Source organism: Rhodococcus sp. NPDC019050 (genome assembly GCF_055664235.1).
Genome location: NZ_JBVOON010000004.1, coordinates 228,861 through 285,052, shown reverse-complemented (window position 1 = coordinate 285,052; position 56,192 = coordinate 228,861). Strand labels below are relative to the sequence as shown.

Sequence of the window (56,192 nt, the reverse complement as noted above, 5' to 3'; positions counted from 1 at the left end):
GCCGGGGTTCAACTGGCCTACTGGCGTGAGAGGCTCGCGGGCATACCGGATCTGCTCGACCTGCCCACCGATCGTCCGCGTCCCGCCCAGGCGAGCGGCCGGGGTGCAACCACGACGATCGAGGTGTCGGCGCAGACCCATGCCCGTCTCGACTCACTCGCCGGGTCGCGCCGGGCATCCCTGTTCATGGTGGTGCACGCCGCTCTCGCCGTCCTCCTCTCCCGGCTGAGCAACTCCCGCGATGTGGTCGTCGGTACCGCGGTGGCGGGCCGTGGCGCCCGAGCACTGGACGACGTGGTCGGCATGTTCGTCAACACGCTCGCGCTGCGCACGGACGTCGATCCGGCCACGGCCTTCGAGTCGCTGCTCGACGCAGTGCGATCCGGTGACCTCGAAGCGTTCACGCACGCGGACATTCCGTTCGAGCGTGTCGTCGACGAATTAGGGATCGCTCGGTCGTCCGCTCGTCATCCCGCGTTCCAGACCGTCCTGTCGTTCCAGAACCTCGAGCAGGCACGGATGGAACTGCCCGGTCTGACGGTCGACACGATCGGCACAGGGGAACTCGCGGCCAAGTTCGACCTGCAGGTCACCGTCGAACCTCACGACACCCCGGAGGGAACGCCGGCAGGCATGTCGGTAGCACTGACCTACGCGACCGATCTGTTCGACGAGGGCACCGTGGATGCGTTCGCCCGTCGTTTCGTGGCTCTCTTGGACAAGGTGGCTGCGGATCCCGCGGCGATCGTCGGAGACATCGAACTCCGCACGGAGGACGAGATCACAGCGGTGACAGGCAGCGCTCCGCGTCAGGACACCACGACGGTGCAGGACGCCGACGTCACCATCGCGCAGGAGTTGCGCGTCGCCGTCGAGTCCGATCCCGATGCGCCGGCAGTGGTGGTGGGCGACGTCGAGTCGACCTACGGCGAGGTCGAACAACGCTCGTCGCAGTGGGCTCGCTACCTGATCGCCCTCGGAGCCGGCCCGGGGGAGACGGTCTGCGTCGATCTGCCTGTAGGCATCGACTTGGTGATCGCTGCGTGGGCAGTGGTCAAGTCGGGTGCGGCACTGGCAGTCGGGTCGTCGGAGGCTGCCCGCTGGGTACTGACGACCACCGACCGCGACGTTCACGGCTCCGGCCGACGACTGGCTATGGACGCACCGGACCTGGTCTCGGAGGTGTCCGGCCTCTCGGCGCGGACGATTGCCTACACCGAGCGGACCGCCGTACCGAGTCTCGGGGATGCGGGGATCCGCTTCCCGGACACCGCGCTCTCCCAGGGAAGGGCGGTCGCGCTCCTCCGCAACGGTATCGTCGGCAAGGAGTTGACCTACGACGCAAGGATTCTCGTTGCCGGTCCGGACGCGAATCGGTGGGTGCTCCATGCCGTACTTGCTGCCGCCCTCGCGGGTGCCGTAGTGGTGATGGCGGACAACGCGTCCGATGTCGCCCATCTCGCGGAGGAAGAGTGGGTGACCCACGCGTTCGTGCCCCGCGATGCGGTGGATGCCCTGGCAACGTGCGCCGACCTCGAGACGGTGTTCGTGACCGACGGCGAAGACGTGAGCGCGCCGTCCGATGCGGCGTGGGTTCTCAGCCCGTCCAGAGATCCCTGGGCCACGGGTCGGTGAGGGACGCCATGGGAGCCGGGGCCGGCGGTCACTCGGGAGGACATGATTTGCACCCTGAACAGGAAGAACGCCAAATTTCCTTGTGTTGCGGGGGCTCTCGCGAGGTCATCCCAACGGGTGCGACCCACCAGTAGCCGTAACATGACCCCCGGCCCACGATGCTCTATTGGGCAGCTGACGACTGTCCGGTAACCAACGGGCGGCGACGGCCGAAACGGAGATATGAGGGAAGCGAGACCAGTGGTGAGTGAAGCCTCGCGCAAGGCCGGCATGCAGCAAGGGGACGGCGTCGCACGGGAAAACGTCGGCGAACCCGAGAGTGGGCGGCCGCCAGTGTCCGAACGTGGACGGGAGCGTCGACGTCCCGCACGTCGGCGGGGTTCGCGCGCGATACTTCTGCCGCAGTTGCTTGGGACCGCGGTGGAACGTAACCCTTCTGCTCCCGCGGTGATGTTCGAGGATCGCTCGTGGACGTACGCGGAAATCGACGCCGACTCTTCGCGCCTCGCGCGAGCGTTGATCGACCGTGGACTCGGCCCCGAAGACATTGTCGCAATCTCGCTGGCCCGGTCGTTCGAGTCCGTGCTGGCCATCTGGGCGGTGGCGAAGACCGGTGCGGCCTTCGTTCCGGTAGATCCGAACTACCCTCCCGATCGCGTCGCGTACATGCTCGCGGATTCGGGTGCGGCGATCGGGCTTACGCTCGCGGCGACGGTGTCGTCGCTGCCGGACACCGTGGAGTGGCTCGCGCTCGACGACCCGCAATCGAGGGCCGAAGTGGAAGCGCTGTCGCCCGCTCCGGTGTCCTTCGACGAGCGCGTAAGTGTCCTGCGACCCGAGAACCCGGCGTACGTCATCTACACCTCGGGGTCCACGGGCCGCCCGAAGGGCGTTCCGGTGACGCACAGCGGTCTGTCCGACCTGGTACAAGAGATGGTGGACCGCTTCGGGGCCACTGCATCCTCCCGCACCCTTCACGTCGCCTCGCCCAGCTTCGACGCGTCGGTGCTCGAATGGCTGATGGCGATTTCCGTGAGTGCTGCCATGGTCGTCGCCCCGCCCGATGCGTTCGCCGGCGCCGAACTGACCGAGCTTCTTCGTCGTCACCGGGTGACCCACGCGCTGATTACGCCCGCGGTGTTGGCGTCGCTCGATTCCGAGGGACTCGACGGACTCGAAATGGTGGTGTCGGGCGGCGAGGCGTGCCCGCCGGATGTGGTGGAGCGGTGGGCACCGGGACGGCGGTTCCTCAACGCCTACGGGCCGACCGAAGCGACGATCATGACGCATTGCAGCGGTGCTCTCGAGCCGGGGAGGCCGGTGACCATCGGTACACCGGTGCGAAATCTGGGTGCGTACGTACTCGACAGCCGCCTGAATCCGGTCGCGCCCGGCGTTGCGGGTGAGCTGTATGTGTCGGGTCCCGCTCTTGCTCGTGGTTATCGGGGCAGACCGGGTCTGACAGCCGAACGTTTCGTTGCGGGTCCCGACGGAACGAGGCTCTACCGCACCGGTGATCTCGTCCGTGCGCCGCGTAGTGGCGACGACGAACTGATCTACCTGGGGCGCAACGATTTCCAAATCAAAATCCGCGGCCTTCGGGTCGAACTCGGTGAAATCGATGCCGCGCTTGCGACCTCCGATGGAGTCGATTTCGCGATCACTGTGGGCCGCGAGACGCCGGCGGGTGAGATGCGACTGGTGTCGTATGTGCATTCCGCGGGAGGTGTCGGGATCGATGCCGGAGAGATATCCGCAACGGTGTCGGAAATGCTTCCGGCGCACATGGTTCCGTCGGCGATCGTCGTGTTGGATGATGTGCCGTTGACGCCGTCGGGCAAAATCGATCGTGCGGCGTTGCCTGAGCCGGAGTCGGTTTCGGTGCAGTTTCGTCCACCCGCAACTGCGCTCGAGGTTGCCGTGGCGGAAGAGTTCGGCGCACTCCTCGGTGTCGAGTGCATCGGGCTCGATGACGACTTGTTCGCACTGGGTGGCAATTCACTCGTGGCGACCCGACTCGCCGCGCGCCTCGGTGAACGCCTCGGCACCCGCGTACCCGCGCGCCTGCTGTTCGAGCACTCCACGGTGGGAGAACTCGCGGCCCTGATCGAACCCCTCGCGGTAGGGAACGAGACCCCTCTCGTCGCGCAAACCCGTCCCGAGCTGGTGCCGTTGTCGCTGGCGCAGCAACGGATGTGGTTCCTCAACCGGTTGAATCCGGGGTCGGCGGCGAACAACATCCCGGTGGCGATCAGATTGTCGGGCTCGCTGGATGTCGACGCTTTGCAGGCGGCGGTGTCGGATGTGGTCGCGCGGCACGAGTCGTTGCGGACGGTGTATCCGGAGGTCGACGGGGTCGGTTTCCAGAAGGTGCTCGGTGCCGGCGATGCGGTCGTGGAGGTACGGGTCGAGGACGTGAGTGCCGACGATGCACCGGGGCGGGTCGTTGAGGCTGTGACTACCGGTTTCGATGTGACGCTCCAGGTTCCGGTGCGGGTGCGGTTGTTGCGGGTCGCGCCGCAGGAGCATCTGCTGGTGGTAGTGATTCATCATATTTCCGGTGACGGGTTCTCGATGGGGCCGTTGACCCGGGATGTGGTCACTGCGTATGCGGCGCGGGCCGCGGGCGCGGCCCCAGGGTGGTCGGCGCTCGAGGTGCAGTACGCGGATTACTCGTTGTGGCAGCGTGAGGTACTCGGCGACGAGTCGGACCCGGAGTCGTTGGCAGCCAAGCAGATCGCGTTCTGGAAACAGTCTTTGGACGGCCTTCCCGATCAGCTGGACCTTCCGACCGACCGGCCACGGCCGGCGGAACAGTCCTTTGCCGGCGACGACGTCGAGTTCGACATCGACGCTGATTTGCATCGTAAGCTGGTTGAGTTCGCACGAGCGCGGAACTCGACGTTGTTCATGGCGGTGCATGCGGCTTTCGCTGTGTTGCTCGCGCGTTTGTCGGGTACCGAGGACATCACGGTCGGCACGCCGATTGCGGGTAGGGGACGTCGCGAGCTCGACGATCTGATCGGTATGTTCGTCAACACTTTGGTTCTGCGTTCCCACGTGGATGTGAGCGGTTCGTTCGATGCTCTGCTGGAGCAGACACGCGAGCGGGATCTTCAGGCGTTCGCGCATGCCGATGTTCCGTTCGAGCGTCTCGTCGAGGTTCTCAACCCTGAACGGTCCACCGCACGGCATCCGCTGTTCCAGGTGGGGTTGTCGTTCCAGAACTTGGCGACGACGAGCCTGGAGCTGCCGGGTCTGACGGTGTCGGGGTTGGATGCGCAAGTGCAGACCTCGCAGTTCGACCTGCATCTGGTCGCCGCGGACCGTTACCACGAGGACGGGTCTGCGGCGGGGATCGGTAGCGTGTTGACGTTCGCGACGGATCTGTTCGACAGGTCGACGGTTGTGGGGATCGCGGAGCGGTTCGTGCGAGTGCTCGAGCAGATCGTCGCCGAGCCGGGGCTTCCGGTGGGAGATCTCGATATTCTCGGGGTCGAGGAGCGGAACCTGGTTCTGGAGGAGTGGAACCGCACGAGCCGTCCGCTCGGTGCGCCGGTGACGTTGGTGGATTTGTTCGACACTCAGGTGCGTCGGGAGCCGGCGGCGACCGCGATTGTGTTCGAGGGCTTGTCGCTGTCGTATCAGGAGTTCGATGCTCGGGTGAACCGTCTTGCCCGTCATTTGATCTCTGTGGGGGTTGGGCCGGAATCGACTGTGGCGCTGGCTGTGCGGCGGTCGGTCGAGCTGCTGGTGGGGATGTATGCGGTGGCCAAGGCCGGTGGTGCGTATGTGCCGGTGGATCCGGATCAGCCCGCCGAGCGTACGGGCTACATTCTGTCGGTTGCAGCGCCGACGGTGGTGTTGACCACTGCGCGTGACGGTTTCGATGTTCCCGAGGGCGTGGGTTCCGGGATCGTCGTCGTTCGGCTCGACACTGCGGACCTCGACGGGTATTCGGATTCGCCGGTCAGGGATGTCGATCGGGTGGCGCCGTTGCGGCCGGAGAACACGGCGTATGTGATTTTCACGTCGGGTTCGACGGGGCGGCCGAAGGGTGTGGCGGTCTCTCATGCGGCGATTGTCAACCAGATGCTGTGGATGCGGGATGAATACGGTCTCGGTCCGGATGATGCGCTGTTGCTCAAGACTGCTGCGACGTTCGATCTGTCGGTGTGGGAGTTCTGGTCGGCGCTTGTCTCCGGTGGCCGTGTTGTTGTTGCGGGGCCGGACGGTCATCGTGACCCGGCGTATCTCAACGGGCTTGTCGCGTCGGAGGGTGTGACGACTCTGCATGTGGTGCCGTCGATGCTGTCTGCGTTGATGACGGACAGGGACGGTGTTCTGCCGTCGTCTTTGCGCCGGGTGCTCGCTATCGGTGAGGCGTTGCCTGCGTCTACAGCGCAGCGGTTCCTTGCCGGCAATGAGGCCCGGTTGGACAATCTTTACGGTCCGACCGAGGCTGCGGTCTCGGTCACCGAGCACACCGCCGACGTGCACGATGCCGTATCCGTGCCCATCGGATCACCGCAATGGAACACCCGGTTGTATGTGCTCGATGCGCGCTTGCAGCCGGTGCCGATCGGTGTTCCGGGTGAGTTGTATCTTGCGGGTGCGCAGCTTGCCCGTGGGTATTTCGCGCGGCCTGATCTGACGGCGGAGCGGTTTGTGGCGTCGCCGTGGGGTGATGGTGAGAGGTTGTACCGCACGGGTGATCTGGTGGCGTGGACGAGTGACGGTGAGCTCGAGTATTTGGGTCGTACCGACTTCCAGGTCAAGGTTCGTGGTTTCCGGATCGAACTCGGTGAGATCGAGTCGGCGCTGCGGCGGATGGACGACATTCGTGACGTGGCTGTGGTTGCTCGTGAGAGTGAGCGTGTGGGTACCCGTGTGGTTGCGTATCTGGTTCCTCGGCCGGGTATCGATCTCGATACCGGGGAGGTTGCATTCGCGCTGGGTCGGAGTGTGCCGGCGTATATGGTGCCGTCGGCTTTTGTGGTGCTCGAGGGGTTGCCTCTCAATGCTAATGGCAAGCTGGATCGTAGGGCGTTGCCGGATCCGGTGTTCGAGGTCACGGAGTTCCGGGCTCCGGCTACCTCTGCCGAGCAGGTCGTGGCGTCGGTGTTTTCCGAGGTGCTCGGTGTCGAGCGGGTCGGGCTCGATGATGATTTCTTCGCTTTGGGTGGTAACTCGCTGATTGCGACCCAGGTGGTCGCGCGCCTGGGTGCGGCACTCGATACTCGGGTGCCGGTGCGCGTGCTGTTCGAGGCGTCCACCGTCGGGGAACTGGCGGTGCGGGTGGAGCAGGTGTCCGGTGGGGGTGTCGGGGTTCCGTTGGTTGCGCGGGTGCGTCCGGCACAGATTCCCCTGTCGTTGGCGCAGCAGCGGATGTGGTTCCTCAACCGGCTGGATCCAGAATCTGCAGTCAACAATATTCCGGTGGCGATCAGGTTGTCGGGCTCGTTGGATGTCGATGCGTTGCAGGCGGCGGTGTCGGATGTGGTCGCGCGACACGAGTCGTTGCGGACGGTGTATCCGGAGATCGACGGGGTCGGATTCCAAGAGGTCCTGCCCGCATCGGACTCGATCGTCGAGGTACGTCCGGAAACTGTCGCGGCCGACGAGGTCCCGGCACGTGTCACGGAGGTTGTGGCTGCCGGTTTCGATGTGACGCAGCAGGTTCCGATCAGGGTGCGGCTGCTGCGAATCACGCCGGAAGAGCATGTGCTGGTGGTCGTGGTCCATCACATCTCCGGCGACGGGTTCTCTAGGGCGCCCCTGACCCGGGATGTGGTCGCCGCGTACGTGACACGGGTGGAGGGCAAGGAACCCGCTTGGGCCGAACTCGAGGTGCAGTACGCGGATTACACGTTGTGGCAGCGTGAGGTCCTCGGCGACGAGTCCGATCCGGAGTCGCTGCTCGCGCGGGAAACCGAGTTCTGGCGCAGTGCTTTGGCGGACCTGCCGGAGGAGTCGACGTTGCCGTCCGACCGGCCCCGCCCGGCGGTGTCGAGTTACCGGGGTGCCTCGCACGGATTCACGATCGATCGGCGCGTCCGTTCCGATCTAACTGATCTCGCACGCCGCAGTGGTGCAACGGAATTCATGGTCGTGCATGCAGCTCTAGCGGTGCTGCTGTCACGGTTGAGCGCCCAGTCCGATATTGCGATCGGGACGCCCGTCGCGGGTCGTGGTGAGGCTGCGCTCGATGATCTCGTGGGTATGTTCGTCAACACGCTCGTATTGCGGACGTCGGTTGATGGTGGGGTCCCGTTCGGGGAGTTCCTCGATACCGTTCGGGGGACAGATCTCGATGCGTTCGCGCATGCGGATGTGCCGTTCGAGCGGTTGGTGGAGGTGCTCGATCCTGCGCGTTCGCAGGCGCGTCATCCGCTGTTCCAGGTGATGCTGACTTTCCAGAATTTGGCGGCTGCGGAGCTCGAGCTGCCCGGTCTGAGTGTCTCGGGTGTCGACTTCGATGCGCAGATCGCCAAGTTCGATCTGCAGTTGACGTTGTCGGAGGGGTTTGCGGAGGACGGTTCGCCGGCCGGTTTCCGTGCGGAGTTCACCTATGCCACCGAGCTGTTCGATGCTTCGACGGTGGAGACGTTCGCGGATCGGTTCGTGCGGATCCTCGAGGCGGTGGTGGCCGATCCGGCGCTGCGGGTCGGCGATATCGATTTGCTGGGCGCCGATGAGCGTATTGCGGTGCTCGAGCGGTGGAACGATACGTCGCATCCGGTGCCGGAGTCGACGTTGCTGGACCGGTTCGATGCGCAGGTCCTTTCGAATCCCGACGCGATTGCGGTGGTGTTCGAAGACGAGTCGTTGACGTATGCGCAGTTCGATGCGCGGGTCAATCGGCTTGCGCGGTATCTGATCTCGCGGGCTGTGGGTCCGGAGACGACGGTGGGGCTGGAGATGCGCCGGTCGTTGGATCTGCTGGTGGGGATGTATGCGATCGTGCGGGCGGGCGGCGCCTATGTGCCGATCGATCCGGATCAGCCTGCCGAGCGGAATGGTTTCATTGTGGAGTCGGTGTCGCCGGTGTTGGTGGTGTCGACGTCGCGGGACGGGTTCGAGCTTCCCGGTTCCGATTCCGGGTCCGGGTCGGTGCCGGTGGTGTCGATCGACACGCTGGATCTTTCGAGCGTTGCGGCCGGTCCGGTGTCCGATGATGAGCGGATTGCGCCGGTGCGGCCGTCGAATACGGCGTATGTGATTTTCACGTCGGGGTCGACGGGCCGGCCGAAGGGTGTGGCGGTCTCGCATGGGGCGATTGTCAATCGTCTCGAGTGGATGCAGCACGAATACTCGCTCACCCGAGATGATGTGGTGTTGCAGAAGACGCCGTTTACGTTCGATGTGTCGGTGTGGGAGTTTTTCTGGCCGTTGGGTGTGGGTGCGCGGTTGGTGATGGCTGCTCCGGACGGTCATCGGGATCCGGCCTATCTGGCGACGGTGATGGCCGAGCGTTCGGTGTCGGTGGCGCATTTTGTGCCGTCGATGTTGGCGGTGTTCGTAACCGAGGCCGGGGTCTCGGATCTGTCGGGTCTGCGCTACGTGTTTGCTTCGGGTGAGGCGTTGTCGCCGTCGTTGGCGGCGCGGACGCGTGCGATGCTTCCGAATGCTGCTGTGCACAATTTGTATGGTCCGACCGAGGCCGCGGTGGATGTGACGTTCCACGAGGTGACCTCGGCCGATACCGTGTCGGTTCCGATCGGTGCGCCGGTGTGGAATACGCAGGTGTTTGTGCTCGACAGCCGACTGGCGCCGGTGCCGGTGGGTGTGGCGGGTGAGTTGTATCTGTCGGGTGTGCAGTTGGCTCGTGGGTATGTGGGTCGGCCGGATTTGTCGGCGGAGCGTTTTGTGGCGTCGCCGTTCGGTGTGGGTGAGCGGTTGTATCGCACGGGTGATCTGGTGCGGTGGTCTGCTGATGGGGAGTTGGAGTACATCGGTCGTACCGATTTTCAGGTGAAGTTGCGGGGGTTGCGGATCGAGCTCGGTGAGATCGAGGCGGCGTTGGTGTCGCACGAGTCGATCGCTCACGCTGTGGTGGTGGTGTCGGCCTTTGATCTCGGGGATCAGCTGGTGGGTTATGTGGTGCCTGTTGCGGGCGAGACTGTGGATCGTGACGAGTTGGCGGGGTTTGTCTCGGGGTTGTTGCCCGCGTATATGGTGCCGTCGGTCTTGATGGTGCTCGATGAGTTGCCGTTGGGTTCGTCGGGCAAGTTGGACCGCAAGGCGTTGCCTTCCCCTACCTTCGAAGCTCGCGAGTTCCGGGCGCCGCAGACAACCGTCGAACAGAGTGTGGCGTCGACGTTTGCGGACGTGTTGAGCCTCGAGCGTGTCGGTCTCGACGACAACTTCTTCGCCCTCGGAGGCAACTCCCTGGTCGCGACGCAGGTCGCCAGCCGGCTGCAGAAGGAGACGGGGGTCGAAGTTCGGGTCCAGTGGTTGTTCACCGACTCCTCGGTAGCTGCACTCGCGCACCGCATCGAAACCGATGCCGGGAGCGAGGAGGACTTCGATCCGCTCACGGACGGCGCCGTACAGGTTCTGCTGCCGTTCCGTACGCACGGTTCCGGAAACCCGTTGTTCTGCATCCATTCGATGTACGGACTCGCGTGGACCTACTCGGGCCTGACCGGATTCGTGGACGATCGGCCCCTGTACGGGATACAGACGCGCGCACTGTCGGACAACGACTACCTTCCCGGAACCATCGCGGAGATGGCGGACGACTATCTCCGGGAGATCAGGACGGCGCAGCCCGAGGGACCGTACAACCTGATGGGATGGTCGCTCGGAGGAGTGGTGGCACACGAAGTCGCCGTGAAGTTGCAGAAGCAGGGCGAGTTCGTGGAAAGCCTCGTGATGCTGGACAGCCACTGGGATCTCGAGGCAGCGGAGTTCCGCCGTGCCATTCGCGCCAACCTCGCACAGATCGGCGTGATGCTCGAGGACTCGGACGATGTGGCTGCCCTGTCCGACGAACACATCCGAAGACTCTGGGACACGATGGCACAGGACGTGACTGCGCTCAGCGCGCTCACCCTCGAGCGTTTCCGCAACTTGTACCGAAGCGCCGTCCGATCGGGACAACTGATCGCATCGCATCTCCCGGGAACGTTCGACGGTGACATCCTGTATTTCAGTGCAGCCAACCATCCGCCCGCCCGGCACGGAGCGGCGAAGCGGTGGGCTCACCTCGTGACCGGACATGTCACCGATGTACCGATCGACTTCAGCCACGACGACATGACCTCGACGGAGGCGCTCGCGGAGATCGGCCCCGTGCTCGACCACTACCTCAAACGGAATGTGGTGTAACAAGTTGCCGCTGGAATGCGACGCATGTAACTGTACGTAGGCTGCGATCGGGTACGTTCCGTTCGTACTCGCCTCGGACGAGGCGCCGTTGATGTCGACCACGCTGTCCAACCCGAAAAAGGTGAAAGAACCGTATGAAGCATCCGAGACGAGGATCCGGACGACTTCGCGTCCTGACTGCAGGCGCAGCATGCGCGTTGTTCTCTTCCGCTCTGCTGGTCTCCCCGGCAGCGGCTGATCCGGTCGCGGACACCCTGCAGCCGCTCGAGTCGGTGACGAGCGAGAACGGATCGCACATCAGCCGCATCGAAAAGTACGACGAGCAGCAGTTGCTGGTCTACGTTTACTCGGCCTCGATGGACAAGGAAATCCTGCTCGACGTATGGCGTCCGGCAGACATCAGTGAACCGCGCCCCACGCTGTACCTGCTCAACGGTGCCGGTGGCGGAGAAGACAGCGCGACGTGGCGTTACCGTACCGACGCCATCGACTTCTTCAAGGACAAGAATCTCAACGTCGTCTCGCCGGTCGGTGGTAAGTGGAGCTACTACACCGACTGGAATCAGGAGGACCCGGCCCTCGGCGTGAACAAATGGGAGACCTTCCTGACCAAGGAGGTTCCTCCGCTGATCGATGCGGCGCTGGGAACCAACGGTGTGAACGCGATCGCCGGTTTGTCCTCATCGGGTACCTCGGTGCTCCAGCTCGCGATCGCGGGCGGGGGTCTCTACAAGGGTGTGGCCGCCTACAGCGGATGTGCGCAGACCTCCGATCCGATCGGGCAGGAGTTCGTCAAGATCACCACCGAGGTGTGGGGCGGGGGCGACACTCGCAATATGTGGGGTGAAACCGACGATCCGACCTGGGTGGAGAAGGACCCGTACGTCAACGCCGAGAAACTTCGGGGTCTCGAGCTCTATATCTCCAACGGCAACGGACTGCCCGGACAGTACGACACCCTCTACGGCCCGGAGATCGACGGCAAGGTGGAGATTCTCGCCAATCAGGTGGTCGTGGGCGGTGTCATCGAAGCCGCGACGAATTACTGCACTCACAATCTTCGCGACCGGCTCGACGAGCTGGACATCCCCGCGACCTACAACTTCCGTGACTCCGGCACTCATTCGTGGAAGTACTGGCAGGACGACCTGAAGGATTCGTGGCCTGTGCTGCAGAAGGCCCTCGGCATCTGACATCGGCTGTGAACGCGTGAAGCCTCTCCCACCTGTGGGAGAGGCTTCACTGCTTTCTGCCGCCTGGACTGCCCGGTTCGTCAGCCGTTCTGCGCCGCGCGCCGGTACCCTCTGATCGCCGGAACGAGGAACACCGCCACGGTTCCGAGCGACCACGCAAGCGTTTTCACGAACGGTTCGGCCACCGGCCCGCCGATCGCCAGCGCGCGCATCGTGTCGATTGCGCACGACATCGGCTGGTTGGCCACGATCGGCTGGAGCCAGGTCGGGTAGGCCATCACCGGCACGAATCCCGAGTTGAAGAACATGAGCATCGTGCAGACGATCGACACCAGTTCGACCAGGGGAATTCGTCCGGGAACGGTTGCCAGCACCGTCACCATCATCGCGAAGCCGATACCGAAGATCAGCGGCACCACGAAAAGCAGGACGGAAGCGCCGAGGCCCTGGGTGAACCGGAAACCCATCACCATCCCCGCGGCGACGATCACGAGCGAGGTCACGAAGACTCGTATCGTCTCTGCCATGAGGCGGCCCACGAGGCCGGCCGAACGATGGATCGGCAGGGTGTAGAAGCGTCCCAGCAGTCCGGAGTCGCGCTCGGCGCGCAGCCCGACCGCGCTCACCACCGACCCGAACATCGCGCCCACCAGCACGATCATGGGAACGGTACCGAAGATCGACGATTGCCCGGTCGCGGCGGTGATGCTGTCCCCGAGCACGATCCGGAACATCACCAGCGTCAGCGCCGGGTAGATCAACGCCTGGATCAGAGTTACCGGATCGCGCGCCCACCGCAGCAGGAGGCGCCCGCACTGCAACCGGCTGTGCTCCCACAACGCGGGGAGAGAGTTCTCGTCCCGCGCATGGTCGGCTGCCGGGTACACAACCGTGCCGTTCGGGCGTGATTCGACGGTGTCGCTCATCCGCTCACCCCCTCCTCGTCGTGGCCCAGAGAGCTGCCGGAAGACAGACCACAGCGAGCCCGATCATCCAGAACGCACTCGGCCTGAAGACTTCCCATGTCACGCCGTCCTGCGCCATGTCGCGCATCGCGAAGGAGAACTGCGAGATGGGCTGGTTGCGGACGAACGGCCTGATCCATTCGGGAAAGCCGCTCTCGGGCACGAATCCGCACGAGAGCATCCCGAGGATCAGTTGTGGGAGTGTCAGCGCCTGAGACGTCGCCTCCGGGCTCTTGGACAGGCTTCCGATCGCGTCGGCGCCCAGGCACAGCAGAACACTGATGGCGAGTGCGGTCGCGCAGAACAAGGCCGCCTGGCCGAATCCCGCCGAGAACCGGAAACCGATCGCATAGCCGAATCCGATGGCCGCAATCAGCGACACGATCGACCGGACCGTCCCGGCCGCCAATCTGGCCAGCATCGGTATCCCAGCCACCACCGGCATCGTCTGCATTCGTGTCGTCAGTCCGGTCGATGCCTCCGACGCAGCAAGCTGAGCCGCGGAGATCGCGGTGAACGCCATGGACTGCAACACGATGATCGGCATCAGGAACTGCGCGTAGTCGATGCCCTGGAGCTGCATCACGAACTTGAGAGGTAGGTAGAACCCGAGTCCGAAGACGACCGGCGCTATCACCGCGACCACGAGTTCGCCGTTGCGCGCCATCGTCCGCAGCGCGCGCGTGGTCAGCACCCACCATTGCTTCGAGGCGGCGGGCGCGATCCGGCGATGGTCTCCTCCGGGGCTGTCGCCCGAACCCGGAGTGGACGAGCCGGTCGACGGAGGGTCGGGGAGCGGCGCCCGATCGGTGCGTGTCGTCACGGTAGTTCCCCCGCCACCGCCGCCTCCGGTCGTTCTCCGGCGGACGGGTCCGCCGGCGACTCACCCGGTACGGGCGTCGCGGTGTGTCCGGTGAGACGCAGGAACACGTCGTCGAGCGACGGCCTCCGAAGCCCGATATCTGCGAGGTCCACGTCGAGCGGTTCGAGGCGCCGAAGAGCCTCGGTGAGGGTCGCGGCGCCGTCGGGTGCCGGGATCGAGATCCTGTCCTCGTCTCCTTCGGTCCCGAGGGGGAACGCCGCGCGAGCGTCCGGCGGCACCATGTCACCGAGCGCCTGCGCGATGGCCGGGAGGGCGCGGGGCTCGACCGGCACGATCTCGCAGAAGCTGCCTCCTGCCGATGCCTTGAGCTGGTTGGCTGTGCCCTCGGCGATGACGGTGCCCTTGTCGATCACGATGATGTTGTCGCTCAGTACATCCGCCTCTTCGAGGTACTGGGTCGTCAGGAGCACCGTGATCCCCTGGTCCTTGAGCGCCGACACCAGCGCCCACACGCCCTGCCGGCTCCGCGGATCGAGTCCCGTGGTCGGCTCGTCGAGAAAGACCACCTCCGGGCGGACCACCAGTCCGCAGGCGATGTCGACGCGGCGTCGCATGCCGCCGGAGTAGCCTTTCACCGGGCGGCGAGCGGCTTCGACCAGATCGAACTGGCGGAGGAGGTCGTCGGCGCGCCGCTTCGCCGATGCGTTGTCGAGACCCATCAGCCGGCCGAAGAGCACGAGGTTCTCCCGGCCCGTGAGCGTGTCGTCGAGCGCCGCGAACTGGCCGGTCATCATGATGGATCGGCGCACCGCCGCAGCGTCGGTGACGACGTCGTGTCCCGCAACGACCGCTCGCCCGGAAGTGGGGCGCAACAACGTCGACAGGACCTTGACCATCGTGGTCTTTCCGGCTCCGTTGGGTCCCAGAATGGCGAGGACACGCCCCGCAGCGGCAGTGAAACCGATCCCGTCGAGGGCCTCGACATCGCCGAAAGACTTGTGCACGTCCTCCACGAGGACTGCCTGATCATGACTGTTCAGCATCACACTCCACCGTCGAACTCGGTCCCGCCCTGCATCGGGACTTCGTCTTCCCGCCGGCGGCGGTGCCGCCGACCATGACGGATGCGCTGCCGTCGAGAGGCGATGTTACCGGCGTCACTGCAACGAGGCGGGTCCAATGGTGTATCGGCGGGCCTCTGGCAACGGATGGTGGGAGGAATCGAGCCGCCGCGCCGTTTTCGAGACAAGATCACAACGGGACACCCCCGACCGGCGAATCCGGTCGATCCGTGGTCTTCTGGGGGCGTGGCAGTCCCAGTAACGCGTCGGCAGTTGATCGGGGGAGCGGCGGGCGGACTGGTCGCCTGGGGTTCGGTCTCGGCCGCTACCTCTCGGGCAGCTCGGCACAGACTGCCGGAGCCGGAGACGGTCACCGCCGGCGATCCGGCGCTGATGAGCGCCGTGGACGCCGCTGCACTTCTGCGCGCCGGCCTGTTGCATCCCCGCGAGTTGCTCGAGTCGTGCCTCACCCGCACCCGCGCGTTCGACGGTGACATCGGTGCCTGGGTGCGGCTCTATCCAGAACTCGCGTACGAGGCGGCGGATGCGGCGGGGGAGCGTCTCGCCCGCGCGCGACGCGAGCAGACGCACATCTCCCCGTTGTGCGGGCTGCCGATCGCGCTCAAGGACATCTTCGCGGTATCCGGTCTGCCGTTGACCGCGTCGAGCCGGGTGCTCGAGGGCAACATCGCAGCCGGTCACTCGGGGGTGTGGCGGAGGCTCGACGCGGCCGGCGCGGTACTCATGGGTCACACGCACACCGACGAGTTCGCGATCGGGGTCACGACCCCACAGGTCGGCAACCCCTGGAACACGAGATTCTCGCCCGGGGGCTCTTCGGGAGGCAGTGCAGCCGCTCTCGCGGCGCGCTTCGTGCCCCTCGCTCTGGGCAGCGACACCGGAGGTTCGGTACGGCTGCCCGCGAGCGCCTGCGGTGTGTCGTCGATCAAACCCACCTACGGGCGCATCACCTCGCACGGCATGATTCCGCTGACCTGGACCCGGGACCACGTCGGTCCGATGGCGCGCAGCCTCGGCGATGCGGCCCTGCTCATGTCGGTGCTGGCCGGAGCGGACGCGGACGATCCGATCACTTCCCTCGGGCCCCGGGTTCCCGAGGGCGGATATCTCGTCGCTGCCCGGGGAGGGGCTGCGCCTCTCGCCGGGATCCGGATCGGGGTGCCCTCGAATCCCGAGCCGGTTCCCCCGGCGGCGGTGCAGCAGGTCGTCGATACGTTCCTGGATCTCCTCCGTGCCCTCGGGGCTGTCACCGTGACCGTGACGATGCCGGCGATGCCCTCGTCGCTCGCGACCGGCGACCGGGTGGAGATGGGCTCCTACCATCAGCAGTTCGGCGATCGCCTCGACTTGTACCGGCCGCAGAACGCCGTGCTGGCGGCAGCGGCCGTGGCGTCCTTGGCCGTGCCCGCCGGTGACTACTTTCGGCTCGAGCGCGACCGCCTCCGTTTCCAGGCGGAGTACAACCGGATGTTCGCGGACCAGGACCTCGACGCCATCGCGGTGGCGGGGTCGGCGGTCGACGGGGCCCGCCGCAACGAGTTCCTCGGTGTCAGCGTGACTTCGGGCGTGGTGGGCGACGTGCGGTGGGCGAACTACGCGGGGGCACCCGTCGTGACACTTCCGGCGGGGCGATCGAGGTCCACCGGGATGCCGGTGGGGGTTCAGCTCGGCGCACGCCCCTGGCAGGACGCCGAGCTGATTGCGATCGGCCTCGAAGTGCAAGCGGCACTGCCGATCTGGCGAGAGGAGCCGGTGCTCGTGCCGGCGACCGGCCGGGCTCCGGAGGTGCTGCGGGGACCTCCGGGCGCCGGACCGGACCCCACCAACACCCACGGTGCCGCCGCCCCCGTGCGCACACCTCCGATGAATCCGGTGGAATAATGCTCCTCGGGTAGCGCGGTGAGCAGGACCACGCACGGGGCCGAGTTGAACTCTCGTGGGGACTCCTGCATACTGGTCGGGTTGCCTTGACCGGGCCATGGGTTGTTTCGCGGCTCGGATCGGGAAATCGTGACAGTCGCTGCTCGACCCGAGGGTTGGTTGCGGCCACAAAGCAAGACGGAAGCAGTACCAGTGTGCGCTCGTATGAGTGCATTCGGTCCCGTTCTTTGCGGTGTCGGAGTTCACAGCTCCGCACCGGGGAATGAGCGACTGGGCGACACGCCCGACCGCGTGGACCGGAGAACAATGACAGATGAACAGCGGCAGCGGATCGGGTGAACCCGGCTCGCAATGTGTATTCCAGTGCTGTTCTCTGTCGCCGTTCCCCTGGGGAACTGTGCAGACGAGGTGGTTCCCGGCCTGTTCGGGTGCTACGAAACGCGGCAAGAAAAGGACACTAAGCGTGGCGGGACAGAAGATCCGCATCAGGCTCAAGGCCTATGACCACGAGGCGATCGACGCATCTGCGCGCAAGATCGTCGAGACGGTCACCCGTACGGGTGCCCGCGTGGTCGGCCCGGTGCCGTTGCCTACAGAAAAGAACGTGTACTGCGTCATTCGTTCGCCGCACAAGTACAAGGACTCGCGCGAGCACTTCGAGATGCGTACCCACAAGCGGCTGATCGACATCCTCGACCCGACGCCGAAGACTGTCGACGCGCTCATGCGTATCGACCTTCCGGCGAGCGTCGATGTCAACATTCAGTGAGCTTCGGAAGACGCAGCGGAGATAACACATGACTAACCAGATCAAGGGAATCCTGGGCACCAAGCTCGGCATGACCCAGGTCTTCGACGAGAACAACCGGGTCGTTCCGGTGACCGTCGTCAAGGCCGGACCGAACGTGGTCACGCAGGTTCGTACCGAGGAGCGCGACGGCTACAACGCCGTGCAGCTCGCGTTCGGTGCCATCGCGCCCCGCAAGGTCAACAAGCCCGTCCGCGGCCAGTTCGACAAGGCAGGCGTGACCCCGCGCCGCCACCTCGTCGAGCTTCGCGTCGAGGACACCTCGGACTACGAGGTCGGCCAGGAGCTCACCGCAGAGGTTTTCGAGGACGGCGCATTCGTCGACGTCACCGGCACCTCCAAGGGCAAGGGCTTCGCCGGCACGATGAAGCGTCACGGCTTCGCCGGCCAGGGTGCCTCGCACGGTGCGCAGGCTGTGCACCGTCGTCCGGGTTCCATCGGTGGCTGCGCCACCCCGGGCCGCGTGTTCAAGGGCACGCGCATGTCCGGCCGGATGGGCTCCGACCGCATCACGACGCAGAACCTCTCGGTCCACAAGGTGGATGCCGAGAACGGTCTGCTCCTGATCAAGGGCGCGATCCCCGGCCGTAAGGGCGGCCTCGTGATCGTCAAGACTGCAGTGAAGGGTGGTGCACGGGCATGAGCACCGAGACCGCAACCAAGCTGACGCTGGACGTCAAGGCGCCCGGTGGCCAGTCCAACGGAACCGTCGATCTCCCCGCGGAGATCTTCGACGCTCCCGCGAACATCGCGTTGCTGCACCAGGTCGTCGTCGCGCAGCTCGCGGCGGCTCGCCAGGGCACGCACTCCACGAAGACTCGTGGCGAGGTCCGCGGCGGCGGCAAGAAGCCGTACCGCCAGAAGGGCACCGGCCGCGCCCGCCAGGGTTCGACCCGCGCACCGCAGTTCGTCGGCGGCGGCGTCGTCCACGGCCCGCAGCCGCGTGACTACACGCAGCGCACCCCCAAGAAGATGAAGGCTGCCGCTCTCCGCGGTGCCCTCTCCGACCGGGCGCGCAACGAGCGCATCCACGTGATCACCGAACTCGTCGCGGGTCAGACCCCGTCGACGAAGGGTGCTCGCACGTTCCTCGGCGAAATCAGCGACCGCAAGAAGGTCCTGCTCGTCGTCGGCCGTGAAGACGTGGCGGCGTGGAAGTCGGTTCAGAACCTTCCGAACGTCCACGCGCTCGCGCCGGATCAGCTGAACACCTACGACGTGCTCTACAGCGACGACGTTGTGTTCAGCGTCGAAGCGCTGAACGCGTTCATCCACGGCCCGGCAGAGTCCGGCCAGGAATTCAAGGAGGAGACCAAGTGAGCACGATCGCCGATCCGCGCGACATCCTGCTGGCTCCCGTCATCTCCGAGAAGTCCTATGGACTGATGGAAGACGGTACCTACACCTTCCTGGTCCACCCGGACTCGAACAAGACGCAGATCAAGATTGCCGTCGAGAAGGTCTTCGGCGTCAAGGTGACAAGCGTCAACACCGCGAACCGTCAGGGCAAGCGCAAGCGGACCCGCTCCGGTTACGGCAAGCGCAAGGACACCAAGCGCGCGCTCGTGACCCTGGCCGCCGACAGCAAGCCCATCGAGATCTTCGGAGGCCCGGTCGCGTAGCGACCGGAACTCTCGAGAGATAGAGGACGAGAAGACTCATGGCAATCCGTAAGTACAAGCCGACTACGCCGGGCCGTCGTGGCGCCAGCGTGTCGGACTTCGCCGAGATCACTCGGTCGACGCCCGAAAAGTCGCTGGTTCGCCCGCTGCACGGTCGTGGTGGACGTAACGCGCACGGTCGCATCACCACCCGACACAAGGGTGGCGGCCACAAGCGCGCCTACCGCCTGATCGATTTCCGTCGCAACGACAAGGACGGCGTTCCGGCGAAGGTCGCTCACATCGAGTACGACCCCAACCGCACCGCTCGCATCGCGCTGCTCCACTACGTGGACGGCGAGAAGCGCTACATCATCGCCCCCAAGGGCCTGGTGCAGGGTGCTCCGGTCGAGTCCGGCCCCACGGCCGACATCAAGCCGGGTAACAACCTGCCGCTGCGCAACATCCCGACGGGTACCACCATCCACGCAGTCGAGCTGCGTCCGGGTGGCGGCGCCAAGATGGCACGTTCCGCCGGCGCGAGCATCCAGCTCCTCGGTAAGGAAGGCACCTACGCCACGCTGCGTATGCCGTCCGGTGAGATCCGTCGCGTCGACGTGCGCTGCCGCGCAACCGTCGGCGAGGTCGGCAACGCCGAGCAGTCGAACATCAACTGGGGTAAAGCTGGCCGTATGCGGTGGAAGGGCAAGCGCCCGACCGTCCGTGGTGTCGTGATGAACCCGGTCGACCACCCGCACGGTGGTGGCGAGGGCAAGACCTCGGGTGGTCGCCACCCGGTCAGCCCCTGGGGTAAGCCGGAAGGCCGTACCCGCAAGAACAAGGCGTCCGACAAGCTCATCGTCCGTCGCCGCCGTACCGGTAAAAAGCGCTAGTCAAGGAGGGAGTTAGAGAATGCCACGCAGCCTCAAGAAGGGCCCGTTCGTCGACGACCACCTCCTGGCGAAGGTCGACGTCCAGAACGAGAAGGGCACCAAGCAGGTCATCAAGACCTGGTCGCGCCGTTCCACGATTCTGCCGGACTTCATCGGTCACACGTTTGCCGTCCATGACGGACGCAAGCACGTGCCGGTGTTCATCTCGGATTCGATGGTCGGCCACAAGCTCGGTGAATTCGCACCGACCCGTACGTTCAAGGGCCACATCAAGGACGACCGGAAGAGCAAGCGTCGATGAGCACTGAAACCACAACCAACAGCGCTCGGGCTGTTGCGCGCCACGTGCGCGTAACCCCGATGAAGGCGCGCCGCGTCGTCGACATCGTTCGCGGTAAGTCCGTCGAGGAAGCCCTCGCTATCCTCAAGTTCGCGCCGCAGGCCGCGGCCGAGCCGGTCGCCAAGGTGATCGCCTCTGCTGCTGCGAACGCGCAGAACAATTACAACCTCGACCCCAGCACGCTCGTCGTCGCGACGGCGTACGTGGACGAGGGTGCGACCCTGAAGCGGTTCCAGCCGCGTGCCCAGGGCCGTGCGTTCCGAATCCGCAAGCGGTCGAGCCACATCACCGTGATCGTGGAAAGCGTCGCATCTCGGTCGGGTTCGACTCGCAACCGCCGGAAGGGAGCTCAGTAGTGGGCCAGAAGATCAACCCGCACGGCTTCCGTCTGGGCATTACCACCGACTGGAAGTCGCGTTGGTACGCAGACAAGCAGTACGCGGAATACGTCAAGGAAGACGTCGCGATCCGTAAGTTCCTGGCCTCGGGCCTCGAGCGCGCCGGCATCGCGAAGGTCGAAATCGAGCGCACCCGTGACCGTGTGCGTGTGGACATCCACACCGCACGCCCGGGCATCGTCATCGGTCGCCGCGGCGCCGAAGCCGATCGCATTCGCGCCGAGCTCGAGAAGCTGACCGGTAAGCAGGTCCAGCTGAACATCCTCGAGGTCAAGAACTCGGAGTCCGAGGCTCAGCTGGTGGCGCAGGGCGTCGCCGAGCAGCTCTCGAACCGTGTTGCCTTCCGTCGGGCGATGCGCAAGGCCATCCAGTCGGCCATGCGTCAGCCCAACGTCAAGGGCATCCGCGTGCAGTGCTCGGGCCGCCTCGGTGGCGCCGAGATGTCGCGCTCGGAGTTCTACCGTGAGGGTCGCGTTCCGCTGCACACGCTGCGTGCGGACATCGACTACGGCCTGTACGAGGCCAAGACCACCTTCGGTCGTATCGGCGTGAAGGTCTGGATCTACAAGGGCGACATCGTCGGTGGACGTCGTGAGCTCGCTGCTGCTGCAGCTGCTCCCGCCGACCGCCCGCGTCGTGAGCGTCCCAGCCGCCCGCGTCGTTCCGGCGCGTCGGGCACCACGGCGACGAGCACCGACGCCGGCCGCGCAGCCTCGGCCGACGCCCCCGCTTCGACTGAGAACAAGGAGGGCTGACGCATGTTGATCCCACGGCGGGTCAAACACCGCAAGCAGCACCATCCGAGCCGTACGGGTGCCGCCAAGGGCGGAACCCAGGTGACCTTCGGTGAATGGGGCATCCAGGCTCTCGAGCCCGCCTACATCACCAACCGGCAGATCGAGTCCGCTCGTATCGCCATGACCCGGCACATCAAGCGTGGCGGCAAGATCTGGATCAACATCTTCCCGGATCGCCCGCTCACCAAGAAGCCGGCCGAAACCCGCATGGGTTCCGGTAAGGGTTCGCCCGAGTGGTGGGTCGCGAACGTCAAGCCCGGTCGGGTTCTGTTCGAGATGAGCTACCCGAACGAGGAGATTGCTCGCGAGGCCCTGCGTCGCGCGATGCACAAGCTCCCCTGCAAGTGCCGCATCGTGACGAGGGAGGAGCAGTTCTGATGGCTACCGGTACCCCCGCCGCGGAACTCCGCGAGCTGAGCGACGCAGAGCTTGCCGACAAGGTCCGTGAGTTCAAGGAAGAGCTGTTCAACCTGCGCTTCCAGATGGCCACGGGGCAGTTGGACAACAACCGTCGGCTGCGTGTCGTTCGTAACGAGATCGCACGTATCTACACGGTGCTGCGCGAGCGTGAGCTCGGACTGGCCACCGGCCCGAACACGGGTGATGTGGCATGAGTGAGGAAAAGACAGTGACCAAGAACGAAGAGCGCGCGAGCCGCAAGGTTCGTATCGGCTATGTCGTCTCGGACAAGATGGAAAAGACCATCGTGGTCGAGCTCGAGGATCGTGTGAAGCACCCGCTGTACGGCAAGATCATCCGCCGTACCACCCGGGTGAAGGCTCACGACGAGAACAGCGTTGCCGGCGTCGGCGACCGCGTGCAGCTGATGGAGACCCGTCCGCTGTCCGCGTCGAAGCGGTGGCGTCTCGTCGAGGTGCTCGAGAAGGCCAAGTAGGCCTTTCCGGCATCGTCGGTTGAAGTACATCGACAGCACCCCCGGCACCCGATCACTCGGGTGGCGGGGGTGCTGTTCTTCGTCACGGCGAGGTACGGAACGCGGTGGCAGACGCCGGTTCGGGGCGAGGGACGGACGGCACAGTTCGCTAATTTGCCCTGGGTACGGTATATGGCCTACTCTGGACGGGTTGCTCACGGGACCCGTGCGCCCAGCGCATGTGCGCCGTGAGCAAACGACGACCGCGTACGTCCAGGTCGGAAATCTGACGTGCATACCAATCCAGGTCAAGGAGAAGTAAGTGATCCAGCAGGAGTCGCGACTGCGCGTCGCCGACAACACGGGTGCCAAGGAGATTCTCTGCATCCGCGTTCTCGGTGGCTCGTCCCGTCGCTACGCCGGAATCGGCGACATCATCGTCGGCACCGTCAAGGAGGCGATCCCCGGCGGCAACGTCAAGCGTGGTGAGGTCGTCAAGGCCGTTATCGTGCGCACCACCAAGGAGCGCCGCCGGCCGGACGGCTCGTACATCAAGTTCGACGAGAACGCTGCCGTCCTCATCAAGGGCGACAACGATCCTCGCGGAACCCGCATCTTCGGACCCGTCGGTCGCGAGCTTCGCGACAAGCGCTTCATGAAGATCGTCTCGCTGGCTCCGGAGGTGCTGTGATGAAGGTGCACAAGGGCGACACCGTGCTCGTCATCTCGGGTAAGGACAAGGGCGCCAAGGGCAAGGTCATCGAGGCCTACCCGAAGCAGAACCGTGTCCTCGTCGAGGGCGTGAACCGCATCAAGAAGCACACCGCAGTCTCGGCCAACGAGCGTGGTGCCTCCACCGGCGGCATCGTCACGCAAGAGGCCCCGATCCACGTTTCCAACGTTGCGGTCATCGACTCGGACGGCAACGCCACGCGCGTGGGCTACCGCGTCGACGAGGAGACCGGCAAGCGCGTTCGGATTTCCCGGAAGAACGGGAAGGACATCTGACATGACCACCACTGAGACCAAGACCATGCCGCGCCTCAAGGTGCGGTACCGCGAGGAGATCCGCGACGCGCTGCAGTCGGAATTCGACTACGCGAACGTCATGCAGATCCCCGGCGTCGTGAAGGTCGTCGTCAACATGGGTGTCGGCGACGCCGCCCGCGACGCGAAGCTGATCAACGGCGCGGTCAACGACCTCGCCCTGATCACCGGCCAGAAGCCCGAGATCCGCAAGGCCCGTAAGTCCATCGCACAGTTCAAGCTGCGCGAAGGCATGCCGATCGGTGCCCGCGTCACGCTTCGTGGCGACCGCATGTGGGAGTTCCTGGACCGTCTCGTGTCCATCGCGCTGCCCCGTATCCGGGACTTCCGCGGCCTCAACGGCAACCAGTTCGACGGAAACGGCAACTACACGTTCGGCCTGAACGAGCAGTCGATGTTCCACGAGATCGACGTGGACAAGATCGATCGCCCGCGCGGCATGGACATCACCGTCGTCACGACCGCCACCAACAACGAAGAAGGCCGTGCCCTGCTCAAGCACCTCGGCTTCCCGTTCAAGGAGAACTGAGCCCATGGCTAAGAAGGCACTGGTCAACAAGGCCAACAGCAAGCCGAAGTTCGCGGTGCGCGCCTACACCCGCTGCCAGCGCTGCGGACGCCCGCACTCGGTCTTCCGCAAGTTCGGACTCTGCCGCATCTGCCTTCGCGAGATGGCACACCGCGGTGAGCTTCCGGGAGTTCACAAGAGCTCCTGGTGACGTGAACGGTGGGCGGAGCGCCGACGGCCTCCGCCCACCGCCACGCTGTCATGGGTCTGCGGCATCTGCCGCGGACCCGCATCGAAACCGAGTTCGATGTAGGCCCACGGCCGGGATACATCCCGGTGTTGTATGGGAACCGCACCGAGAAAGGTGTACAGGTCAGCCATGACCATGACCGACCCCATCGCAGACTTCTTGACACGTCTGCGTAACGCCAATACGGCGTACCACGACGAGGTCAAGCTCCCGTCTTCGAAGATCAAGGTGAACATCGCCGAGATCCTCAAGCGCGAGGGCTACATCTCCGACTACCGCACCGAGGACGCCGAGGTGGGCACCACCCTCATCGTCGACCTCAAGTACGGGCCTTCCCGTGAGCGCAGCCTTGCAGGCGTGCGCCGCGTGTCGAAGCCCGGTCTGCGCGTGTACGCGAAATCCACCAACCTGCCCAAGGTCCTGGGCGGCCTCGGCGTGGCGATCATCTCCACGTCTTCCGGCCTGCTCACCGATCGCCAGGCGGCCAAGCAGAAGGTGGGCGGGGAAGTCCTCGCCTACGTCTGGTAAGGGAGGCCACCACAATGTCGCGAATCGGAAAACTCCCCGTAGTCGTCCCCTCCGGTGTCGAGGTGAACATCGACGGCCAGGCTGTCGCAGTGAAGGGCCCCAAGGGCAACCTTTCTCTGACTGTCGCCGAGCCCATCGCCATCGCCAAGGGTGAAGACGGAGTAATCAACGTCACGCGTCCGAACGACGAGCGTCGCAGCCGTGCGCTGCACGGTCTGTCCCGGACCCTGGTGCAGAACCTCATCGTCGGCGTGACCGAGGGCTACACCACGAAGATGGAAATCTTCGGTGTCGGCTACCGCGTGGCCCTCAAGGGCAAGGACCTCGAGTTCTCCCTGGGCTACAGCCACCCCGTGCTGATCGAAGCACCCGAGGGCATCTCGTTTGCCGTCGAAACCCCGACGAAGTTCTCGATCTCGGGGATCGACAAGCAGAAGGTCGGCCAGATCGCTGCCAACATCCGCCGGCTGCGCAAGTCCGACCCGTACAAGGGCAAGGGCATCCGCTACGAGGGTGAACAGGTCCGTCGCAAGGTCGGAAAGACGGGTAAGTGATCATGAGCCAGACCGAGAACCAGAAGGCAAAGCGCATCCCGCGCGGCAAGGACGTGTCCACGACGCGTCGCCTCTCGAAGACGCGTCGTCACTTCCGCCTCCGCAAGAAGATCTCCGGCACCGCCGAGCGTCCGCGTCTCGTCGTCAACCGGTCGTCGCGCCACATGCATGTGCAGTTGGTCGACGACCTGACGGGCACTACCCTCGCTGCAGCTTCGACCGTCGAACCCGACGTGCGTGCTGTCGAGGGCGACAAGAAGGCTCGCGGCGCGAAGGTCGGTCAGCTGATCGCCGAGCGCGCCAAGGCTGCCGGCGTGGAGGCCGTGGTCTTCGACCGCGGTGGACACACCTACAGCGGCCGTATCGCGGCCCTCGCGGACGCGGCTCGCGAAAGCGGGTTGAAGTTCTGATGATGACTCTTTCGAACGGAAGGAACGCCTGATGCCGGGACGTCAGCGGCGTGACGGCGGCAGCGGCCCTGCCGGCCAGAACCCCAACAGCAGCGGTGACAACCGCGGCGGTCGTGACCGCCGTGACCGCGACTCGCGTGGCGGCAACGCTGCCGAGAAGTCGAACTACATCGAGCGTGTCGTCTCGATCAACCGTGTGTCGAAGGTCGTCAAGGGCGGCCGTCGCTTCAGCTTCACCGCTCTGGTGATCGTGGGCGATGGTAACGGCTTGGTCGGCGTCGGCTACGGCAAGGCCAAGGAAGTTCCCGCGGCCATCCAGAAGGGTGTCGAGGAGGCTCGCAAGGGCTTCTTCCGCGTCCCGATGATCGCCACCACCATCACTCACCCTGTCCAGGGTGAGGCCGCAGCAGGCATCGTCATGCTGCGTCCGGCTTCGCCCGGTACCGGTGTTATCGCCGGTGGCGCGGTGCGTGCCGTGCTGGAGTGCGCGGGCATCTCCGACATCCTGTCGAAGTCCCTGGGCTCCGACAACGCCATCAATGTGGTGCACGCGACGGTTGCTGCTCTCAAGATGCTGCAGCGTCCGGAAGAGGTTGCGGCTCGTCGTGGCCTCACCCTCGAGGAAGTTGCCCCCGCCGGCATGCTTCACGCCCGTGCACAGGCTGCTGGGAGCGTGAAGTAATGGCAGAGCTGAAGATCACCCAGATCAAGAGCACCATCGGCTGCAAGTCGAATCAGCGGGACAGCCTGCGCACCCTCGGTCTGCGGAAGATCCGTCAGTCCGTCGTCCGCGAGGACAATGCGCAGAACCGCGGCTTGATCAACGTGGTGCGTCACCTCGTGACCGTTGAGGAGGTCTGAAAATGACCATCAAGCTGCATCACCTGCGCCCGGCTCCGGGTGCGAAGACCGAAAAGACCCGCGTCGGCCGTGGCGAGGGTTCCAAGGGCAAGACCGCTGGTCGCGGTACGAAGGGCACGAAGGCACGTAAGAACGTGTCGGCAGCCTTCGAAGGTGGCCAGATGCCCATCCACATGCGTCTCCCGAAGCTCAAGGGCTTCAAGAACGCATTCCGCACCGAGTACCAGATCGTCAATGTCGGCGACATCGCACGGGTCTTCCCCGAGGGTGGCGAAATCGGCATCGACGAGCTCGTCTCGAACGGACTGGTCCGCAAGAACCAGCTCGTGAAGGTGCTCGGCGAGGGCGAGCTGTCGGTGGCCGTGCAGGTCACCGCCAACAAGTTCTCGGGCTCCGCCAAGGAAAAGATCGCCGCTGCGGGCGGCACCACGACCGAACTGGTCTGACCTGTTCGTTCATGTGAGCCCAGGCTCGCGAACGGCCGCGTTGCAGAACCCTGCATCGCGGCCGTTCGTGCTTTCACGGAGTTGAAGTACGCTACCGGCGTACGCCTCCGCTGGGAGCGCACTGTTAGAGTTTTAGAGTTGTCTAACATCCGACGGGTCCGAAGTCGACCCGTCGTCCCCGATCGGCCTGCCAGGAGGATCTTTGCTTTCCGCCTTCGTTTCGGCCCTCAGGACACCGGACCTGAGGCGGAAGATTCTCATCGCCCTCGGTCTCGTGGCGCTGTATCGCCTCGGTGCGACCGTGCCGTCCCCGGGCGTCGACTACGGCAACGTCCAGGCCTGTGTGGATCAGCTCGCCGGCGGCGACCAAGCCGGCATCTACTCGTTGATCAATCTGTTCTCCGGCGGTGCGCTACTGCAACTGTCGGTGTTCGCGATCGGCATCATGCCGTTCATTACCGCGAGCATCATCGTCCAGTTGCTCACCGTCGTCATTCCTCGCTTCGAGGAACTGCGCAAGGAAGGCCAGTCCGGCCAGGCCAAGATGACGCAGTACACGCGTTATCTGGCCGTCGCACTCGCCGTCCTGCAGGCCACCGGCATCGTGGCGCTCGCAGCCCGCGGCCAGCTGCTGCAGGGCTGTTCCGAACCGATCCTCGCCGACGACAGCATCTTCGCGATGGTCGTCATCGTGCTCGTCATGACCGCCGGTGCCGCCGTCGTCATGTGGTTCGGTGAGCTCATCACCGAACGTGGTGTCGGCAACGGTATGTCGCTGCTGATCTTCTCGGGTATCGCCGCGGCGCTGCCGACCGAGGGTCGCACCATCCTCGAGTCCCGTGGCGGCCTCGTCTTCGCGATCGTGTTGTTGGTGGCCCTGGTCATCATCACCGGTGTCGTGTTCGTCGAGCAGGGCCAGCGCCGTATCCCGGTCCAGTACGCCAAGCGCATGGTGGGCCGGCGGATGTACGGCGGTTCCTCGACGTACCTGCCGCTCAAGGTCAACCAGGCCGGCATCATCCCGGTCATCTTCGCGTCGTCGCTGCTGTATCTGCCGAACCTCATCGGTCAGCTCACCGGTGCGACCAGCGCGGTCGAGCCGAACTGGTGGCAGCGCATCGTCAACACGTATCTGATCGATCCGAGCAACCCGGTCTACATCTCGATCTACTTCGCGTTGATCGTCTTCTTCGTGTTCTTCTACGTCGCGATCACCTTCAACCCGGAGGAACGCGCCGACGAGATGAAGAAGTACGGCGGTTTCATCCCCGGCATCCGCCCGGGACGCCCGACCGCCGAGTACCTCAGCTTCGTGCTCAACCGCATCACGGTTCCGGGCTCGATCTACCTCGGTCTCATCGCGACCCTGCCGAACTTCTTCCTGTCCGGGGGCCAGACCGCCTCGAGCATTTTCGGTGGCGCCGCGGTGCTCATTCTTGTCAGTGTCGCGCTGGACACGGTCAAGCAGATCGAAAGTCAATTGATGCAGCGTAACTACGAAGGGTTCCTCAAGTGAGACTTGTACTCCTCGGTCCTCCCGGTGCCGGAAAGGGCACGCAGGCCGCGATCCTGTCCGAGAAGCTCGGTGTCCCCGCGATCTCGACCGGCGATCTGTTCCGCGCCAACATCGGCCAGGGAACCCCGCTCGGCATCGAGGCCAAGAAGTACATCGACGCGGGTGACCTCGTGCCCGCCGAGATCACGAACAACATGGTTCGCGAACGTGTCGCCGAGCCCGACGCGGCGCACGGCTTCCTTCTCGACGGCTTCCCTCGCAGCGTCGAGCAGGCCAAGGAACTCGAGAACATCCTGCAGGACCTCGGCGTGGCACTCGACGGCGTGCTGTCGTTCGTCATCGACGAGGACGTGGTCGTCAGACGCATGCTCGCCCGCGGTCGCGCGGACGACACCGAGGACGTCATCCGCAATCGCCTCCGGGTCTACCGTGAGGAGACAGCTCCGCTGCTCGACTACTACCGCGACTCGATCATCACGGTCGACGCCATCGGTGAGGTCGAGGAGATCAACGCCCGCGCGCTTTCGGCGCTCGGCAAGTAGGACGTAGGAATTTCGACATGGGTTTCGGGCGCAAGCGCAAGGTGGTTCCGTTCCGCACTTCCGGTGAACTCGACGCGATGGCGGCTGCGGGCGCTATTGTCGGCGCCACACTCGTTGCGGTGCGGGAAGCGGCGAAGCCGGGCGTGAGCACCCTGGAACTCGACAGGGTGGCGGAAGCGGTGATCCGCGATGCGGGCGCCGTTCCCTCCTTCCTGGGTTACAACGGTTTCCCCGGCTCGATCTGTTCGTCGGTCAACGATCGCGTGGTGCACGGGATCCCGTCGGCGGACGAGATCCTCGCCGAGGGCGATCTGGTGTCCATCGACTGCGGTGCGATCCTCGACGGGTGGCACGGCGACTCCGCGTGGACGTTCGGTGTCGGTGAGCTCGCGCAGGACGACGCGGAGCTGAGCGAGGCCACGCGACTGTCGATGGAAGCCGGCATCGCGGCGATGCTTCCGGGCAACCGCCTCACCGACGTCTCCCACGCGATCGAGAACGGTACCCACGCCGCCGAGAAACTGTTCGGCCGTCCGTTCGGCATCGTGGACGGCTACGGCGGTCACGGCATCGGGCGTGAGATGCACATGGAACCGTTCCTCGCGAACGAAGGCGCTCCCGGCAAGGGCCCGCAGCTGGTCGTCGGATCGGTGCTCGCGATCGAGCCGATGCTCACTCTCGGTACATACGAGACCGAGGTTCTCGCCGACGACTGGACCGTGGTCACCTCCGACGGCAGCCGTGCCGCGCACTGGGAACACACGGTCGCCGTCACCGAGTCGGGTCCGCGCATCCTCACGCTGCGCCCCGAGTAGCGGCGTTCGTCACACCTCGACGAGCAGGGTCACCGGCCCGTCGTTGACGAGACTCACTTCCATGTGAGCGCCGAACACCCCCGTTTCGACGTGCGCGCCGAGCGCGCGCAGCGCCAGCGTGAATTCCTCGACGAGTGGTTCCGCCACCGGCCGCGGTGCCGCGGCGGACCACGACGGCCGCCGGCTCTTGCGGGTGTCGGCCATCAGCGTGAACTGGCTGACGACCAGCAGCGGAGCACCCACATCGGACGCAGACTTCTCGTCCTCGAGGATCCGCATCGTCCAGACCTTGCCGGCGAGGGTGGCGGCTTTCGCCGCGTCGTCGTCGTGCGTGACCCCCACGAGTACGAGCAGTCCGTGCCCGCCCGCCGGTGGGGTGATCCGGGCGACCTCCTCGCCGTCGACCGCAACCGCCGCGGTCGTCACCCGCTGGATCAGTGCTCGCACGTTCGTCCTCCTCGCTCGTCTCCATTTGGCCCGGTGGGAAATCTCCCGTAGCATTGATCGGTGGTGCGCGCTGCGCTCCGGGTGGTTCGCGTCGAATCTCGATTCGCGCGTCTTCCGGAAGCTGGGCGTCACGGTATCGGATGCCGATGCAACCACACATCGAACGACGGATCGCGGAGGATATGGCTAAGAAAGACGGGGCAATCGAGGTCGAGGGCCGGGTTGTCGAACCACTGCCCAATGCGATGTTCCGCATCGAGCTGGAGAACGGCCATAAGGTTCTGGCCCACATCAGCGGCAAGATGCGCCAGCACTACATTCGTATTCTTCCCGAGGATCGCGTTGTCGTGGAGCTTTCGCCCTACGACCTGACGCGTGGACGCATCGTCTACCGGTACAAGTAAAAGCTTCCCCGGCCAGACGGTCGGGGAGAACCCTGTCTTCGGTCGCGGTCAGCCGTGTCCGGGGGCGCACATACAGGAGATCGGACGCACGTGAAGGTTCAGCCTAGCGTCAAGAAGATCTGCGAGAAGTGCAAGGTGATCCGTCGTAACGGACGGGTCATGGTGATCTGCGAGAACCTGCGTCACAAGCAGCGTCAGGGCTAGATCGGACCTTCGTCTCGAAGATCTGCTTGGCAACAAGCAAAGAAGACCTTCCAGCACCAGTCGCGCGGTTACGATCCTCGATCAGTCGAGGAGCCGTGCGATCAACCCCCGGTTCGGAGGCCGGGGCCCCACTGTGTTTATCGACTTACACAGTTTTTCGACGCAGGGGACGGGCTGGGAGAAGACCTCCGCACACCGAATAGGAATGCCACATGGCACGTCTCGCAGGTGTCGATCTACCCCGTGAAAAGCGGATGGAGATCGCACTCACTTACATCTACGGCATCGGCCGTACGCGCTCCCAGGAAATTCTTGCGGCAACCGGCGTGAACCCGGACCTGCGCAGCAAGGATCTGTCCGACGAGGATCTCGCCAAGCTCCGCGAGCACATCGAGGAAAGCTACAAGGTCGAGGGTGACCTCCGCCGCGAGGTCCAGGCGGATATCCGCCGCAAGATCGAGATCGGCTGCTACCAGGGCCTGCGGCATCGTCGTGGTCTGCCCGTGCGTGGACAGCGCACCAAGACCAACGCCCGTACCCGCAAGGGTCCGAAGCGCACCGTCGCAGGAAAGAAGAAGTAATGCCTCCCAAGTCACGCACCGCCGGTCCGAAGAAGACCCAGAAGGCACGGCGCAGGGACAAGAAGAACGTCCCGCACGGCGCCGCTCACATCAAGAGCACCTTCAACAACACCATCGTGTCCATCACCGATCCCCAGGGCAACGTGATCTCCTGGGCGTCGTCGGGCCACGTCGGCTTCAAGGGTTCGCGCAAGTCGACCCCGTTCGCCGCGCAGCTCGCCGCCGAGAGCGCTGCCCGCAAGGCGCAGGAGCACGGTGTCAAGAAGGTCGACGTTTTCGTCAAGGGCCCCGGCTCGGGACGCGAAACTGCGATCCGCTCCCTCCAGGCCGCTGGCCTCGAGGTCGGCACCATCTCCGACGTCACGCCCCAGCCGCACAATGGTTGCCGTCCGCCCAAGCGGCGTCGCGTCTAATACGGGAAAGGAAAAGGTTCTAAGTCATGGCACGTTATACCGGTCCCGTTACACGTAAGTCGCGTCGTCTCCGCGTCGACCTGGTCGGAGGCGATCAGGCCTTCGAGCGTCGCCCCTACCCGCCCGGCCAGCACGGCCGCGCGCGGATCAAGGAGAGCGAGTACCTGCTCCAGCTGCAGGAGAAGCAGAAGGCTCGCTTCTCCTACGGCATCATGGAGAAGCAGTTCCGTCGTTACTACGAGGAAGCCGCCAGCCGTCCGGGTAAGACCGGCGAGGTGCTGCTGACCATCCTCGAGTCGCGTCTGGACAACGTCGTCTACCGTGCCGGCCTCGCCCGCACGCGTCGGCAGGCACGTCAGCTCGTGAGCCACGGCCACTTCCTGGTCAACGGCAAGAAGGTCGACATCCCGAGCTACCGCGTCTCCCAGTACGACATCATCGATGTCCGCGAGAAGTCGCTGAACACGCTGCCGTTCCAGGTTGCCCGTGAGACCCAGGGCGAGCGCCCGATCCCGGGTTGGCTGCAGATCGTCGGTTCGCGTCTGCGGGTGCTGGTTCACCAGCTGCCCGAGCGCGCGCAGATCGACATCCCGCTGCAGGAACAGCTCATCGTCGAGTACTACTCGAAGTAAGGCACTCAGTGCCGTGTGTTCTCCGGTCCTTCGGGCCGGAGAACACACACCCATCCACCAGGGCGTCAAATAGCGGACGCCCACAAGGAGGCAACAGATGCTCATTTCGCAGCGACCCACCCTGACCGAAGAGGTCATCGCTGACAACCGTTCGAAGTTCGTCATCGAACCCCTCGAGCCTGGCTTCGGGTACACACTCGGCAACTCGCTTCGTCGCACCCTGCTCTCCTCGATCCCGGGCGCAGCCGTCACCAGCATTCGCATCGACGGCGTGCTCCACGAGTTCACCACGGTTCCGGGGGTGAAGGAGGATGTCACCGACATCATCCTCAACCTCAAGGGCCTCGTGGTCGGCTCGGAAGAGGACGAGCCGGTCACCATGTACGTCCGCAAGCAGGGTCCCGGCACGGTTACGGCCGGCGACATCGTCCCCCCGGCCGGTGTCACCATCCACAACCCGGACCTGCACATCGCCACCCTGAACGACAAGGGAAAGCTGGAGATCGAGCTCGTCGTCGAGCGCGGTCGCGGCTACGTCCCCGCCGTCCAGAACAAGGCGTCCGGCGCCGAGATCGGCCGTATCCCGGTCGACTCGATCTACTCGCCGGTGCTCAAGGTGACGTACAAGGTGGAAGCGACCCGCGTCGAGCAGCGCACCGACTTCGATCGGCTGATTCTCGACGTGGAGACCAAGAACTCCATCACGGCGCGGGACGCGCTCGCTTCGGCGGGCAAGACCCTCGTGGAGCTCTTCGGTCTGGCTCGTGAGCTGAATGTCGAAGCAGAAGGTATCGAGATCGGTCCCTCGCCCGCCGAGGCCGACCACATCGCCTCCTTCGGACTTCCGATCGAGGACCTCGACCTCACGGTCCGGTCCTACAACTGCCTCAAGCGCGAAGGCGTTCACACCGTCGGCGAGCTCGTGGCACGCACGGAATCCGATCTGCTCGACATCCGCAACTTCGGTCAGAAGTCCATCGATGAGGTCAAGGTCAAGCTGCACTCGCTCGGCTTGTCGCTCAAGGACAGCCCCGCATCGTTCGACCCCAGCACCGTCGCCGGCTACGACGCCGCGACCGGTACCTGGAGCGACACCGAGGCCGGCTCCTTCAGTGAGACCGACGGCAACGAGGACTACGCCGAGACCGAGCAGCTGTAGCAGCTCACGGTCCGTTACTAGGAGAAAATAATGCCCAAGCCCAAGAAGGGCGCCCGCTTCGGCGGGTCGGCCTCGCACCAGAAGGCGATCTTCGCCAACCTGGCCACCGCGCTCTTCGAGCACGGCCGCATCACCACCACCGAGTCCAAGGCCAAGGCCCTGCGCCCGTACGCCGAGAAGCTCGTCACGCACGCAAAGGCCAACACGTTGGCTTCGCGTCGTGAGGTGCTGAAGGTCCTCCGCAACAAGGACGTCGTCCACACGCTGTTCGCGGAGATCGGTCCCTCCTTCGAGGACCGCAACGGTGGCTACACCCGCATCATCAAGACGATGCCGCGCAAGGGCGACAATGCCCCGATGGCGATCATCGAGCTCGTCCGTGAGAAGACGGTCAGCAACGAGGCGGATCGCGCTCGTCGCGTCGCCGCTTCGCAGTCTGCTCCGGCTGCCGAGGAGAACGTGGTGGAGGCCGTCGAGGCCGACGCCACCGACGCCGAGGTCGAGAACGCGGATGCCGTCATCGACGCGATCGAGGACGACACCGCCACGGCCGCCGATGCCGACGAGGCCAAGAAGGACTAGTTCCCTTGGTTTCGGCATCTGCTGAAGCACCCGAGCCCGCCGACCCTTCCGAGGGCGGCGGGCTCGTTGCTTCCGAAAACTCTGCAGTCGTGGGCGGGCCCGAACTCACCCGGCTCCGGCTCGACATCGCTTATGACGGAACCGATTTCTCCGGTTGGGCGCGACAGCCCGGCCGCCGCACCGTGTGCGGCGAAATCGAGGAGAAACTCGGGGCGATCGTCCGCACCCCGGTGCTTCTCACCGTCGCCGGCCGCACCGACGCGGGTGTCCACGCGTCCGGCCAGGTCGCGCACGTCGACGTGCCCACCGCGGCGCTGCCCGACGACCCGTCGCGGTGGATCCGGCGACTGGCCCGGTTTCTTCCCCGCGACATCCGGGTGACGGGAATCTCCCTCGCGTCGGAGCATTTCGACGCGCGGTTCTCGGCGATCCGGCGCCACTACGAGTACCGGTTGACGACAGCCCCGTACGGCGCGGAACCGTTGCGTGCCCGCGACACCGTGGCGTGGCCGAAAACCGTCGACCTGGACGTGATGCAGCGCGCCTCCCACTCGCTTCTCGGCCTGCACGATTTCGCCGCGTTCTGCAAACGCCGCGAGGGCGCCACGACTGTCCGTGAACTCCAGCGCTACGACTGGGTGCGTGACGGTGACATCCTCACCGCTTATGTCAGCGCCGATGCGTTCTGCTGGTCGATGGTGCGCAGCCTCGTCGGCGCTGCCCTCGCGGTCGGTGAAGGCCGGCGCAGCGTCGAGTGGATGACCCGGTTGCTCGACGAACGCGAACGCGCCGCCTCGGTCGCCGTCGCGCCCGCGCACGGACTCTCGCTCGTGCGCGTCGATTATCCGGCGGACGACGAACTCGCCGCACGCAATGTCGCGACCCGTGAAGTCCGCGGCCCGATCGTGCCCGGTTGCTGCTGAAGGTTCGCCGGTCTCGTTTCGCAGCCGTACCGTGACCGCTCCATCGGTCCGGACCTGTTGACAAGATTTACTTTGCATCGCAAAGTTGAGCCATGAACACGCCACCCGACAGCGGATCCGAAGCTGCACAGGCGCAGGACCTCATCGCCGACATCGACAGTTGGTCGCGGCAGGGCAGAAGGCTGTCGTCGCCCGCGTGGTTCCCACTTCTCGTCGTATCCGTCGCGGTGTTCGCGGCACTACCGGTCGCGCTTCTGCTCGGCGGCAACGCGACCGGCTACTGGGCTGTCGTGGCTCCGGTGTCCGCGATCGTGACGGGGTGGTACTTCTCCACCCGCCGTGTGCAACTCCCGTTCGTGCGCGGGACGATCGTGTTCGCGACGGGCATCGTGATGCTTCTCGTCGTCGCCGCATTCCTCCTGTGGTTCGCCGGCGACAGCGCGGAGTTCGTTCCTTGGCTCGTGATCGCGTCCGGTTTCGGGGTTTTCGCTCTCGTGTGGCGATCGGTGCCCACCGGATTCTTCGCCGCGTGCACCGCCGTCGCGACGATGGTCGTGGCGCCCGGAGGCTGGGAGAACGGCGGAGTGATCATGACGCTGGTCGTCGGAACGGGGGCCGTTGTGGCGGCGGTGGTCGAACTCGCACAGGCGGATCCGGGGCGTGCGCATGCCTGATACGTCTTCTCCGGACGAGCATCCGACGCTCGGCCTCGACGACGTCGTCCATCAACGCACCCGCCTCGGTATCCTCTCGCTCCTCCGCGACGGGTCGTCGATGCAGTTCGGTGTGCTCCGGGAAACGTTGCGACTGACCGACGGAAACCTGAACCGTCATCTGAAGGTGCTCGTCGACGCCGGATTGCTGGAGTCCACTCGCGAGGAGGGCAAGGGGCGGACGCGGACGTGGCTCACGATCACCCCGGCCGGGCGCGCCGCACTCGACGCCGAGATCGACGCGCTCCGCGCTCTGATCGGTGCGCACGACTGACGGAGGCTCGCCCGAGCCGGGGGGAATGGTCGGGTCAGCCCGCCAGCGACCGCGCGATCACGAGGCGCTGAATCTGGTTGGTGCCCTCGAAGATCTGCGTGATCTTCGCGTCGCGCATGAACCGTTCGACCGGGAAGTCGCGGGTGTAGCCGTAGCCGCCGAGGACCTGCACGGCATCGGTGGTGACCTTCATGGCGGCATCCGTCGCGACGAGTTTCGCGACCGACGCCTGGCGCGAATAGGGCAGACCCGCATCCTTGCGGCGTGCCGCATCGAGGTAGGTGGCGCGGGCGGAATCGACCGCGGCCGCCATGTCGGCGAGGACGAACCCGAGACCCTGGTGGTCGATGATGCGCTTGCCGAACGCCTTACGTTCTTTGGCGTATGCGGTGGCCTCGTCGAGGGCTGCCTGCGCGATACCGGTGGCGACCGCGGCGATGCCGAGGCGGCCTGAATCCAGCGCGCTGAACGCGATCGGCAGACCCTGGCCTTCGGCGCCGATGCGGCGCTCGGCCGAGACGAACGCGTCATCGTAATGTGCCGCGGTGGTGGGGATCGCGTGCAGGCCCATCTTTTCCTCGGGCTTGCCGAAGCTCAGACCCTCGGTGCCGTCCGGCACCAGGAAGCACGAGATGCCCTTCGAGCCGGTGTCGGCGGTACGGGCGAACAGCGTGTAGAAATCGGCCTTGCCGCCGTTGGTGATCCACGCCTTCGACCCGGTGATGCGGTACCCACCGTCGACGGCGGTCGCCCGGCACGCGAGGGCGGCTGCATCCGATCCGGCCTGCGGCTCGGACAGGCTGTACGCACCGATGGTGTTGCCGCCGAGCATGTCCGGAAGCCACGCGTTCTTCTGTTCGTCGGTGCCGTGGGTGGCCAATGCGAAACAGGAGAGGCCGTGCACGCTCACCGCGACCGCGACCGCAGCCCACCGGGCTCCGAGTTCTTCGAGGACCTGCAGGTAGACCTCGTACGGCTGGTCGCCGCCACCGAACTCCTCGGGATACGGCAGGCTCAGCAGACCGGCCGCGCCCAGCGCCGGAAACACACCCTCCGGGAACGTCTCGGCGCGCTCGTGCTCGTCGACGCGGGGAGTCAGGACCTTGTCGGCGACGTCGCGCGTCAACTCGATCAGGTCGTAGGCCTCTTGGGTGGGCAGAAGACGCTCGACAGCCACAGGGTTCCTCCCTCGGAAAACGGTACTGAAAACGATACTGCAGTACTATCCCACGTATGACAAGGACGGAGACGCGCTACACCACCGCGCGCCGGGCGCAACTGTTCGACCAGCTCGTCGCCCTCTTCCTCGCCGAAGGCTTCGCCCATTTCACCCTCGACGACGTCGCTGCCCGCCTCCGCTGCTCGAAGTCCACGCTCTACGCGCTCGCCGAGAACAAGGACCGTCTCGTCTACGCCGTCACCGTGCACTTCTTCCGGGGCGCCACCGAGCGCGTCGAAACCGAACTGGCAGCTTGTACGGGCGCCGAAGCGCGGATTCGCACCTACCTCAAGGCGGTAGGCCGGCAACTCGAACCGGCGTCAGCGCAGTTCATGGAGGACATCGCCCGGACGCCGGTCGCCCGCGAGGTCTACGAACGCAACACCCGTCTCGCAGCCGACCGGGTGCGGACGCTGATCGCCGAGGGCGTCGAATCGGGCGATCTCCGCGACGTGCACGCCGCGTTCGTCGCCGACGTCGTCGCGTCCGTCATGGTGCGCATCCAGCAACGGCAGGTCGCCGAGGCCACCGGACTCGCGGACGCGCAGGCATACCGCGAACTGGCGGCGCTCCTGACCCACGGTCTCACCGCCTGACCGCGCCTAGGATCGCAGGTATGGATCCACAGAGCGGAACCGAACCCGTCCGTCTCGAGATCATCGTGGCCAGCGTGCGCGCGGGGCGCATCGCTCCCGTCGTCGCCGACTGGTTCGCCGAGACTGCTCGCCGCCGAGCAGAATTCGATGTGGGAATCATCGACCTCGCGGACACTCCATTACCCCAGGATCTGTCGGGTGGCCCCGAAGCCGACGCGTTCACCCGCCGGGTGGGCGCGGCCGAGGCGTTCGTCGTGGTGACCTCGGAGTACAACCACGGATATCCCGCTGCCCTCAAGACCGCGATCGACACGGTGAAACACGAGTGGCGCACCAAACCGATCGGATTCGTCTCCTACGGCGGACTGTCCGGGGGCCTGCGCGCCGTCGAACAGTTGCGGCAGGTCGTCGTCGAGGTCCACATGGTCCCGGTCCGCGAATCGGTGAGCTTCCACCGCGTCAAACACGCTTTCGGGCAGGACGGCACCACCACCGACGGGGCGGCGATCGACTCGGCAGAGCGCATGCTCGATCAGATCGACTGGTGGGCACGGACCGTACGCGCAGGACGGACCCGCAACGCGTATCCGGGCTGAGCGACGTTCAGGACGCCGGTACCGATTCAGGAACCCGAGGCCGGCCGATGTGGGTCGTCTCGGCCGCAATCGTCACGAGGCTGAGGTCGACTCGGACGCCACCCGCCGACAGAAGAACCCGGTCGCCCGCTGCGTCCGGTTGGACAACCGCGACGGTCGGGCGTTCCGCAGGAAGACCGTCCGGGTGCAGGTGGATATGAATCGCGCTGACGTGCGGCGGAACCGTGGCCGGCCGAACACCGTCGTACACCACCGTGTCGAACGCCCCGTCGTCTGCGTAGTCGCCGGCCACACGCAGCCGATCCGGTCCGGCCGCGCCGTCGAGCAGCGGACGCCACGCGCCGACCCTGTCGGTGTAGAGGAGGACTCGTGCACCGACGGCCACTGCCCTGAACACGATCTGTTTCGCCAGATACAACTCTCCAGCCACATGCACCGACCGCACCCCGGCTCCGAAGAGGCGCACGGTGACCGCACGACCGGCATCGTCCGACCCGACGAGCTGACCGCAGCCTCCGGCGGGAAGGGCGAGTTCGTCCAGTTCGCCGGGACGCGCGTCGCGCAGGGGCACCACGTGCTCGAGCCGGGGCACAGCCACCGGCAGGGCAGCGGTCAGCGCGTCGCGGTCGAGCCCGAACGGGTACCGGAGTCCGTCGAGTTCCGGCATGTCCGGCGAGCGCACGGTGAAGCGAGCCGCGCCTCCGACTCTGACGGTGTCGTGATCGCTCGGGCGTAGCCGAACCAGGAGGGTCGACGCCAGGGCGGGGCAGGTCCACACGGAGGTCACCGATCCTCGATCCAATCGCCGGGAGTCGAAGTGCCCACCGGTGTTGAACCCCATCGGGACCGGGACGTGGTGCGGGTGCCGCGCGAACTCACCCGGTGCGACACCGTGCGTGACGCGGCGGGAAGCCGACGAGATCTCGGCGGCGGTGAGAAGCCTTCCGGCACAGCCTGCCTCGTCGAGTGCCCGGACGACACGCCGCGCCGACGCAACGACCGTGCGCGCCGCACCTTCCGTCCCGCCGCCGCGCCGGGCGATCGTCTCACGAGATGTGGTGGCATTCAGACGTACTGCCAGCCAGACCGTGCGCTCGGCCGCGACGGGAAGCGGCCCCAGCAGGTGCGCGTAGACCTGCCCGGCCGGAGTCGCATCGCGGACGCGCCACCCGTGCATGACGACATCGATCCCGTCGAGCACCACGTCGTGCCGGCGCAGGCACGACGCGATCGCGTCGAGTGGCAGGCGGACATCGGTCTCCGCGATCTCACGTCCCGTCCGTGTGACCTGTCCGGGCCGCGACACGACTTCGACCACCGCCGTCACATACGGGCCGTCCCAGCTCAGTCCGATGGCTCGCCCGGATGGCTGTGGAAAGTCGCGTACGACCCCTGCCGGTGCAGGTCGCCCGAACCGGTAGCGCCACAGTGTGCCGGCAAAAGCGACCGCATCGACTCCGCGGAACGGAACCGACACGGCCAGCGCGACGAGCACCGCCGCTGTCACCGGCACCCACACCGAATCCGTCACCCCGAGGACGGTGATCCACACGATCACGGCGGCTACCTGTGCCGTCACCACCCGGACGACGACCCGGGATGCGCCCCGCCCTGTCGCCGGCACGGTTACGTCCATTGTCTTCCCCCCGATCCTGTCCGGCCGCACCCCTGCACCCCGCCGGACATCCCGGCGGAACTGTACTGTGTTGCGGCAGAGAGCGTGCCGTACAGGGGGGAGATACATGGCAGCGCAGCCGACCACGCGATGGCAGGTCAGCGGATACAGATTTCTCATGCGCCGGATGGCACACGCGTTGGTGCGACGCGACGTACGGATGATCAGTGATCCCATGCGTTCGCAGTCCCGTGCGCTGATCGTCGGAACGGTCGTGGCGTGCCTCGGTCTCGCGGGCTGTGCCGCCCTCGCCCTGTTCCGGCCACAGGACCGGATCGGGGACGCGTCCGTCGTGGTCGGGCGAGACTCAGGGGCCCTGTACGTCGCGATCGACGGCATCTTCCACCCGTCCCTCAACCTGGCCTCCGCGCGGCTCGTGCTGGGCTCACCCGTCGAACCGGTGGTCGTGGCGGACGACCAGCTCGCGGAACGGCCCCGTGGTCCGCTCGTGGGGATTCCGGGCGCTCCGTCGTCGTTGATGCACACCTCGGACGAGTTGCCGTGGACCGCCTGCGACACGGTCGAATCCGACGGGTCGCAGGCCGTGACCACCGCAGTGCTCGTCGGCGCCCCCGACCGGCACCGCAGTACGGCACTTCGCGACGACCAGGCATTCCTCATCTCGTTCGACGGTCGTTTCTACCTGGTGTACAACGGTGTTCGCGCGGAGATCGACCCGGACGATCGTGCCCTGACGCGGGTACTCGGCATCGACACGACCAGTTCCCGCCCGGTGAGCCCCGGCCTGCTGGCAGCGATTCCCGAAGCGCCCGCGCTGACCGCACCATCTGTGCCGGAGGCCGGCAGCGCACCCCGCGTGCCGGTTCTCGGGTACCCCGTCGGATCGGTGGTGGCGCTGACCGAACCCGACGGACAGAGTTTCCACCTCGTGCTGCGCGATGGCGTTCAAGAGGTTTCCCGCGCGACTGCTCAGATCCTCCACGCGTCCGATTCGCAGGGCGCAGCCGAGATCCCGGTCGTTCCTCCGGATGCGCTCAAGGATGCGCCCGCCGTCCACGAGCTTGCGGTGAGCACCTTCCCCGCAGTCGTCCCCGAGATCGTTCAAGCAACCGACCTTCCCGTGGCGTGCCTGACGTGGGACCCGGTGTCCGACGGTGACCGGAACCGCTCCACGCTGCTGTTGTCGGCGGGCACCGGGCTTCCATTGCCCGACGATGCTGTTCCCGTGGTGCCGGCGCAGGCGGACGGCTCCGGGCCGAACGCCGATTCCGTGTACGTTCCGCCGGGGCGGGGACTTTTCCTCGGCACGACAGCCGTCACGGACGGTAGCGACCGCGCCGGCGCCTTGTTCTACGTTGCCGACACCGGCGTCCGGTACGGCGTCGTGGATCGTGAATCCGCTGCAGCTCTGGGATTTTCGTCGGACCCGATGCGTGCACCGTGGCCGATGGTCGAGCTTCTCGCGCCCGGTCCCGCGCTGGGCAGAGCCGAGGCGCTGCTTGCGCACGACGGAGTGGGTCCGGACCCCGGGCCCGTGCCTGTGCGGGCGGGAAGCTGAGTGGTCAGGACCGCCTGCGTGGACCGCGCCGCGGGGCCGACAGCGCGACGACCGCGGCGAGCGCGGCGCACACTGCCGCGGCAGCGATCAGCGCGACATCACGCGGACGGTTGTCCGGCGGTGGGGCGGATACGGGTGCAGCGACCGGACGAGGCTCGGTCCGGGACATCTCGCCCGCCGGACGCAGGTGCCCGGGCGACAACGGGGCGGTGACCGCGGCGTACGGATCCACGACCCCGTGCCCGACCCGAGGGTTCCAGCCCTCGGCGGGGGCGTGGGCGGTCGCCTCGATCCGTGCCATCACCTCCCGCGCGGTGAGGTGGGGATGCCGGGCGCGCACTAGAGCCGCGGTTGCAGCGACCAACGGTGCGGCGAAGCTGGTGCCGGAAATCGGCTGCGGTCCATCACGTCCGGGAATGTGGTCCACGAGCCCCGCGGTACGAGGATTGAGCGTCACCAGCCCACTGCCCGGTGCCGCGACGTCCACCCAGGGACCCGGCAGGCTGTATTCGGAGGGCGTGCCGTCGTTTTCGACCGCACCGACGGTGAGCACGTAGTCGTCGTACCACGCGGGCGACGCCAGAGTGGTCACCGAATCCCATGGATCGGCTCCGGGCGCGGCCGGATCCGACGACCCCGGGTTCCCGGCGCGGCACGAATCCGAGTTGCCCGCCGCGACGACCACGACGACATCCTCCACGTCGGTGGCGTACTGCACGGCAGCGCCCAGGGGGCCGTCGAACAAGCCTTCGGATGTGGTCCGGCAGGCCACTTCCGAAATGTTCACCACGGTTGCGCCCAGATCCACGGCTCGGCGGAGAGCGAGCGCGAGGGTACGGACGTCGCCGTAACCGGCGCCGTTGCGGGCGGTGTCGTCGTCCGCCCGTGCCCGATCGGAGTAGTGGCCGCTCGACTGCCGGATGGTGATCAGGCCGGCGTCGGGTGCACCACCGGCGAACCCGGATCCGGGGACCTGGCGGGCGACGATGAGGCCCGCCACGAGCGTGCCGTGTGCGTCGCAGTCGTCTGTACCGTCTCCCGCCGATACGTAATCACCGCCTGCTTGCAGCGCGGGTAAACGCGGATGGGGTTGCACACCGGTGTCGATGACGGCGACGGTTTGTCCGGCGCCCCGGGTGAGCGGCCACACGGACTCGAAATCGAGAATTCGCTGGGCAGTGGGAGTTTGCGGCCCGTCGGGTGCATCCCCAGGATCGGCGCACACGATCCGCTGCTCCGTGGCGTCCGGCGGTGCCGCCACCCCTCCGGGCGGCAGGAGCGCCGGGTCGGGAACCGGTGGCGCCGCAGCGGCCGGGGCCGCGGCACCGGCGATCACCGCTGCGAAGACGACGACGGCAGCCGTCGCGGAGGGTCGCATCCCGTCAGAGACCTCGCGCCGCGGAGTACAGACCCGCCACCCAGCACACGAGCGGGACGATCATGGCGATCACCGTGTACTCCGTCAGTTCGGCGATCCGGCGTTGTACGGGCGTGAACTGCCGGCGGGGCGCCGCCGAGCCGAACACGATCGTCCCTGCCATCAGCATCAGCGCCGCACCGGAGACGAGCCACGGCGTGATCGGGGTGAGCACTACCGCACCGATGATCAGGACCAGCAGGATCACTGCGCCACCCGCGACGAGCGGCACGGCCTCGGTGGACGCGGTGTACGACCGCCCCCTGAACATCAGCACCAGGGCGGTGACGACCGCCAGCGCCACGCCGGGCCACGACACGGCCCCGTCGATCGGATACGCCGCACACCACGCACCGCCCGCACCGAGCACGACCACGGCGTAGACCAGGCCGCGCAGATAGGCGCGGGCGCTCATGATCCGGTCGTCGAGTTCGTCGAACGAGGGGAGTGGATTCGCGGTCTCCGGATCCGGTGCGACCGGGTCGAGCGACGTTCCGGGGACAGGTACCGGCGGCACCGGCAAGCGGCCGAATACCGCTGCGAGTCGTGGTGCGGTGCCGGCGAGGAGTAACGCGGTCACGACGGCACCCGCACCGAGCGCATGCAGATCGACACCGGTTGTCGAGGCGAGCAGCAGCGTGGCGGCGGCCCCGACAGCCGTCGCCGCGACGCCCGTGAAGGTCGCGACGCCGACCCGTGCCGTTCGCAGCGCGACCACCGCGACCGCCCCGACCAGCACGGTGCCGAGCAACAAGTGGGGCGCGCCGAAGTCGCCGGGCACGACCAATGATCCGGCCGTGAACGCCACCGGAACCGCGCAGAGGGCGGGCACGAGGGCTGTGCGCTGATCATCGTGACTGCGCGACAGGACCGTCGCCGCGAGGAGGAACAGGACGCACATCACCGCAGCGGTCGCTCCCGCCGCGAGTCGCTGCGGTCCGTCGGGCAGATGAAACAGAGAAAAACACCCCGCGGCGAGCGAGACCGGTGCCAGAACAGTCGCGAGCGCACTCGCGGGGGCGGCACCCCACCGCCGGAATCCGTCCTTGCCCGCCACCGCAACGGCATACATCACGTCGTCGAACAACGGGGGAGGTGCGGGGGAGCCGACGTCGGCGAGGACGAGGAGTTCGCCGTCACGGATCCCGTGTTCGTCGAGGCTCAGTGCGCCGGACAGCGGTGCGTGACCGATCCGCGCGAGTGTCCACGTTCCCGGCTCCACACGCTCGGGCGTGCTGTCGAACCGGTTGTCGCTCCGGTGTGAGGCGACGAGATCCACTATTCCTGGAAGCAGCAGTGCCACAGGTACTCCCAATGGGAGTGCGAGATCGACCTCCGTGTGTTGTGCCAACACTGTGATCCGGCACAGATCCGGAGCCTCGAGAGCGCCGTGGTGGCCGGCTCCCGTGTTCGCGGATGTCATCGCTGATGTTCCCCCGTCGTTCGTCTGGTCGCCGGAGGCTGCACGCGGCTCCCCCTGGATGTGCCGCACCGACCGGGACGACGCAGACCATACGACATGGGCGGGCGGGTGTCTCGTGTCGAGCCGTCACGAGGCAATGGGAGCCACGCGGATGTCCGGCCTGTGCGCTACCCTTCCCCGGACCGTGGGGGTCGGCCGTCGGGGGGCGGTGGAGAAATGTGCTGTCGGGGGTAGCAAACGTTGAGTACCGAGCGTTTCGTGCGCAGAGCGCGCCAGGAGTCTCCCCGCACACCCAGCGGCGAGCTGAGTCTCCAAGCGCCACCGGAGATCCCGAGGGCAACTCCGGGAAACCTCCTGGTGAGACTGCTGCCGCTCGTGATGGTCGCGGCCATGGTCGGAATGATGGCGCTGCTGTTCACCTCCGGAACAGCTCGGAGTCCGATGGCGATGATCTTCCCGCTCATGATGGTCGTGTCGATGGTCGGCATGCTCGCGAACAGCGGACGCGGCGGAACGAAGACCTCCGAAGTGGACGAAGACCGCAAGGACTACCTACGGTACCTCGATCAGATTCGTCGGGAGGTGACCGAAACAAGCGGTGAGCAAAGGGATTCTCTCGAATGGGCGCATCCGGATCCTGCGTTGCTGTGGACTCTGGTCGGCACCGCCCGCATGTGGGAGCGGCGCAGCACCGACGCCGACTTCTGCCACGTGCGGGTCGGCCGGGGCGAGCAGCGTCTCGCCACACGCCTGATCGCACCGGACACCGGACCGTTGGAAGACCTCGAACCGGTCGCCGCCGTCTCCCTCCGGCGGTTCGTGCGCACCCACTCGGCGGTACCCGCCCTACCCACCGCCGTCGCGCTGCGCGGCTTCGCGACCATCGGAATCGACGGCGACCGGGATGCCGCCCGGTGCCTGGCCCGCGCGATGCTCACCCAACTGTGCGTATTCCAGGGACCGGACGTCCTCCGCGTGGCTGTCGTGTGCGGACCGGACACGGCGGCGGAATGGGAGTGGGTCAAGTGGCTCCCGCACGCTCAGCACCCCGAGACCCGGGATGGGGCGGGGAGTGCCCGAATGGTGTTCGGCTCGATCCTCGAACTGGAAACTGATCTCTCGTCGGTCCTGTCGGGCAGAGGACGATTCACACGCAACGCTCCTGCGGTCGAGGGGGTTCCGCAGCTCGTCGTCGTCGTCGACGGGGGTGTCTCCGGGTCCGGGTCGGGGTTGCTCGACGACGGACTCGATACGCTCACGATCCTGGATCTGTCGGGTTTCGCACCGCGCCTCGCCGCCGCTCGTGGGCTCCAACTCGTTGTGGACGGCGGCCGGGTCGGCGCGCGCTCGGGCGTGAACGTCGAGACGTTCGCCGACGTGGACTCCGTCAGCGCGCCCCGAGCCCAGATGGTCGCCCGCCGTATGGCGCCGTTTCGCGTGGTCACGCAGAGCACCGTCGGTGACGACTCCGACGACAGACCGGCGACGTGGCAGGACCTGCTCGGCATCGGTGATGTGGCACGATTCGACCCCGCCCGGGCGTGGGTCCCGCGACGCGGACGTGATCGATTGCGGATCCCCATCGGCGTCGGTTCCGACGGCGCCCCGGTGGAGATCGACCTCAAGGAAGCCGCGGAGAACGGCATGGGGCCGCACGGTCTCTGCATCGGAGCGACCGGATCAGGGAAGTCCGAATTATTGCGTACCCTCGTACTCGGTCTTGTCGCCACGCACTCACCCGACGACCTGAACCTCGTACTGGTCGACTTCAAGGGGGGTGCAACGTTTCTCGGATTGGAAGGGCTGCCGCACGTCGCGGCGATCATCACCAATCTCGCAGACGAACTCGCGATGGTCGACCGGATGAAGGATGCGCTCGAAGGCGAGATGAACCGCAGGCAGGAGTTGCTGCGCGCATCCGGGAACTTCGCCAATGTCGGCGACTACGAGAAGGCACGCGCGGCGGGTGCGCCGCTCGGCCCGTTGCCGGCATTGTTCATCGTCGTCGACGAGTTCTCGGAACTACTGTCGCAACAACCGGAATTCGCCGACCTCTTCGCCGCGATCGGTCGACTCGGGCGTTCACTGCACATGCATCTCCTGCTCGCCAGCCAGCGACTCGACGAGGGGCGGTTGCGCGGACTCGACAGTCATCTGTCGTACCGCATCGGCCTGAAGACGTTCTCGGCGAACGAATCACGCAGCGTCCTCGGTGTCCCGGACGCGTACCACCTGCCGTCCGCACCGGGGGCGGGTTACCTCAAGTCGGATTCGGCCGAGATCGTCCGGTTCGCGGCCGCCTACGTGTCGGGAACCTACGAAGCGGGTCGCACGTCCCGGCGCGTCCCCGTCCACGAAGTCACGGGTTCGCTGCGCCCTCGCGTGTTCACAGCACGCGGAGTCCCGGCCGATGTCCCTGTGCCGCAGCCGTTACCGCTCCCTGAGGGTCCGGCCGCCGCGAGAACCACGGACGGCCGGACCCTCCTCGACCTCGTCGTCGACCGGATCCGTGGGCACGGAACACCTGCGCACGAGGTCTGGCTGCCTCCGCTCGACCGGTCGCCCACTCTCGACGCGCTGTTGCCCCGATCGGCGCTCACGGGCACCCTGCCCCGCGCGGCATCGCTGCGCTTTCCCATCGGAATCGTCGACCGCCCGTTCGATCAGCGCCGTGATCCGCTGGTCGTGGACCTGGCGGGCGCCGCGGGCAACGTCGTGGTGGTGGGTGGCCCGCAGGCAGGAAAGTCGACACTGTTGCGCACGCTGGTGCTGTCCGCGGCACTGACGCACACAGCCGAACAGGTGCAGTTCTACTGCCTCGACTTCGGAGGTGGTGCGCTCGCGGGGGTGGCGGCTCTGCCGCACGTGGGGTCGGTGGCGACCCGTCTCGACGCCGACCGGGTGCGGCGTACCGTCGCCGAACTCGTGTCGTTGCTGCGGAACCGTGAGCGGCTCCTCGGTGAACTAGGCATCGAATCGATGGCCGAACTGCGTCGCCGCCGGGCGGACGGCCGGGTCGATACCTCCACCGACCCGTTCGGTGACGTGTTTCTCGTGATCGACGGGTGGCCCAGCATCCGGCACGATTTCGAAGCTCTCGAACAGGTCGTGAGCATCCTTGCTTCCCAGGGGCTTTCGTACGGTATTCACGTGGTGCTCAGCGCACCCCGCTGGGGAGACGTGCGTCCGGCGATGCGCGACCAGTTCGGTACCCGGCTCGAGTTGCGCCTCGGTGACCCGTCCGATTCGGAGTACGGACGGAAGAAGGCAGCGATGGTGCCCGAGGGCCGTCCGGGTCGCGGAATCGACCGCGACGGACTCCATATCCTCGTGGCGTTGCCGCGGGTGGACGGGGTGTCGGACACCACCGACCTCGGTGCCGGAGTGGCGTCGGCCGTGGCCGCGGTTGCGGCGGCATCCACCGGAAGTGCCGCCCCGCGGGTCCGGATGCTGCCGGAGCGAGTCGATCGCGCCGACCTGCTCGCGGCGCTTCCTCACGGATGGCCGAACCCTCCGGATGCGCCTGTTGCGGATCGTCTCACCGTCCCCATCGGTCTCGACGAAGCCGACCTCGCACCGGCTGCCGTGGACTTCACCGACAGTCCCCATCTCCTCGTGTTCGGTGATTCCGGTTGCGGCAAGACGGCGCTGCTGCGTGGGATCTGCCGCGGACTGATGGAATCGAACAGGCCGGACCAGATACGCATCATCGTCGGCGACTACCGCCGCACCCTGCTCGGCGTCGTCGAGGGCGACCACCTCGGGGGATACGCACCGGCCGCGAGCGTGCTTGCCGCCATGGCGCAGGAACTCGCCGGTGTCTTCGAGCGCCGCCTCCCGGGGCCGGACACCACCCAACAGCAATTGCGCGACCGCTCGTGGTGGACCGGACCGGAGGTGTTCGTGATCGTCGACGACTACGACATGGTCGCGACCAGCGGCCAGAACCCGTTGACGCCACTCCTCGACTATCTGCCCCAGGCCAAGGACATCGGGTTGCATCTGGTGGTCGCGCGACGAGCCGGGGGCGCCGGCCGGGCGCTGTTCGAACCGGTTCTCGCCCGATTGCGCGAACTCTCCACCCCCGGCGTGGTGATGAGCGGCAATCGTGAGGAAGGTGCGCTCGTCGGTGCTGCCCGTCCGTCACCCATGCCCCCGGGGCGAGGAATGCTGGTGCGCCGCAACGGTGTCGCACTCGTGCAGACCGCATGGTCGCCGCTGCCGTGACGTCGTCGACTCTGGTCCTGGCGGTGCTGCCCAGGCGGATCCAGGCGCGGTGGGGGGAGACGTCGAAATCGATACCCGCTGTCGCGGCACGGCTGGGTGGCGGGTGGTTGTTCGGCGAGCCTGCCCGCGACTCCCCGGACCCGATCGACGTCGTCGCCGCTGTGGACGCCTACGGAGCGGAGGCCGGCCCCGACGGGTCCGATGCCGGCACCTTGCTGACCGGACTCGTACGGTATTCGGCCGCGGCGGTGCATGCACCTTCGGTGGACACGGTGGTCGTGGTGCATCCGACCTGGTGGAACGGGCCTCGCCGTCGACTGGTGCACCGTGCCGCTCGCCAGATCGCTCACAACGCGATGCTCGTTCCGGTGGCGGTCGCGGCGTGCCGGGCGGTGCCGGACGAGGACGTCGAGGGATATGTCGTGCTCGAGATCGGTGGCCGCGGCGTCACCGCGACCTCGTGCGTACCGGGACCGACCGACGACGGACCGGTGATCGGCCGTGTCGCCCGCGCCCCGGACGTCGCTGTCGCAGACTTCACCGCAGTCCCGGACCTCACCGCGGTCCCGGACCTCACCGCACAGGAGGAGGTCGCGGCGTTGATCGCGGCGGTCACCACCGATCAGGAAGGCGCCTTTGCCCTGCTGGTCGTCGCCGCTACGTCGGGGGAATCTGCGAGCCCGGGGTGGCAGTGGACTCTGGACCGGATCGGCACCCGGACGGTGACCGTCGACGCCGCGGAAATCGCTGCCGCGATGTCGCCCCACAAAGAACCCTCGCCTCCCGCGGAGGGGTCGTCGCCGCCGGTGCCGTGGTTGCAGGAGGTCCGGTCGCCGGAACCTGCGCCCCGCCCTCGCATCGGCCGACTCGCCGAGGTGGTGTTCGGCGTCGTCGCTCTGGGCATACTCGCGGCGGTACTGCTGTGGGCGGGCGCGCCCGGGTCCGTCCGTGTGCCGGGATCGGACGCAGCGGCCGCCCTGCCGGGAGCCGTCGAGAGTACGAACACGGAGGACAGCCCGCCGCCGAACGTCGAGGCCGGTGAGTCGGCGACGCGCTTCGACATCGGCCCGCTGCACCTCGACCTGCCGGATTCCTGGCGCAGGCGTGATCCGGAATCACTCGAGCCGGGGCGCGTGGAACTGGTCCCGACGTCGGGTAGCGACCGGCGAATCGTGATCGTCTACAGCGTCCTTGCGGACGGGATGGACGAGGACGCGGTCGCGGCGGTGCTCGACGCGCGAGCCGCCGAGCGGAACCAGGTGATCCGAGATATGGACTCCGACACCACATTTGCAGATCGTAGTGTGATCGCCTACACCGAGGTGCCCGACGAATTCTCGGAGGTGCGGTGGTCGGTGGTGGTGTTTCCGGGCCTGCAGGCCGCGGTGGGATGCCAGTACCTCGACGGTGAGTGGGCAGGAATCCGGAGTGAATGCGAACAAGCTGTGCACACGCTCCGGACCGACTGAAAGAAAAGTCGCACCAATTCCGGATCGTGTGGAACCGTCCGGCCGGCTGCGGCGTCCAACGTTCTGTAGGCGCATCCGGCTCAGACCACTGGGGGGCTGAGACAGCCGGTGCGCAATGATCGAAGGAGCACTCGTGACCGCACCGTCGGCCGGAGCAGGGTCCGGCAATTCGAATGGCTTGAGCACAGATGTCGCCACCATGGAGGTGGTCGCGGGGCAACTCCAAGATTCCCGTAACGAACTCGTGGGGATCCTTCGAGTGCTCGGCGACGTCGTGCAGTCGGCACCGTCGGTGTGGCGGGGCGTCTCGGCGACGAAGTTCGCCGGAATCATGGAGCGCTGGAACATCAACAACACCAACCTGACCGCCGCACTCGACGAACTTGCGGAAGCGGTCCGGACCAGCGGTCGCTCCTACGAGGCGACCGAACAGGAGAACGCGCGGGCGCTCGGCGCCGTCGACCCCGGCGCCGGTTCCCTTCTCAACGGTTCGTTCTGACCTCGGTCCGTCCCGCATTCCGAATCCAGCAAAGGAGCACGAGCAGTGTCAGTCGATGGTGGAACCGAGATATTCCAGAATTTTGCGGGTGTCGCAGATCTGCATTCGCGCCTCGTTTCGGGCGAGAAGGCGATCAGGGACACCCTCGATCGCATCGAGGCGCAGGTAGCGCCGTTGGTGTCCACGTGGAGTGGTGAGGCTCAGGCCGACTACGTGGCGACCCAGCAGAGATGGAACCGGGCGGAAGCCGGGCTCATCCAGGTGCTGCAGGACATCGGCCGGATCGTGTCGAGCGGAAACGACGACATGCAGGCGACCGAGCGACGGAACCAGGCTCGCTTCCCGGGGTGACACCCGGGTGCGTCCGGTGGGTGAAGGGGAGGGCCCACGGGCACAGCGTCCCGGTGGTGGAGAGGCCGCCGGGACGTCGTGCCGTCCGGACGCGTTTTGACCTATCGGGCGCTGCGCCGGTAAAGTGGTTCCTCGGCGTGTCGTACGTCGTCGCTGTCTCGTGCACGGCGAACATCTCATCCCGGGTCTCAACTGGCCGCCGGGTGGGACCATCGGCGACATGCGGGCCAGCAGCGAAAACGATAGACGAGGAAATTCTGTGTCTACGTACACACCGAAGGCCAGCGAGCTGACCCACGAGTGGCACGTCATCGACGCCACCGACGTGGTCCTCGGCCGCCTCGCGGTGCAGGCGGCAAACCTGCTCCGTGGCAAGCACAAGCCCACCTTTGCTCCGCACATGGACGGCGGTGATTTCGTCGTCATCATCAACGCCGACAAGGTCGCCATCTCCGGCAACAAGCGGACCGACAAGTTCCTGTACCACCACTCCGGTTACCCGGGTGGCCTGCGGGGTCGTTCGGTCGGCGAGGTTCTCGACAAGAACCCCGATCGTCTCGTGGAGAAGGCCGTCACCGGCATGCTCCCGAAGAACAAGCTCGGCCGCGCCATCGCCAAGAAGCTGAAGGTCTACGCGGGCCCGAACCATCCCCACGCCGCGCAGCAGCCGGTGCCGTTCGAGATCAAGCAGGTGGCACAGTGACGACGCCCGAGGAACAGAACGAGAACGTGACGAACGTCGAAGAGTTCGCCGACAACGTCGAGGTCGCTGCAGACGAGTACGTGGCCGAAGAGGCTGTTGCGGAGCCCGTGGCTCCGATCGTGCTCGACCGTCCGATCCAGACCGTCGGTCGCCGTAAGGAGGCCGTCGTTCGCGTGCGCCTCATGCCCGGCTCCGGCAACTTCGTCCTCAACGGCCGCACCATCGAGGATTACTTCCCGAACAAGGTGCACCAGCAGCTCGTGAAGTCGCCGCTGGTGACCGTCGAGCGCGCCGAGGGCTTCGACATCCACGCTCGCCTGCATGGTGGCGGCCCGTCCGGCCAGGCCGGCGCGCTGCGTCTCGCCATCGCGCGTGCACTCATCGAGGTCACTCCCGAGGATCGCCCCGCGCTCAAGCGCGCCGGCTTCCTCACGCGTGACCCGCGTGCCGTCGAGCGTAAGAAGTACGGCCTGAAGAAGGCCCGTAAGGCATCTCAGTACTCCAAGCGCTGATGTGTCGCCGATGCTGACCTCGTCAGCCTCGGCACTTGTTCGACCACGAGAGCAGGCGTCGGTAGAGATTCGCTACCGGTGCCTGCTTTCGTGCATTCTGTCTTCCGTCAGATTCCGGGGCCGGTCACACCGTCCCGCGGGACCGGGGAGATATTCGCGGTTGTGACCGCACTGAATATTGAGGGGCGTGTCTATGGGTCGGTTGTTCGGCACCGACGGAGTTCGAGGCTTGGCGAATGCCGAGCTGACGGTCGAATTGGCCCTGCGTCTGGCCGGGGGCGCTGCCGCCGTGCTGGCGCCGGCGGATTCCGGGCAGCGGCCGGTGGCCGTGGTCGGGCGGGACCCGCGAGCGAGCGGTGAGATGCTCGAGGCTGCCGTCACCGCCGGGCTCACCGCAGCCGGCGTCGATGTGCTGTCGGTCGGTGTGCAACCCACTCCCGCAGTCGCGTACCTCACCGGCGCCTACGGCGCCGACCTCGGAGTGATGATCTCCGCGTCGCACAACCCGATGCCCGACAACGGCATCAAGATCTTCGCTGCGGGTGGGCACAAGCTCGAGGATTCGGTGGAGGATCGCATCGAAGCGGTGCTCCAGGGCGAAAACGGATCACCGGCACGCCCCACCGGAGCAGGGATCGGACGCGTCCGGGTCGCCGAAGATGCCGTCGACCGTTATCTCGCACACCTCGCGTCGGCAATGCACCATCCCCTCACGGGTCTGACGGTCGTCGTCGACTGTGCGCACGGTGCGGCATCGCGGGTCGGCCCCGCGGCCTACGAGGCTGCCGGCGCCACCGTGATCGCGATCGGTGCCGATCCCGACGGCCTCAACATCAATCTCGAGTGCGGCTCCACGCACCTCGAAGGCTTGCAGAAGGCCGTGCTCGAGCACGGTGCGGATCTGGGCCTCGCGCACGACGGGGACGCCGACCGGTGTCTCGCTGTGGACGCGTCCGGTGCGGTCGTCGACGGCGACGCCATCATGGCGATCCTGGCGCTGAGCATGCACGAATCAGGTGAACTGCACGACGACACGCTGGTCACCACGGTGATGAGCAACCTCGGCCTGCACCTCGCGATGAAGGACGCCGGAATCGCCGTCCGGACCGTCGGTGTGGGGGATCGCTACGTGCTCGAGGAACTGCGCCGCGGCGGTTTCAGCCTCGGTGGTGAGCAGTCCGGGCACATCGTTCTTCCCGCTTACGGCACGACCGGCGACGGGGTGCTCACCGGACTTCGGTTGATGGAACGGATCGCCGCGACCGGGCGCTCGCTCGCCGAACTGGCTGCGGTGATGACCACCCTCCCGCAGGTGCTCGTCAACGTCCGGGTGCACGACAAGGCGGCGGTGGCGAGCGATCCCACCGTGGCTGCCGCGGTCGCCGAAGCCGAAAAGGAACTCGGCGAGACCGGACGGGTGTTGCTGCGGCCTTCCGGCACAGAGCAACTCGTCCGTGTCATGGTCGAGGCCGCCGACGACAACCATGCCCGTACCCTCGCCGACCGCTTGGCCGAGGTCGTGGCAGGCGTCTGACGCCGACGGTCCCTGCCGGGACCGCACGGAACCCACCGACGCCCCTTCCGGCCCCGTCTCGACGACGGGGAACCGGAGGGGGCGTCGCTGCGTCCAACACGGAGAGACGCAACGCGGGCGGAACGGAGCGGACATGGCACAGGATCGGTTGCGATTCGACGAACAGGGTGTCGCGGCGATCGCCGCCCGATTGGAAGGGTCGGCGGACGACGCAGACCACGAATGCCGCCGCGCTCTCGGCAACCTGGAGTTCGGTCCGGGTGCCGCCGGTGCCCGTTACCGCGCGGGCGGTGCCGTGGTCGAGGAGGGTTTTCGACGCGTGCGCCGGGCGTTCGGAGAATGGACGGCTGCCGTGAACGCGCACGCGGCCGGCTTACGCACGGTCTCCACCACTTACGCCGAGCGCGACGAGGACGCCGCGCACGACCTCACCCGCCTCTCGGAATCCGCTCTCCCGCAACTCGACCGCTGGTCACGATGACTTCGGCGCCCGATCCGGGACGCATTCTGGACGCAGGCGCCGGTGGTCTGACGTTCTTCGCCGAGTACCTCCCGTGCGCGCATCGGTGGGGTACTGCAACGTCGACGTCTGTCGAATCGCTGCGGGAGAGATACGACGAGCAACGCGACCTCGACCTCGCGACGCTCGTCGCCGACGCCTCGGGTCTCACGCGTCTCGCAGATGTGCTCGCCGTCCGCATCGACGAACAGAGCGCGCAGGTGCGAGTCCTGCCCACAGCCTGGGAGGGCAGTGCCGCCGACGGTGCAGTGTCCGGCCTCGATGCCGTCGTCGGCCACGGGTGGGCGTTGCAGAGCGGTGTGGAGGCGTTGTCGCACGCATTGACCGCGGTCGCGGCGAACATCGGTGCTGCCGTAGCCGAGAAGGCGCGCGTCGCCGGGGGTTTCGAGGGGCGCCTCGTGGACGGGCGTACTCCCGACGAGGTCGCGGCAATTCTTGCCGGGGCGACGGGTGAAGCAGGTGGTCCCACTCCCGAACAGGTTTCCCGGTGGTTTTCCTCCGCCGTCGGCGGCGACCCAGTGGACACTGCCGAGCACTGCACGCGGTGGCTCGAGGAGAGGTTCGTACCGGAGATCGACGCTGCGATCTTTGCGTTTCTCCGGGTGTGTGATGACACGGATCGCCTCGTAACGCGCGAATTCGGCTCTCTTGCAATTGTGTTCGATCGGATCGAGTCCGGTGGGCCCGGGGTGCTTTGGGGGAACAGCGGCTCGGCCCCAGGAAGCACGCCACCAGGTTCCGCGGCGGGCGGGCCGCGTTCCGGTCACACAGGCGACCCGGTACGGGCGGGAGTGGACCTCGTCGTCGCAGCGGCCGGACTTGCCGGTGCCGTACTCGATCTGGCCACTTCGGGCGTGCAGGCCGCGACTGCGCTGCTCGACGCCGCCACCGTCCCGCCGTCCGAGCCGACGGCACCGGATGCAGAGCCGTCCGGCACACCGTCGACTCCGGGGGACGGGGGAGAGGTGTCCATCCGAGCAGAGGAACAGCACCAGGTGGCCGTGCCGCAGAACGAGCCGCCGCCTGCCGACACGGCGTCCGACCCGCCATCGCAGGATCTGCCAACGCGGGAAGCCGACGATGTTGCCGTTGTCGGCCGGGGTGACGCGTCCCCGCCGATTCCCGCGTCGGACGGGGAGGCAACCGCCCCGCCGGAGACGCAAGGGAACGGCGTCACTCCGGCGACAATTCCGCCGCCCTCACCCCCGCGCGACAGGTCGAAGTCGTCAGGGGTGCCGACCGTCGTCGGATCGGATCAGTCCGTCGAACAGCCGGAGAACGGTGACGGCGGGGTCGTGCTCGCGGAGGCCGGTCCGCTCTGACTGCGACCGGCAGCACCTGTCGGTGGCGGACCGCCACCGAACGCGATCAGCGCCCGAGAAGAAGGTTGATCTGGCTGCCGAGTTCGCGGTCGATCGAATTCGGATCGAGGAGTGCCGTGGTGCCGGGAAGCTCGCTGGTGGGATCGGAGAAGGCCGCATAGGTCTTGTCGCCGGTCAG

General features: G+C 66.4%; 59 protein-coding genes (2 of these 59 cut by a window edge). 50 read left to right on the top strand and 9 right to left on the bottom strand.

The window, feature by feature from the left end:
* The 3 genes from AC0B44_RS07670 to AC0B44_RS07660 all read left to right on the top strand — a co-directional run.
* The coding region annotated (locus AC0B44_RS07670) for an amino acid adenylation domain-containing protein (RefSeq protein WP_471902310.1) crosses the window boundary (this coding region is incomplete at its 5' end): on the top strand, nucleotides 1-1,635 show 1,635 of its 4,030 nt. Its footprint begins 2,395 nt before the window's first position.
* A gap of 420 nt (nucleotides 1,636-2,055) precedes the next feature.
* Nucleotides 2,056-10,968, top strand: coding sequence for a non-ribosomal peptide synthetase (locus tag AC0B44_RS07665; protein ID WP_471902309.1), 8,913 nt, complete (start codon nucleotides 2,056-2,058; stop codon nucleotides 10,966-10,968).
* A gap of 134 nt (nucleotides 10,969-11,102) precedes the next feature.
* A complete protein-coding gene (locus AC0B44_RS07660) occupies nucleotides 11,103-12,161 on the top strand; it encodes an alpha/beta hydrolase (RefSeq protein ID WP_169619977.1) in 1,059 nt (352 codons plus the stop codon).
* Between the two features lie 80 nt (nucleotides 12,162-12,241).
* Here AC0B44_RS07660 and AC0B44_RS07655 read toward each other — a convergent pair whose 3' ends face one another.
* Genes AC0B44_RS07655 through AC0B44_RS07645 form a run of 3 tightly spaced genes read right to left on the bottom strand, consistent with a single transcriptional unit; the run spans nucleotide 12,242 to nucleotide 14,992 of the window.
* The gene (locus tag AC0B44_RS07655; RefSeq protein WP_169619976.1) at nucleotides 12,242-13,087 is read right to left on the bottom strand and encodes an ABC transporter permease; all 846 of its coding nucleotides are present in this window, start codon (nucleotides 13,085-13,087) and stop codon (nucleotides 12,242-12,244) included.
* A 4-nt stretch (nucleotides 13,088-13,091) separates the two neighbouring features.
* Nucleotides 13,092-13,949 carry an ABC transporter permease gene (locus AC0B44_RS07650; RefSeq protein WP_169619975.1) on the bottom strand — a complete coding sequence of 286 codons (858 nt, stop codon included), beginning with the start codon at nucleotides 13,947-13,949 and terminating at the stop codon, nucleotides 13,092-13,094.
* The gene (locus AC0B44_RS07645; RefSeq protein WP_169619974.1) at nucleotides 13,946-14,992 is read right to left on the bottom strand and encodes an ATP-binding cassette domain-containing protein; all 1,047 of its coding nucleotides are present in this window, start codon (nucleotides 14,990-14,992) and stop codon (nucleotides 13,946-13,948) included. Before AC0B44_RS07645 ends, AC0B44_RS07650 begins: the two co-directional genes overlap by 4 nt.
* Nucleotides 14,993-15,256: 264 nt before the next feature.
* Between AC0B44_RS07645 and AC0B44_RS07640 the strand changes: the two genes are divergently transcribed.
* The 25 genes from AC0B44_RS07640 (at nucleotide 15,257) to map (ending at nucleotide 30,100) form a co-directional block, all read left to right on the top strand.
* Nucleotides 15,257-16,912 carry an amidase gene (locus AC0B44_RS07640; protein WP_471902308.1) on the top strand — a complete coding sequence of 552 codons (1,656 nt, stop codon included), beginning with the start codon at nucleotides 15,257-15,259 and terminating at the stop codon, nucleotides 16,910-16,912.
* 463 nt (nucleotides 16,913-17,375) lie between these two features.
* On the top strand, nucleotides 17,376-17,681 hold the full coding sequence (gene rpsJ / locus AC0B44_RS07635; RefSeq protein ID WP_003938093.1) for a 30S ribosomal protein S10: 306 nt from the start codon (nucleotides 17,376-17,378) through the stop codon (nucleotides 17,679-17,681).
* A 28-nt stretch (nucleotides 17,682-17,709) separates the two neighbouring features.
* A complete protein-coding gene (gene rplC / locus AC0B44_RS07630) occupies nucleotides 17,710-18,363 on the top strand; it encodes a 50S ribosomal protein L3 (protein ID WP_169619973.1) in 654 nt (217 codons plus the stop codon).
* Nucleotides 18,360-19,040 carry a 50S ribosomal protein L4 gene (rplD, locus tag AC0B44_RS07625; RefSeq protein WP_471902307.1) on the top strand — a complete coding sequence of 227 codons (681 nt, stop codon included), beginning with the start codon at nucleotides 18,360-18,362 and terminating at the stop codon, nucleotides 19,038-19,040. Before rplC ends, rplD begins: the two co-directional genes overlap by 4 nt.
* Complete coding sequence (rplW, locus tag AC0B44_RS07620) at nucleotides 19,037-19,342, top strand: 50S ribosomal protein L23 (RefSeq protein ID WP_072813738.1); 306 nt, start codon at nucleotides 19,037-19,039, stop codon at nucleotides 19,340-19,342. Before rplD ends, rplW begins: the two co-directional genes overlap by 4 nt.
* Nucleotides 19,343-19,380: 38 nt before the next feature.
* A complete protein-coding gene (gene rplB / locus AC0B44_RS07615) occupies nucleotides 19,381-20,214 on the top strand; it encodes a 50S ribosomal protein L2 (RefSeq protein ID WP_471902306.1) in 834 nt (277 codons plus the stop codon).
* Nucleotides 20,215-20,233: 19 nt separating this feature from the next.
* Nucleotides 20,234-20,515, top strand: coding sequence for a 30S ribosomal protein S19 (gene rpsS, locus AC0B44_RS07610; protein WP_072699610.1), 282 nt, complete (start codon nucleotides 20,234-20,236; stop codon nucleotides 20,513-20,515).
* Entirely contained in the window at nucleotides 20,512-20,910 is a 399-nt protein-coding gene (rplV, locus tag AC0B44_RS07605) for a 50S ribosomal protein L22 (protein ID WP_169619970.1), read from the top strand. Before rpsS ends, rplV begins: the two co-directional genes overlap by 4 nt.
* The gene (gene rpsC, locus AC0B44_RS07600) at nucleotides 20,910-21,707 is read left to right on the top strand and encodes a 30S ribosomal protein S3 (RefSeq protein WP_072699608.1); all 798 of its coding nucleotides are present in this window, start codon (nucleotides 20,910-20,912) and stop codon (nucleotides 21,705-21,707) included. Before rplV ends, rpsC begins: the two co-directional genes overlap by 1 nt.
* A gap of 3 nt (nucleotides 21,708-21,710) precedes the next feature.
* Entirely contained in the window at nucleotides 21,711-22,127 is a 417-nt protein-coding gene (rplP, locus tag AC0B44_RS07595; RefSeq protein WP_072699607.1) for a 50S ribosomal protein L16, read from the top strand.
* Nucleotides 22,127-22,363 (top strand): 50S ribosomal protein L29, encoded by a 237-nt coding sequence (gene rpmC / locus AC0B44_RS07590; protein ID WP_072699606.1) that lies wholly within the window; start codon nucleotides 22,127-22,129, stop codon nucleotides 22,361-22,363. The genes rplP and rpmC overlap by 1 nt, the downstream gene beginning before the upstream one ends.
* Nucleotides 22,360-22,644, top strand: coding sequence for a 30S ribosomal protein S17 (rpsQ, locus tag AC0B44_RS07585; protein ID WP_471902305.1), 285 nt, complete (start codon nucleotides 22,360-22,362; stop codon nucleotides 22,642-22,644). The genes rpmC and rpsQ overlap by 4 nt, the downstream gene beginning before the upstream one ends.
* A gap of 301 nt (nucleotides 22,645-22,945) precedes the next feature.
* A complete protein-coding gene (rplN, locus tag AC0B44_RS07580; RefSeq protein WP_072699604.1) occupies nucleotides 22,946-23,314 on the top strand; it encodes a 50S ribosomal protein L14 in 369 nt (122 codons plus the stop codon).
* Nucleotides 23,314-23,631 carry a 50S ribosomal protein L24 gene (gene rplX, locus AC0B44_RS07575; protein ID WP_072699603.1) on the top strand — a complete coding sequence of 106 codons (318 nt, stop codon included), beginning with the start codon at nucleotides 23,314-23,316 and terminating at the stop codon, nucleotides 23,629-23,631. The genes rplN and rplX overlap by 1 nt, the downstream gene beginning before the upstream one ends.
* 1 nt (nucleotide 23,632) lies before the next feature.
* Nucleotides 23,633-24,199, top strand: coding sequence for a 50S ribosomal protein L5 (rplE, locus tag AC0B44_RS07570; protein ID WP_471902304.1), 567 nt, complete (start codon nucleotides 23,633-23,635; stop codon nucleotides 24,197-24,199).
* Between the two features lie 4 nt (nucleotides 24,200-24,203).
* On the top strand, nucleotides 24,204-24,389 hold the full coding sequence (locus tag AC0B44_RS07565; protein ID WP_072699601.1) for a type Z 30S ribosomal protein S14: 186 nt from the start codon (nucleotides 24,204-24,206) through the stop codon (nucleotides 24,387-24,389).
* Nucleotides 24,390-24,557: 168 nt separating this feature from the next.
* Nucleotides 24,558-24,956 carry a 30S ribosomal protein S8 gene (gene rpsH / locus AC0B44_RS07560; protein ID WP_169619967.1) on the top strand — a complete coding sequence of 133 codons (399 nt, stop codon included), beginning with the start codon at nucleotides 24,558-24,560 and terminating at the stop codon, nucleotides 24,954-24,956.
* A 14-nt stretch (nucleotides 24,957-24,970) separates the two neighbouring features.
* On the top strand, nucleotides 24,971-25,510 hold the full coding sequence (gene rplF / locus AC0B44_RS07555; protein WP_471902303.1) for a 50S ribosomal protein L6: 540 nt from the start codon (nucleotides 24,971-24,973) through the stop codon (nucleotides 25,508-25,510).
* Nucleotides 25,511-25,512: 2 nt separating this feature from the next.
* The gene (gene rplR, locus AC0B44_RS07550; protein WP_471902302.1) at nucleotides 25,513-25,920 is read left to right on the top strand and encodes a 50S ribosomal protein L18; all 408 of its coding nucleotides are present in this window, start codon (nucleotides 25,513-25,515) and stop codon (nucleotides 25,918-25,920) included.
* Nucleotides 25,921-25,951: 31 nt separating this feature from the next.
* Nucleotides 25,952-26,602, top strand: coding sequence for a 30S ribosomal protein S5 (rpsE, locus tag AC0B44_RS07545; protein ID WP_471902301.1), 651 nt, complete (start codon nucleotides 25,952-25,954; stop codon nucleotides 26,600-26,602).
* On the top strand, nucleotides 26,602-26,781 hold the full coding sequence (rpmD, locus tag AC0B44_RS07540) for a 50S ribosomal protein L30 (RefSeq protein WP_471902300.1): 180 nt from the start codon (nucleotides 26,602-26,604) through the stop codon (nucleotides 26,779-26,781). Before rpsE ends, rpmD begins: the two co-directional genes overlap by 1 nt.
* Nucleotides 26,782-26,783: 2 nt before the next feature.
* Nucleotides 26,784-27,227 (top strand): 50S ribosomal protein L15, encoded by a 444-nt coding sequence (rplO, locus tag AC0B44_RS07535; protein WP_072699597.1) that lies wholly within the window; start codon nucleotides 26,784-26,786, stop codon nucleotides 27,225-27,227.
* A gap of 202 nt (nucleotides 27,228-27,429) precedes the next feature.
* The gene (gene secY, locus AC0B44_RS07530) at nucleotides 27,430-28,743 is read left to right on the top strand and encodes a preprotein translocase subunit SecY (protein WP_471902299.1); all 1,314 of its coding nucleotides are present in this window, start codon (nucleotides 27,430-27,432) and stop codon (nucleotides 28,741-28,743) included.
* Nucleotides 28,740-29,285 carry an adenylate kinase gene (locus AC0B44_RS07525; protein WP_471902298.1) on the top strand — a complete coding sequence of 182 codons (546 nt, stop codon included), beginning with the start codon at nucleotides 28,740-28,742 and terminating at the stop codon, nucleotides 29,283-29,285. Before secY ends, AC0B44_RS07525 begins: the two co-directional genes overlap by 4 nt.
* Nucleotides 29,286-29,302: 17 nt before the next feature.
* A complete protein-coding gene (gene map, locus AC0B44_RS07520) occupies nucleotides 29,303-30,100 on the top strand; it encodes a type I methionyl aminopeptidase (RefSeq protein WP_471902297.1) in 798 nt (265 codons plus the stop codon).
* Nucleotides 30,101-30,109: 9 nt separating this feature from the next.
* Here map and dtd read toward each other — a convergent pair whose 3' ends face one another.
* The gene (gene dtd / locus AC0B44_RS07515) at nucleotides 30,110-30,547 is read right to left on the bottom strand and encodes a D-aminoacyl-tRNA deacylase (protein ID WP_471902296.1); all 438 of its coding nucleotides are present in this window, start codon (nucleotides 30,545-30,547) and stop codon (nucleotides 30,110-30,112) included.
* Nucleotides 30,548-30,729: 182 nt separating this feature from the next.
* Here dtd and infA point away from each other — a divergent pair, with 182 nt between their 5' ends.
* The 10 genes from infA (at nucleotide 30,730) to AC0B44_RS07465 (ending at nucleotide 36,432) form a co-directional block, all read left to right on the top strand.
* On the top strand, nucleotides 30,730-30,951 hold the full coding sequence (gene infA, locus AC0B44_RS07510; RefSeq protein ID WP_005140011.1) for a translation initiation factor IF-1: 222 nt from the start codon (nucleotides 30,730-30,732) through the stop codon (nucleotides 30,949-30,951).
* A gap of 90 nt (nucleotides 30,952-31,041) precedes the next feature.
* Nucleotides 31,042-31,155, top strand: coding sequence for a 50S ribosomal protein L36 (rpmJ, locus tag AC0B44_RS07505; protein WP_003938068.1), 114 nt, complete (start codon nucleotides 31,042-31,044; stop codon nucleotides 31,153-31,155).
* Between the two features lie 212 nt (nucleotides 31,156-31,367).
* Complete coding sequence (rpsM, locus tag AC0B44_RS07500; protein WP_072699592.1) at nucleotides 31,368-31,736, top strand: 30S ribosomal protein S13; 369 nt, start codon at nucleotides 31,368-31,370, stop codon at nucleotides 31,734-31,736.
* Nucleotides 31,736-32,149, top strand: coding sequence for a 30S ribosomal protein S11 (gene rpsK / locus AC0B44_RS07495; RefSeq protein WP_072699591.1), 414 nt, complete (start codon nucleotides 31,736-31,738; stop codon nucleotides 32,147-32,149). The genes rpsM and rpsK overlap by 1 nt, the downstream gene beginning before the upstream one ends.
* 26 nt (nucleotides 32,150-32,175) lie before the next feature.
* On the top strand, nucleotides 32,176-32,781 hold the full coding sequence (gene rpsD, locus AC0B44_RS07490; RefSeq protein WP_471902295.1) for a 30S ribosomal protein S4: 606 nt from the start codon (nucleotides 32,176-32,178) through the stop codon (nucleotides 32,779-32,781).
* Nucleotides 32,782-32,878: 97 nt separating this feature from the next.
* A complete protein-coding gene (locus tag AC0B44_RS07485) occupies nucleotides 32,879-33,940 on the top strand; it encodes a DNA-directed RNA polymerase subunit alpha (protein WP_378528782.1) in 1,062 nt (353 codons plus the stop codon).
* Between the two features lie 30 nt (nucleotides 33,941-33,970).
* The gene (rplQ, locus tag AC0B44_RS07480; RefSeq protein ID WP_378528783.1) at nucleotides 33,971-34,522 is read left to right on the top strand and encodes a 50S ribosomal protein L17; all 552 of its coding nucleotides are present in this window, start codon (nucleotides 33,971-33,973) and stop codon (nucleotides 34,520-34,522) included.
* A gap of 5 nt (nucleotides 34,523-34,527) precedes the next feature.
* The gene (gene truA / locus AC0B44_RS07475; protein WP_378528784.1) at nucleotides 34,528-35,445 is read left to right on the top strand and encodes a tRNA pseudouridine(38-40) synthase TruA; all 918 of its coding nucleotides are present in this window, start codon (nucleotides 34,528-34,530) and stop codon (nucleotides 35,443-35,445) included.
* 92 nt (nucleotides 35,446-35,537) lie between these two features.
* Nucleotides 35,538-36,119: a hypothetical protein gene (locus AC0B44_RS07470; RefSeq protein ID WP_471902294.1), complete on the top strand. Its 582-nt coding sequence runs from the start codon at nucleotides 35,538-35,540 to the stop codon at nucleotides 36,117-36,119.
* Entirely contained in the window at nucleotides 36,112-36,432 is a 321-nt protein-coding gene (locus AC0B44_RS07465) for a transcriptional regulator (RefSeq protein ID WP_471902293.1), read from the top strand. The genes AC0B44_RS07470 and AC0B44_RS07465 overlap by 8 nt, the downstream gene beginning before the upstream one ends.
* A gap of 34 nt (nucleotides 36,433-36,466) precedes the next feature.
* Here AC0B44_RS07465 and AC0B44_RS07460 read toward each other — a convergent pair whose 3' ends face one another.
* Entirely contained in the window at nucleotides 36,467-37,609 is a 1,143-nt protein-coding gene (locus tag AC0B44_RS07460) for an acyl-CoA dehydrogenase family protein (RefSeq protein WP_471902292.1), read from the bottom strand.
* A gap of 56 nt (nucleotides 37,610-37,665) precedes the next feature.
* Between AC0B44_RS07460 and AC0B44_RS07455 the strand changes: the two genes are divergently transcribed.
* Both AC0B44_RS07455 and AC0B44_RS07450 read left to right on the top strand, forming a co-directional pair.
* Nucleotides 37,666-38,247 carry a TetR/AcrR family transcriptional regulator gene (locus tag AC0B44_RS07455; RefSeq protein WP_471902291.1) on the top strand — a complete coding sequence of 194 codons (582 nt, stop codon included), beginning with the start codon at nucleotides 37,666-37,668 and terminating at the stop codon, nucleotides 38,245-38,247.
* A 20-nt stretch (nucleotides 38,248-38,267) separates the two neighbouring features.
* Nucleotides 38,268-38,843 (top strand): NADPH-dependent FMN reductase, encoded by a 576-nt coding sequence (locus AC0B44_RS07450; RefSeq protein WP_471902290.1) that lies wholly within the window; start codon nucleotides 38,268-38,270, stop codon nucleotides 38,841-38,843.
* Nucleotides 38,844-38,850: 7 nt separating this feature from the next.
* Here the strand turns inward: AC0B44_RS07450 and eccE are convergent, their stop codons facing one another.
* Complete coding sequence (gene eccE / locus AC0B44_RS07445; RefSeq protein WP_471902289.1) at nucleotides 38,851-40,479, bottom strand: type VII secretion protein EccE; 1,629 nt, start codon at nucleotides 40,477-40,479, stop codon at nucleotides 38,851-38,853.
* A 106-nt stretch (nucleotides 40,480-40,585) separates the two neighbouring features.
* Between eccE and eccB the strand changes: the two genes are divergently transcribed.
* On the top strand, nucleotides 40,586-42,037 hold the full coding sequence (gene eccB, locus AC0B44_RS07440; protein WP_471902288.1) for a type VII secretion protein EccB: 1,452 nt from the start codon (nucleotides 40,586-40,588) through the stop codon (nucleotides 42,035-42,037).
* Between the two features lie 4 nt (nucleotides 42,038-42,041).
* Here eccB and mycP read toward each other — a convergent pair whose 3' ends face one another.
* Together mycP and eccD are read right to left on the bottom strand one after the other, a co-directional pair.
* Nucleotides 42,042-43,415: a type VII secretion-associated serine protease mycosin gene (mycP, locus tag AC0B44_RS07435; RefSeq protein ID WP_471902287.1), complete on the bottom strand. Its 1,374-nt coding sequence runs from the start codon at nucleotides 43,413-43,415 to the stop codon at nucleotides 42,042-42,044.
* Between the two features lie 4 nt (nucleotides 43,416-43,419).
* Nucleotides 43,420-44,877, bottom strand: coding sequence for a type VII secretion integral membrane protein EccD (gene eccD / locus AC0B44_RS07430; protein WP_471902286.1), 1,458 nt, complete (start codon nucleotides 44,875-44,877; stop codon nucleotides 43,420-43,422).
* A 240-nt stretch (nucleotides 44,878-45,117) separates the two neighbouring features.
* On the opposite strand from eccD, the gene eccCa reads away from it, so the two are divergent.
* The 9 genes from eccCa to AC0B44_RS07385 all read left to right on the top strand — a co-directional run bounded on the left by eccCa (nucleotide 45,118) and on the right by AC0B44_RS07385 (nucleotide 56,014).
* Nucleotides 45,118-49,104, top strand: a complete 3,987-nt coding sequence (gene eccCa / locus AC0B44_RS07425) for a type VII secretion protein EccCa (RefSeq protein ID WP_471902285.1) — start codon at nucleotides 45,118-45,120, stop codon at nucleotides 49,102-49,104.
* Complete coding sequence (locus AC0B44_RS07420; RefSeq protein WP_471902284.1) at nucleotides 49,086-50,573, top strand: type VII secretion-associated protein; 1,488 nt, start codon at nucleotides 49,086-49,088, stop codon at nucleotides 50,571-50,573. The genes eccCa and AC0B44_RS07420 overlap by 19 nt, the downstream gene beginning before the upstream one ends.
* Before the next feature lie 133 nt (nucleotides 50,574-50,706).
* Nucleotides 50,707-51,072 (top strand): WXG100 family type VII secretion target, encoded by a 366-nt coding sequence (locus tag AC0B44_RS07415; protein ID WP_471902283.1) that lies wholly within the window; start codon nucleotides 50,707-50,709, stop codon nucleotides 51,070-51,072.
* A 45-nt stretch (nucleotides 51,073-51,117) separates the two neighbouring features.
* A complete protein-coding gene (locus AC0B44_RS07410) occupies nucleotides 51,118-51,423 on the top strand; it encodes a WXG100 family type VII secretion target (RefSeq protein ID WP_471902282.1) in 306 nt (101 codons plus the stop codon).
* A 259-nt stretch (nucleotides 51,424-51,682) separates the two neighbouring features.
* Nucleotides 51,683-52,126, top strand: coding sequence for a 50S ribosomal protein L13 (rplM, locus tag AC0B44_RS07405; RefSeq protein WP_169619942.1), 444 nt, complete (start codon nucleotides 51,683-51,685; stop codon nucleotides 52,124-52,126).
* The gene (gene rpsI / locus AC0B44_RS07400; protein WP_471902281.1) at nucleotides 52,123-52,638 is read left to right on the top strand and encodes a 30S ribosomal protein S9; all 516 of its coding nucleotides are present in this window, start codon (nucleotides 52,123-52,125) and stop codon (nucleotides 52,636-52,638) included. The genes rplM and rpsI overlap by 4 nt, the downstream gene beginning before the upstream one ends.
* A 193-nt stretch (nucleotides 52,639-52,831) precedes the next feature.
* Nucleotides 52,832-54,172, top strand: a complete 1,341-nt coding sequence (gene glmM, locus AC0B44_RS07395) for a phosphoglucosamine mutase (protein WP_471902280.1) — start codon at nucleotides 52,832-52,834, stop codon at nucleotides 54,170-54,172.
* Nucleotides 54,173-54,305: 133 nt separating this feature from the next.
* Nucleotides 54,306-54,653 carry a hypothetical protein gene (locus AC0B44_RS07390; protein WP_471902279.1) on the top strand — a complete coding sequence of 116 codons (348 nt, stop codon included), beginning with the start codon at nucleotides 54,306-54,308 and terminating at the stop codon, nucleotides 54,651-54,653.
* Entirely contained in the window at nucleotides 54,650-56,014 is a 1,365-nt protein-coding gene (locus AC0B44_RS07385; RefSeq protein ID WP_471902278.1) for a hypothetical protein, read from the top strand. The genes AC0B44_RS07390 and AC0B44_RS07385 overlap by 4 nt, the downstream gene beginning before the upstream one ends.
* Nucleotides 56,015-56,060: 46 nt before the next feature.
* On the opposite strand, the gene AC0B44_RS07380 is transcribed toward AC0B44_RS07385, so the two are convergent.
* On the bottom strand, nucleotides 56,061-56,192 hold the final stretch of the coding sequence (locus tag AC0B44_RS07380; protein WP_471902277.1) for a dienelactone hydrolase family protein. The gene runs 714 nt beyond the window's last position; 132 of the gene's 846 nt are visible here — the last part of the coding sequence; its start codon lies off the right edge, out of view; the stop codon is at nucleotides 56,061-56,063.

Excerpts from the sequence above, each read along its gene's own strand:
- rpmC (WP_072699606.1), top strand. The coding sequence starts at position 22,127 with ATGGCTACCGGTACCCCCGCCGCGGAACTCCGCGAGCTGAGCGACGCA.
- AC0B44_RS07450 (WP_471902290.1), top strand. The coding sequence starts at position 38,268 with ATGGATCCACAGAGCGGAACCGAACCCGTCCGTCTCGAGATCATCGTG.
- rpsE (WP_471902301.1), top strand. The coding sequence starts at position 25,952 with ATGCCGGGACGTCAGCGGCGTGACGGCGGCAGCGGCCCTGCCGGCCAG.
- rplD (WP_471902307.1), top strand. The coding sequence starts at position 18,360 with ATGAGCACCGAGACCGCAACCAAGCTGACGCTGGACGTCAAGGCGCCC.
- rpsS (WP_072699610.1), top strand. The coding sequence starts at position 20,234 with ATGCCACGCAGCCTCAAGAAGGGCCCGTTCGTCGACGACCACCTCCTG.
- rplP (WP_072699607.1), top strand. The coding sequence starts at position 21,711 with ATGTTGATCCCACGGCGGGTCAAACACCGCAAGCAGCACCATCCGAGC.
- rplC (WP_169619973.1), top strand. The coding sequence starts at position 17,710 with ATGACTAACCAGATCAAGGGAATCCTGGGCACCAAGCTCGGCATGACC.
- rplB (WP_471902306.1), top strand. The coding sequence starts at position 19,381 with ATGGCAATCCGTAAGTACAAGCCGACTACGCCGGGCCGTCGTGGCGCC.
- eccD (WP_471902286.1), bottom strand. The coding sequence starts at position 44,877 with ATGACATCCGCGAACACGGGAGCCGGCCACCACGGCGCTCTCGAGGCT.
- rpsK (WP_072699591.1), top strand. The coding sequence starts at position 31,736 with ATGCCTCCCAAGTCACGCACCGCCGGTCCGAAGAAGACCCAGAAGGCA.
- rplQ (WP_378528783.1), top strand. The coding sequence starts at position 33,971 with ATGCCCAAGCCCAAGAAGGGCGCCCGCTTCGGCGGGTCGGCCTCGCAC.
- rpsD (WP_471902295.1), top strand. The coding sequence starts at position 32,176 with ATGGCACGTTATACCGGTCCCGTTACACGTAAGTCGCGTCGTCTCCGC.
- eccE (WP_471902289.1), bottom strand. The coding sequence starts at position 40,479 with ATGGACGTAACCGTGCCGGCGACAGGGCGGGGCGCATCCCGGGTCGTC.
- AC0B44_RS07470 (WP_471902294.1), top strand. The coding sequence starts at position 35,538 with ATGAACACGCCACCCGACAGCGGATCCGAAGCTGCACAGGCGCAGGAC.
- mycP (WP_471902287.1), bottom strand. The coding sequence starts at position 43,415 with ATGCGACCCTCCGCGACGGCTGCCGTCGTCGTCTTCGCAGCGGTGATC.
- infA (WP_005140011.1), top strand. The coding sequence starts at position 30,730 with ATGGCTAAGAAAGACGGGGCAATCGAGGTCGAGGGCCGGGTTGTCGAA.
- map (WP_471902297.1), top strand. The coding sequence starts at position 29,303 with ATGGGTTTCGGGCGCAAGCGCAAGGTGGTTCCGTTCCGCACTTCCGGT.
- AC0B44_RS07385 (WP_471902278.1), top strand. The coding sequence starts at position 54,650 with ATGACTTCGGCGCCCGATCCGGGACGCATTCTGGACGCAGGCGCCGGT.
- rpsQ (WP_471902305.1), top strand. The coding sequence starts at position 22,360 with ATGAGTGAGGAAAAGACAGTGACCAAGAACGAAGAGCGCGCGAGCCGC.
- rpmD (WP_471902300.1), top strand. The coding sequence starts at position 26,602 with ATGGCAGAGCTGAAGATCACCCAGATCAAGAGCACCATCGGCTGCAAG.
- glmM (WP_471902280.1), top strand. The coding sequence starts at position 52,832 with ATGGGTCGGTTGTTCGGCACCGACGGAGTTCGAGGCTTGGCGAATGCC.
- rpsM (WP_072699592.1), top strand. The coding sequence starts at position 31,368 with ATGGCACGTCTCGCAGGTGTCGATCTACCCCGTGAAAAGCGGATGGAG.
- rpsH (WP_169619967.1), top strand. The coding sequence starts at position 24,558 with ATGACCATGACCGACCCCATCGCAGACTTCTTGACACGTCTGCGTAAC.
- rplE (WP_471902304.1), top strand. The coding sequence starts at position 23,633 with ATGACCACCACTGAGACCAAGACCATGCCGCGCCTCAAGGTGCGGTAC.
- rplR (WP_471902302.1), top strand. The coding sequence starts at position 25,513 with ATGAGCCAGACCGAGAACCAGAAGGCAAAGCGCATCCCGCGCGGCAAG.
- AC0B44_RS07565 (WP_072699601.1), top strand. The coding sequence starts at position 24,204 with ATGGCTAAGAAGGCACTGGTCAACAAGGCCAACAGCAAGCCGAAGTTC.
- AC0B44_RS07655 (WP_169619976.1), bottom strand. The coding sequence starts at position 13,087 with ATGAGCGACACCGTCGAATCACGCCCGAACGGCACGGTTGTGTACCCG.
- AC0B44_RS07660 (WP_169619977.1), top strand. The coding sequence starts at position 11,103 with ATGAAGCATCCGAGACGAGGATCCGGACGACTTCGCGTCCTGACTGCA.
- AC0B44_RS07390 (WP_471902279.1), top strand. The coding sequence starts at position 54,306 with ATGGCACAGGATCGGTTGCGATTCGACGAACAGGGTGTCGCGGCGATC.
- AC0B44_RS07455 (WP_471902291.1), top strand. The coding sequence starts at position 37,666 with ATGACAAGGACGGAGACGCGCTACACCACCGCGCGCCGGGCGCAACTG.
- AC0B44_RS07420 (WP_471902284.1), top strand. The coding sequence starts at position 49,086 with ATGGTCGCCGCTGCCGTGACGTCGTCGACTCTGGTCCTGGCGGTGCTG.
- AC0B44_RS07465 (WP_471902293.1), top strand. The coding sequence starts at position 36,112 with ATGCCTGATACGTCTTCTCCGGACGAGCATCCGACGCTCGGCCTCGAC.
- rplF (WP_471902303.1), top strand. The coding sequence starts at position 24,971 with ATGTCGCGAATCGGAAAACTCCCCGTAGTCGTCCCCTCCGGTGTCGAG.
- rplX (WP_072699603.1), top strand. The coding sequence starts at position 23,314 with ATGAAGGTGCACAAGGGCGACACCGTGCTCGTCATCTCGGGTAAGGAC.
- AC0B44_RS07485 (WP_378528782.1), top strand. The coding sequence starts at position 32,879 with ATGCTCATTTCGCAGCGACCCACCCTGACCGAAGAGGTCATCGCTGAC.
- AC0B44_RS07645 (WP_169619974.1), bottom strand. The coding sequence starts at position 14,992 with ATGCTGAACAGTCATGATCAGGCAGTCCTCGTGGAGGACGTGCACAAG.
- rplO (WP_072699597.1), top strand. The coding sequence starts at position 26,784 with ATGACCATCAAGCTGCATCACCTGCGCCCGGCTCCGGGTGCGAAGACC.
- eccB (WP_471902288.1), top strand. The coding sequence starts at position 40,586 with ATGGCAGCGCAGCCGACCACGCGATGGCAGGTCAGCGGATACAGATTT.
- rplV (WP_169619970.1), top strand. The coding sequence starts at position 20,512 with ATGAGCACTGAAACCACAACCAACAGCGCTCGGGCTGTTGCGCGCCAC.